A 57,671-nucleotide genomic window follows, 5' to 3' on the forward strand; every position below is an offset into this window, starting at 1 on the left:
GAATCCGAATCTGGTTTCCGTCACTGTCATAATCATAGGAAATTCCTTCTCCGCTTTCCATATCTTCTGCATAAGAATTCGGATGGATCTTCTTTAAGACATTGCCTTCTCCGTCCAGTATCTGCCTCTCGTGACTGCCATCCGGCCACACCGTATCAATCCGGCGGTCAAGGAAATCGTATTGATAAGTATATTCGCCCTTTTGCTGTTTCCACGCTTTTGGCGGATACATAGCCAGAAGTCTTCCCATACCATCATATAAGTAACGGGATTCGTTTCCTTCTCCATCCCGCACCATGGTTCTGTAATTTCTGGCATTATACCCATACTCCTGACGGCCGCATACATCCTCCTCTGCCATCAGCCGCCCCATGGCATCGTATTCAAAATGGACTTCCTCTCCGTCCGGATAAATAATTACTGACGGTTTCCCCTCGTACTCATTATACTGATATTTGGTTGTCTTTTTCAAGGAATCTGTTTCTTCCAAAAGCCTTCCTTTTCTGTCATAAAGATAGGAAGTAGTGGACCATTCATCTGCAGAAGAAACTTTTTCCTTTGCTTTCATCAGGTTATGATTATGATCATATTCATAAGCATACTTCCGTCCTGCATTGTCTTTCTTTTCTGCTAAATCCCCGGCTTCATTATATTGATAGACCGTGGTCAGCCAGCCTTTCTTCTTCTCCTCTGTGATACGTCCCATACAGTCATAGGACCAGTCTGTTTCCTGTCCAAGACGATCCTTGTACCAGATGCGGTACCCCTCCTCACTGTAATGAAAGGCTTCAGAAGTGCCGTCTTCATAAAGAACCGAAAGAATCTGCATTTCCTTCCCATACTCGTAAGTAACGTTTTTATTTCCCACACTGCTAAACACATGGACTTTCCGTTCCTCGTCCACGTATTCCGCTTGATAAATATCTCCGTTTGCAAGAGTCTGATGCACCATTCTTCCCTTTGCATCGTACCGGTTTTCCAGGTATGCCACGTTTGCCTGATCTACCGCTTTCGTCAGATACCCATTTTCATCATACTCATAATGAGTAATTCCCTGATCCATATGTACCACATCGGTCAGAAGACCGTTTTCATAGCGGTACTGCATGGTTCTTCCCATAGAGTCGGACAGCTGAATGAGCCGCCCATCCTTCATGGTTACGTGGATCTTATAACCGAGAGCAGTGGTTATTTCTTCCAAAAATTCTCCGTGATAGGAAAATGTCATGGCCTGGCCGTTTCTGTCCGTAATGGATGTAAGAAGACCATTTGAGCTGTAACGGTAGACCCGATGCTCCTTTTTGTCACGTATGATCCATTCTTCATGATCCTTGAAAAGCTCAAACCAGCTGCATCCATAGGTTACATTGACTGCCTTTTCACCGTCCCACTCGAAAATCAAATGATAACCGCAATCCAGAACTGCATGGCGTTTGTTTTTATCCTGATAAAGCCTTCCCTCATAAGAAAAGCTCCAGCCTGCTCCCAGTATGCCCTCCTGCGTAACCGTGGAATTGTATTTCCGCTCCAATCGTATGGACTCCCGGATATCAGGAAGAATAAAATCCGAGGCAGTGATTAAAAATGCACCGGAAGCTGCATCGACCGGCTCTCCAAAAAGCTGTCCAAGACCGCTTGATATAAAGTTTTCCTTCAGAGAGCGGGCCACATCTACTTCTCTTCCCGGCAAGGCGGCATCGGTTGCCACGTCTACAACCGTTCCGTACAAAGTTTGCACTCCGGCGCCTACAATCTTTTTTGCACCGCAGGATTTGAACAAGCTCTGGGCTTTTCCCATTAAGATATTACCGGTTCCCCCCTTAAACAAACCGAGGGCACCGTTGAATGCCATGTTTTTTATATCCACTCTGCCAGTGACCTGATATTCATTAATTGCACCAAAAATAGCAGAGCCTCCCACTTGGCTTACTAAATTGGCAACCTGGGATTTGGGACACATGAATTTGCTTAATTTGCCTATTTGGGCTGCTTTTGTAAGTGCCTTTCCGCTGACTACATCAAAAACCACATCGGTTATGGCTGATGCCATATTATAAGCGTCTTCATTTCCGCCAAATACAGTATCCCTCAGGAAATTGGCTGGCCTTGAAGCATCCAGGTTATTGACCTTACTGTGCCCATCCAACCCTTCTGCTATGTCAGCAACCGCAAACGTCGCTTTCACTCCTGCCGCAACCAGTAAAGGAGCCGCTGCTCCGCCAGTACACACCGTTAAGGCCGTAAGCCCCACCACCGTGGCAACACTTAAAACACCGCTTATGAATTTGCTTTTGCTGTTCTGCTTTGTTTCAATCAGGGAATCTCTAAGCGCATTGTTTTGTGCCTCCCGGTTCTCTGCATCATTTTTTGTCAGCTCCGCCTCCATGTCACCGGCAGAAGGGACTGCTTCCGGATGAGAATCCGCTTTGTGTGTCACAAGAGCGGATTTCACATCGGTCTTTTCCTCCATGGTAACAATGTCATCACCGCCGTCTCCTACCTGAAGAGTCACCTTGTTTTCTCCCGAAATCATTAAGTTGCGCACCGGGGTTTCTCCTCCGGCCATCAGCCCCTTCTGGGTCTTTATATTGATGTTTTTTCCGGTGAGAGACATAAAGCCTGCTTTATTAAGACTCAGCAAGATAGAACCGCTGGAATCAGGCGCATAGCTTAATGAGTCCTTTGTCATATCCATGGCGCTGCCGCTGGGGTCAGAGAAATTTTTATTATCCGGGTTTTTACCTCCCCCGCCGCCGCTTCCTTCTCCGCTCCCTATAGCATGGACAGCAACCGCGCTCTGTTCGTCATGCTCCGGAAAATAAATATGTACCTGGCTGCCCACTTCCGGCATACAGTAAAAACTGCTGCTTTCAATGGCATATGTAAAGTACTTCATCTTCGCAGACGGTTCGAAAGCCGGATCAATGTCAAAATGGACCCGGATCCGGTTTCCGCTCCGCTCTTTTACCGTGGCAGGAATGCTCATACCATAGATTCTTGGATTCTTTTCCTTTTCTCTACGGATTCCTTCCCGCCTGGCAAGAGTATAGCGGTAAACCAGCTCTCCCTTTAATGTGTTAAACTCCATCCCGATCACGATGGCAGGAATTTTGTTAAACGATACGGTCTCTCCCATCTGTAAATATCGTCTCGTCCTGATACTCCACCTGGATGCTTCCTGGGAAAGAACCCCCTGAGGCTTTAGAACTCTTGCATAGTGAGTCATATCCTTCTGAAGAACATAATCCTCCCGATCAAGCTTTGTCCCATAATCCAAATCCGGGATACCAAAAAATACTTTTCCGCAGTTGTCTTTTGTATCCACCATCAAATAGGTTCCAAAATGGCTGGCAAGCCTGCGAAGAAAAACCCAGTCACTTTCCTCATACTGCAAAAGCATTTCAGGTATAACCCCGTCACAGCCTGCCTCAGACTTTATATCAAATCTCCCATAGTCAGAAAGGACCTTTCTCGCTACCTCCATGTAAGTCATGGCTCCGTTTAAGAAGCTTCTGCTTTTTTCCTTTCGTTCCCAGTCCTTTGTATAGGAATACGCCTCCACATACAAAAACGGAAGTCCCTGTTCCACTTTTGTATAAACGGTTTCAATTTTTCCTTGAAAAACCACCTGTCCCCCGGAGTATTCTGCTTCCCTTACGATCACGGGAAGAACGGAAGCCATATTTACAAACTCTTCTGCCATATCACCGTCTACCAACAGTTTCAAAGCAAGAAATCCATGACTGTTTAATTTTTGTTTGAGCTGAAAAGTTTCCACCTGAATGATACCTTCCAATGAAAGCTCTATTTCCAGTTCCTTATATGCCAATATCATATCTCATTCCCCCTTACTCATGAGGTAACCGTTCATATGTATCTAATTTTTAATGATCTTTTGTCTCAAGTTTTCTCTATTTTGCCGTTATAATATTTTTTCTGGCATTACATGAATCACCTGATAATTCTGGGAAAAACACAACGTATTACATTTACATCATTTTATTCAGGAATCAATACACAACGCATTAAACCAACATTATTTCCGATATCTTTTTCTGTAAACGTAACGGTAGGAAGTCCTTCAAATTGTTTGTAATTAATTTCACCTTTTGAATCCGTAATTTTAAGATATCTAATTTTGCTTTCCTGATATGAATCCAATTGCATTTCTGACCAGCCAAACTGATTTGCCTGAGTTTTATTTCCAGCAATAAGCCCACACCAATTATAATAACCGGGATAATAGCTCTCATTTCCGTGGTAACCTTTATACGTCAAGTCAGATAAATTGTTATAGACCTCATTTTTAATTCTATAAGTTCCATCAGCCAAATCTTTGCCAACTTTATACATTCCCTCCGCAAATACAGTTTCCCCATATGCTGCTTCTGGATTTTGATACTTTATAGGACGAACAGTTGGTTTTTGACCCATTGGAATTAATATGCAATTTTGCAAATTTACAGCCAATTCATCTTCAATATCTGCATATCCAAATCGGCTAATTAAGGCTAACGTTTTATCCTTTTGGTCTGTTACCAAAGCTGTTCCAACCGATATTTCCATTGAAAGAACAAAATATTCACCCTTTGGTATTTCTTTTCCAACTATATACGAACCTTCATAATAAATCTTATTCCCCTTCATTTTCGGATAATTTTGTATAGGAACGGGTGCTATTTCTGTTTTTCTATTAATATTAACTATATCTCCGTCTTCTAAATAAAAAAATGACATAGGTTTCGTCCAATACGTTTGTATCTTGCGTTCACCTTTTACATTTTCTTTATATATATCAACGCTTACATTTAGAGAAACGTCCTCTTTATTTCTGAATACATAAAGTCCCTGGTTAATATTTTTTCCTACTATATATTCTCCTTCCCTGGTCCATTGGTCATTTTCAATCCACTGACTGCTCCACCTATCAACATCATGAATTCTCATCCCCTTTTGTTTTTCGTTCTCCATATAATACTTCCAGTAACCTTCTACTTGCTCTTCCAATTCTCGAACATCAAAACTGCCATAAGTATCATATCCATCTCCCTTTTCTTCTGAATGAGAAAAACGCTCCTCAGGCGAAATATTTGCGGCACAACCAGATAAAAAAGGTATGGTAAGTGAAAATATTAAAACATACACAATATGATTTACTTTTTTTGCACGATGAGCATAAGCTCTTCCCTGTATCATTTCCGCAAATTTCTCCTATAACATCGTTGACATCAATTAATTGATACTCTCTTTGAATTCAGAACTCTTACTTCGATTCAGATATTCATTATTAACCATTTCTTTCATCTGCTCTGCTTTCATATAAAATTCCTGCAATTTTTCTTTTGATACAATTTTTTTCACATCCAGATCTGCCTGCAAATAATCTCCCCAATCAGGTTTGATTTCATAAAAATCCGGAAGATAATAACAAACAGTTGTGCCGAATCCCCCATCATAACTCGTTGATACTTGTGCGGTATTTTCAATCCTATCTATATCGTAAATTTCCACATTCACCAAATATTCATTTGAGTAATACTTCCATTTTATTTGGGTGCTGATTCTTATCAAATCCGTTCCGTATACAGCCTCAATACCGGAATCAAATTTAAGTTTTAAATAATCTTTTCCATCATCGGTTACTATTTGGGCTGTTGTATGATTATCTTTAAAATAATCTGTATAATAATCAAGATTTTTTAAAACATCTTCTACCCAGGTATTTTGATGCACAGAATCTGTTCTGATAAAAGAATTGTATTTAATTAGTATCAATGTCATCATAAGAAACATTGCCAGAAAAACGAAACAGAAAATAATCGTTCTATTTTTCTTCATTTTTCCACTTCATAATATATAATCTTTGATTTTTTCTCTCATTGATAAAATTTCTTCGATTGTATCAGAATCCGAGTAGTGTCCTCCTCTAACAATTACATCAAACTTTCCTTTTTTGAAATTTAACTCCCTGCCTCCGGCTGCCCTGACTCAGTGATCTCAATCACCCCGCCATACATGCAGTACAGTTTGGCTCCTCCCATCAAAGGACGTTCTTCCTCCGTGTTCACCCCATCTTTTCCATGATCCCATTCCTGAGCAATGATATGGGGGGTACAAACGCCGACTACCTGAGGGGTTTCACTGTCCGCAGGCTCCTCTTTCTTCTTTTTCTTTTTTCCGCCGGAAAACAAGTTCATGACCTTGTCTGTAAATGTATCCGGACATGCTTCCTCCACTTCTTTCTGCACTTTTTCTGCTTCTTCTTTGGTACTGGGGTTTTCCATGCTATAGCAGCCCCCAAAGCAAATAACGTTATAGTCTCCTTTGCAGTCTTTAATGGTCATCTGAGCCTGATTCCGTAAAAAAATTCCATGGGATTCATGAAGTACCACCTTACTGGCCCTCATTCCTTTGGAACAGGTTGTACATGCTCCGTGTACCACATAGGTATCCGTCAATTCTGCCATGCTCCCACCTCCACTTCTTTAAATACAATTCCCATCACATTTCTGCGCAAAAGACTTTCTACTGCTTCCAGACTGATAAGGGGATTGAGAAAACGTTTATCATTTAATAAAAACACTTTATGTTCTCCAATCTTTTTCGGGTCAAGAACAAGCTTCTTTACGCTTCCATTGGAGTAAAATTCAGTTTCAGTTGAAAATACGTTGAGCCGTTCCAAAAGTAGATGGTGATAAACACGGATGGTCTCACGTTCCTTATCTGCGATTGTAACGGTTTTAAACACCATGTCATCTTCATAGAGATCAAGGACCTTTTTTACCTTGTCCGAGACTAAATAAACCGGACTCTGAATGAAATCAGGAGCCGCCTCTCCACTGTCTTTTGTCAGATACATCATGCTTGATGCTTCCAGATCCGGTGCATCTTCCTTATAGAAAATATGTCTCGGTCCGCAGATATCAAAATCCCGGAAGCGGATTATATCCGGTAAGGTTTTATCTTGTTCCATTGTAAAAAATCTCATCCATTTGCCCTCCTGTCGATCAGTATGGTCTGAAGCTGCTCCGGCTCCATGTGAAGGAAAGGGATATCCTTTTCTAAAAAGATTGAGTTTGTTAAGTCGGCTCCGGTAAAATCATTATCTTCCCATTTGCAATTTACAAAATCTGCCTGTCTAATCACTGCATTGCGGAAACTGCAGCCTTTGATGGTACAATCTTTAAACCGGGAGCCGGAAAGATTGGAATCGTCAAAGGATATTTGCGTTAATATACAATTTTCAAACTCATTGAACAAAAGGTATTTTCCTCTTCCATCCGATTCCTTAACGTCCATGAAATACCAGTACTTGGAAATAAGAGCATCCTCCTGTTCCTTGGAAAGACGCAGTGCCCTCTCCCAGTCTTTCTGGTACTTTTTTTCTCTGTCCACAAAGGCGATCAGTTCACTGGCATCCCGGTATTCTCCCCAGTAAATCCCCCAGGTGTCAAGCTTTGGTATCTCTGCAAAATCCTTATTTTCTTCAATATCCCGGAATAAAAAGCGAAGTTCTCCTGCCAGTATGTGGTTCCATTCCATGGCGTTATTCTGTAATATTTCAGAGATATCATACCGATTGATCTTCCCCATATATTTACCGGCGTCAAGGGTAAGCTTTTTCTTTACTTCCTCCAGTGTGGAAAAAAGAAAATCCAGAGAAAATGTGGTCTCTGCCGGTTCCGAATCCATATACCATCTGGCATCAAATGCCTGGAGAAAAAAGCGGTATTCCCCGCCAAGCATATCCACTCGCAGAAGGGAAAAATAGAAAAACATGATTTTCTCTTTTTCTAACCGCTGCACTTCCTCTTTTAGATTCTTAAAAGCCTCCCGGATTTCACCGGAAAGTTCCTCTGCCTGCTGCTGCAGACCATTGTAAAATTGAAGTTTTTTTTCTTCCAGATATTCCATCTCTTCCTCATGAAATTTCCGGAGTGCTTCCTTTCTTGTCATAAACTCCTCCTAATTCACCTTTACTTCGGTTCCCTGGATATACAGCTTTCCGTCCGCCGGCATCTTGATTGCCCCTCCCTTTACACAGGTCAAAACAGTGGATTCGAGAGCTTCAAAAGATACATCCTCTTCGGCAGAGATATCTATGCTATTTTCCGCTTCGATTTGTATGGTTCCCTTGGCACTTAACGTTACATCCCCTCCGTTTCCGATCTTGACACTGGCTGCGCCTCCGCTGGCAGAAAGATAGATTCCATCGGCAGCAAGCTTCATCTCCTGACCGTGTGGATTGCTTAAATATTTGGTAGAAGGACTTCCCATGCGATCCGGTACTCCCCCGCTCTTCCCGTCATAGGAGCTTACCGCACTGACCGCAATTACATCTTTAGTGTGTTTGGACGGAAAGTAAATCCGTACATTATCCTGTTTTTCCGGCATATAGTACCAGCCGCTGCCATCTGGTGATGCAGATAAGGTGGAAAATGGAAACCAGTACACATCGGTTGCTCCTCCTTTATCAATATCCAGATGAATCTTTATTTTGGTGCCCGATATATCCAAAACCTTTCCTCCCAGAGCCACACCGATCAAATGCATGGGATACCTGGGTCTTGAAAGAATCCCTTCCTTCTTCTGCAGTTCCATGCGGCAGTGGAGCAGCCCCCGTTCCAGTTCATAGGTAAGACGGCGGATCACAAAAGTTTTCCCCTCGGTCTGTACCTGCTCAAAAATTTCAGGAACATGACTGGTCTCCCCTTGAAGAACAAGAAAATCGTTATCACTGACAGAAGTTCCTTCCATCACCCAATAGCTGTATTCTCCCATTTCCTTGCGGTAACCGGTTTTTTCAAACTTCCAATTTCCCCATGAAATATCCGGTACTCCGCCATATAAACAAATGGAATCTGCGTTTGGACGACAGACTAAAACGGCGTTAAGTATGGACAGCATCCGTTTTAGAAACTGCCAGTCTGTCTCCTGATACTGAACAGCAATTTCCCCTAAGGGCTTATCCGGAATCGAAAGCTTTATCTCGCTGCCCGGATAATCTGCTAAAATCAACTGAAATAACTGGCTGTAAGACATGGAGGTGTCCTGAAAGGACCGGGACTTTTTTTTCTGATCCATAAGAATGCTCCGGCTTTTAGCCTCTGCCTGAATTGTTACGGTCCCTCCCTCTCCGGCTACAAGAACCTTGGTCAATATACCCGAAAATATCGGTTTCCCCCCGTCTACATAAACTGCTATGGAATCATTTTCGGAAAACCCAAACAAGGCTTCTTCGCCATCCTCCGATGTTAGAAAGCCATTTAGTCTTAAACTCCCATGCTCCCCAGGCGTGCAGTCCAGGGTGAGTTCGTTTAATTGTTCAACGGGAATTCCTTTTATCACGATCTGTTCTGCTGCATATGCCATATAACCGCCTCCTAATTTTCGTGAATTTCATCTCCGTGAAAGTTTACCGTTCCTTTTTTTATTTCAATATCTGCCCCCGACTGGCAGGCCACTTTTACACAGGTCTGAGACTTAATCGTTAAATCCTTCTTTGCTGCTATATTTAAATTTTCCGCCGCCAAAACCTTGATATCCTTTATGGCATTTAAAATCACTTCCCCGTTTTTCTTTAACAAAATACTTCCCTGACTATCTCCTGCAGCGATCAAAACTCCGTCCGCTGTCATCTGGACCTGATTCCCCTGGGCAGTCTGGATATTCCGTGTGTTTGGATTGCCCATGGAATCTGAAGGATTTCCTTCTTCTGGTTTATGGCCTTTGACATTGGTCACCACATAGGCTTCCTTTTCGTCAGCCACAGGGAAGTAAACCCGGATGCTTTCTCCATTTTCCGGCATGCAATACCACCCGCTGCCATCGGAAGAAGCTGCCACTGTGGAAAATGGAAACCAGTATTTTTCACCGGTTCCAGCCTCAATATCCATATTTACCTGTACCTGATTTCTCTGGACGGCTGCTATGGTTCCGTCAATAGAAACTCCCGTGATCTTTTCGTTGTAATAAGGCAATATTTTCAGTCCATCTCTCTGTCTTAACCGGTACCGGTTTTTTAAAAGTCCATCTTCCAGCATCCGTATGGCGGATTCAACAAACCATGGACTGCCTTTATAGGTGATCTGGCTACCGATGGATACAATGTCATAGGATACAACCTCATAAACGGCATTCTGGGCACGGGTAAGCTCCTGACAGCCATTTTCCTTCATGGCTTCAAGAGAAATAAAATCCTGAGACAAGGTAAATGGAAGGTCATCCCAGTTTTGTTCCTCCGGCTTTGGAGAAAGCCCGGCCTCAAAACGAATGTTGGGAAATGCCGGGTCCGGATATAAGCTTTCCTTATATTTGGATAAAAAACGTTTTAAAAATTCCCAGTCTGTTTCTTCATACTGGACCACCAGCTGGCCGATGGGAGTGTCCGGAATATGGACCATGTGGTCAGACCCCGGATAGCTTTCCATCACCTGGCTGATTAATTTATGTACTCCCATCTCGGGGTTTTGAAAAATCCGTTTTTTTCTCTCCACATCCATCTGACGGGTTCCATCCCAGGCTTCGATGCATACGACATACTCATCTCCATCCCGGTCCATGGAAATATTGTGGAGAACCCCATAGAACAGCACGTGCTCCTTTTCCTTTTGCCGGTACACCAGGGAAATGGTATTTTGGATCTGATGAAAATCATTTTCATCCATTTCGCTGTCAAGAACTGCTTCCACGAAAAGAAATGCATGCTCTCCCGGCTTTTCCGTAATTTTGATTCTACGAAAATAAGCGATTCCCATAGCCCCTAAATAGAGGTCTTTGTAGGTAACCGCTCCATTGTCATTCTCCTTGTTCTTCCCTGCTTTGATTTCCAAAAAGACCGCCCCCTTCTCCTTGTGCAAACCACTGATCCATTGCCACTATCATTGCTTCCAAAATAATCCCGTATGTATCCTTATCCTCTTTGAGACAATTATAATTTCCGGTAAGTGACTGTTCTTTTCCCTTTCTGCGAAATACGATATTATAAAGCCACCCTTTTCCAGTAGGTACATCAAAACAGATATATTCTAAGTAATCCAACTGTTTTTTTTCTCCCACTTTTGCATGAAGACCGTTTGATGCCATTCCGTTCACCAGCTGATTGCTCCACTGGTCAAAGGTTACAGGCTTGATTTTTGCTTTGGGCCAGGAAAGGATCTGACTGACCTCTTTGCTGTGATTGATATAAATTACGCCTTCTTTGTCCTCTTTGAACGCCTGATGAAAATTTTTAAATAGGATCATGGGAACTTTCTGGTAAGAATAGACATGGGTCTCAAACTCCAGATGTTCCCCCTCATAAAGTCTCATTTCCCCTGCACAGATCCCTTCCAGAGCCTCCTGCAAGGTCAGTTTTTTGACAGGAGCTGTTGCTTCTTTTTCTTTCTCTTTCTCTTTTTTTCTCCGTTCCCGTTCCATTTGCGCAATCTTTTCATCCAGATACATGGTAATCCTCCTTCTTATAAAAGCATCATGCCTCGTTTTCCCTGACTGCCCTGCCCTCGCTTGGTCTCTCCGCTTTTTTGGGTTCTCAAAACCTCTAAAAGGCCCCGGTAGATGGCGGCATTTCCTTTTTCTCCGTATTCCTCCCCCAGTCTGCAGGATAGATATTCCCGAATGAGTTCTGCGGTAACGTGTCCATCATTTCCAAGAGCTGCTGTAGAAAAGCTGATATCATACGGGTCCGAAGACCGGCTTTTCAACATTTCTTTGGAAAACTGCCTGATAATGCATGGGTTTAACGTGCTCTCTCCGACGGCTGCATAGGGCTGATGGATGAGATTGACGGTATCAAATTCCGTGGAGTAATCCTGTAGGTTTTCATGGCTTTCTCTTAATCTTGCTCCCTCCTGAAGGCGGAATCTGCAAAGTTCCATTTCACAGGCAGGGTCCGGCTTTTTATCTTCCAGAAAGATTCTGGTGTTACCTGTAATCTTCCCGGCCTCCCTTACTTCAGCCAGAAACTGCACCTTTAGATAGCGGATCTTATCCTCGGCCCTGCATTCCATTACAAAGGGCTTGTCCATAAAATAAAGATTCTTCTTCCAGATGACCATGCCCGAAGAAATAGTCAGCCTTCCATCATCCCAGGTAATCTCACAGCCCTTCACCACCCCGTCTCCATAATCCTGAAACCACAGTTCCAGGAAATTTTTGGGATAGTCCCTCAGCTTATCGAGCATCTCCACTCTCAACAAACGCTTCTTTTCAAATTGGGGATAATCGTATTGAAACATATTCTCTCCTTCCATCAGCATAAGATTATTTCATCCATGGACATGGTTTCTTCAATACCCATAATTCCAAAATGATACTCATAATATATTTCCACATGGTAAGGCAGCTCCACAAACATCTTGATCAGAAAATTCATTTTATCCACCAGGCTCTTGTCCTTTTTCCGTCCGATATAGACCAGGATTTCGTAGGAGTTCTGACAGCTATGATATACAATGTTATTGGGAATCAAAGCCTCCATCATGTCCTTAAACATATCCAGAGAACTTCCTGTTTCATATTGCTTTAACAAACCGCTTAAAATAAATTCCCTTTCATCCCGGTCAAATAAGGCCACAGCCTCTTTGGCATCCGCTCCAAAGGCATAATCCATTAGATCCTGATACAGAAGTTTTTTATGATATTCCTCTCTTGACATTCCGGAAAGGGCATCATTTTGAGCCAGCATATGGAAAATCAGATGAAAAAGATTTTCCCTGAGCTTTGGGAATTCCTTTAAATCCGGCCGGAAAAAGTCTTTAAAGATATTGTAAAAACGGTAATATGGATTTATTTCAACCACAGCCTCTTCTTCCATAATTTCCTGGTTTAAACATGGGGCGGACAGTTCCATGTAAGCGCTGAATTCACGAGGCATCTGATATCGGATGCTGTTTTCCGGCATTCCCTGTTTTCTCACCTGCAGCATGACTTCCCATAAATAATTCATACCAGCTTCCCTCCGCACTCATATTCCGGATATAATTCCTGTACTTCAGAAGTTACAAAGCTTGCCAAATCCCTTAAAAGCCACCGGTCCTTCCCCTTTGGTTTAAAATAGATCAAAAGCCGCTTTTTCCCTTTCCGGTCCCGGATTTCATCTTCCATGAAAAAGTTCATGGGGTAGGTCTCCAGTAATTCCTGGCTTTCTTCTTCCAAAACGCAGTCCTGATACTCTATATAATTTTCCAGTCCAAATCCCCGGATAAACCGCTCCAGTTCCCCTTTTGTTTTCACCATCTGTCCGGTTTTTCCCTGAAAGCGTTCTGCAAATCCGTCTTTTCTCAAATTCTCCATAACCGGATAGGTGTACCGGTCGATCTTATGGTCTGAACCGCTTCGGATCATGTAAACATCCCATTTTTTTGCATTGGCTATCTTGCCGGTCACCAAAAGCTTTTCACCGCTTTGACGCACGCTTCGGATACCTGCCTTCTCTTCCACCAAATAGGCATGTCCGGTTCCGTAATCCCTTATGGAAATCACATGTTCATAGTTTTCATGGTCACTGCAGGCCACCGGAAATCCTACGCTTTCCAGCTTTAGGTGCCAGACGTTCCATATGGGGATCAGATCATAGTGGATAAACTGATTGTACTCGCCAAAATCTCCTCCAAAATTTGTTACCGCTTCCTTATCCTCTGCTTCTTCCGGTAAACTGGTGATACAGATATCCACCATTTTAAATAAATAAGGAGCATTAATGGTCTTCCAGGGAATTCCGTTTTTCATAAAAAGGTGGTAAAGGTGCTCCATTTGTTCCAGGTAACGTTTGCTTGGTTCCAAACGGATCTCAACGGAATATTCTTTTCCGGCCTTTATAATTCCGGTAAAGCCCTCCTGGTTTTTCAAGATTTCTCTCACTTCCAGGGCATCGCACTGAAGAAAAACAGTTGCCACACGGAACTTGCCTTCTTCCTTTAGCTTTCTGCGTACATCGGAAACCTCATAGACCGGACTTTCCATATCTTCCTCGCACATGGGAGACATGAGGTGATGGGACTTATCCATATAGGACCGTTCCACTAATCCTGTACGGATGAGGTACCGGTTGATGTCATATACCAGATCATTCATGACCCGTTCCTCTAACATCTGGTACATTTTGACGTTAGTTTCATATAACTCCAGAAATACCCCCTCCATCAGATTTTTAAATACGATCCGCTCCTCCAAATCGCTGATGGACTGGATCTCTTCCCGGATCATTGCTTTCATCTCTTCGATCTGATCCATATTTCTTACTTCCTCCCATCAAAAAAGTTCTCTTCCCAGGTATCATCCTCGAAATCAAAAAATGTCTCATTCCCCTTATAAAGCACCTCGTTTTCCCGAAGGATTGGAAGCACGAGAAAGCCCCAGCGTTTTCTGGATACCCAGACAAAAAATTTCATTTCTCCTTCTAAAATCGTATCCGTTTCCTCCTGAATCACGCTTCCTGCATAATCCCGGTCGATTTCTTCCTGGGTGGTTCGGGTAAAGGATTCCGTATCGTATTCAAAGTAATAGGTTTTCAGCCGTTTTCCTTTTTCGTCGCTCAAATAAAGATCCAGCTGTTTTCCCACCATGAACCGGGAAATACAGCCGATATGGTCTTCCTCATCCAAACTTCGGATCAGGACCTTTTCCTGGTTTTCATGGGTATAAGCCATGATCTCATAGGGAAGGGTCCGTACCTGGTAATCCTGATTCACCTTCATGTAGCCGCGCTTACAGTTCATAAAGTACGCCAGCGCCCCTTCCAGGCAGCACATTTTAAGCTCCGCTTCATCGGCTTCCCGTTTTGCGCTCTGAATCAGCTTACCTGGAACGTATTGCTTTAAGGCTTCCGTAAACAGACCGGATTTGCAGGACTGGCCGGTCAGCTTAAGCATTTCATATTCCTGAAGCTCCCCCTGTTCAAATTTCTGGTCTAAAAAACGCTCCATCACATGGTAAATATCCGGTCTTAAAGCAGACTCGATTTCATTTAAATAAAATGGAAACCGGATCTCCTGTTGGATGTGGGTCAGACCGTCTTTGCAGCGTACCGAAAGCTTCCATTTATCCAAAAACATTTCATCCGGCTTTCCATCCTTTTCCGTATTGATGAAAAGTTCATACTGGTATCTTGTTTGGAAAAAGGATTTTTTCACTTTTTCTGCAAGCTGAAACAGATAATAATAATTATTTTTTACCTTAAAATACTGATCCCTGCTTCGTTCCTCATACTCCCTAAAACGGGTGGGAAGAAAATTTTCTGCTTTGCGGTACTGTTCAGAAAGACAATCCGCGGTATCTCTTTCTGACAGTTCTATAACATCCTCTTTCTCCAGATAGCCAAGTGCTTTGGCAATCTTGACTTTCAGCATCTGCAGAATGCGGAAGGTCAAGTTATTGCCTCCGAAATTCGTATCACCGTTTTCGTACCGGGTCTCCAAATCAATGGTGTAGGATACTCTGCTGTTATCAATAAGAAACCGTCCCGATGTAAGGTCCGTGGTGCCACCGCCGCAGTCGATGATCAGAGCCTGATACCATCGCCCTTTTTCATACAGATTCTGCCGGATCATCCCGTAAATGCTGTTGAAAAGCACTGCCATTCCCTCATCAAGCTCACAGCTTACGTTATATTCGGGAAGAAGACTTTTAAACAGCTCTTGAAATTTCTCTTTCTGACGGATGGGTGCCAAAAACTGAATGTTTTTAAACTGACATTTAAACTGCTGTTTTGCAAGTTCTATTAAGTACTCCAAAAATCCCCGCAGCATATCCCGCCTGGAAATCTGATACTTAAACCCACTCTTTAAAATGACTCCTTCCAACCGGTCCGGATCACTGATCCACCTCTTAATATCAAAAAACACGGGAACATCCTCGTCCTGATAGTTCTGTTCTTCCAGTGCCAGTGCTTCATATCCAAATAAAAATCCGTGCCTGCCCTCGCCTCTTTCCTCCACGCCGATCACACTGGGAATGATTGGCCCGTTTCCCGCTCTGGCAATTTTAGTGGTTCCGTCGGAAAGGCAGATGCCCATGGTGGTATTGGAGCTTCCAAAGTCAATGACTAATGGAAGATCTGTTTCTGTCACCTGTCGGACTTCAATATTTAAAAGGGGAATGCGGAGGGCTTCCATGTGACCCGGAATATTTTTTGCATTTCCATAATAGCAGTCATATAAAAACTCCGAATCCCGTTCATTTGGAAAATAAAGAATGGAATACTGGTGCTTTAAAAGAGGTTTTACAGGCATACCTGGTCCCTGGAATAAATTCCATGTATTTTGTATTTCTTTTATATAAAAGCAGGTATAGATCTGAAAATTCTCATCAATGAGAAGAAGATTCCCCTCATATAGAGCAATCTTTGATTCCACCTGATACTGATCCAGCTCATTGAGCCCGGTTCCCTCATAAAGGACAATGGTGCCGGGAAAGATCACATCCTGGCCGGAGCTGATGTCTATCTCATTCCGGTCAAAATATTCCTGAAGACGCTCTATCCCACCTTCGCTGGCCTCAGCAATATGCCGATAATCCTTCTGCCCCCGAAACCGCATGATCAGACGTGTAAGACCCTCCCGGTCCATGGTATTCCCTGAGGGTATTACCAGCTTTTCTTTCCGGCATATTTCCCGAAGCTGAAATGTCGTCATTTTTTCCAGTTTGCTCCTTTTATAGGTGCCCTTTTCCGGCTCTGTTTTTCCCGGGTGTAAGGTATAGGTATATCGGCTCATGTGCATTCCTCACTTTGCTATTTATCGGACTTTTTCCTGCTCATTCCAGGGCCATCTTCCCCAGTATTTTCTGACTCGGCAGTCTCCTTCTTCGCTTCCTTGATTGCGGTTTTTGCCGCTTTGATCTTTCCATTGATTCCATCTGCCAGCTCTGTCATTTCCAGACGGACATAAATGGCCTGGGCTGTCTGGTAATAGGTAACCGCACTTTCGTATTTTCCTTCTGCCAAAAGCTCGTTGGCCTTATTTTCCAGCTCAATGGCATTTTTCTGATCGTTTAATTTCTGTTTATTTTCCAGCTCCAGCTGTTCTTCTTCCTCTTTTTTGGCTTTCTCTTCCTCTGCCTGTTGGGATTCCTCTTCTACTTGTTTTGCTGCCTCGGATTCTTGTTTTGCTGCCGCAGCGGCCGCGGCTGTTTTCTGGTCATCCTTTTCCATCTTTTCTTCCAGCGCTGCCTGCTTTTTCAAGGCTTCGTCCTTTCCTTCGGAAAAATAAAGAGCAGCCGCTTTATCTCTGGCCTTACGGTAGGAATCTATGGCCCCTCTTAAATCTCCATACTCTTCCTTTTTCTGGCCAATTTCCATCAAGTCAAACACATCAATATAATCCAGGGTCTGTTTCAGCTGTGCATCTATGTACTTTTTCCCAACATTTCCGGCCTCTTTTGATAAGTCTCTGGCTTTTAGGTAAAGGCTCTGGGCTTTTTTATAATCACCGGCTGTCATAGCCTCATCGGAAAGAAGGATCTGTTCCGCCAGCTTTTTATATTGATCCGCCTCTTTGGATATTTTTTTCTTTTTTAAACTGTCTGCAAGTTTCTTTGCTTCTCCGTAATCCTCCGACGCTTTTAAATAATTGTCATACTTTAGGTATTCTTCCCCGCTGGCCAAATGCCGTTCCAGACTGTCTTCTTTGTTCTTTACGCTTTTGTGCTTTAAATACAGTCCAAGGCTGATGCCGCCCGCCAAAAGAAGAATGGGGAGAGCAATGAGCAGAACCTTTTTTAATGTAATTTTCTTTTTGGGAGACTGGTAAACCTTATCCACAAAGGTGACTGCAAGGCTATAATTATCTACCTCCTCCGTCTCCTGTTTCCCAAGAATAATATCTTCCGCTTTTTCCAGAATCTCCTGGGGTTCTTTGGCATCTTTGGAAATCTCCAAAAATTCTTCTTCGCTTAAATTTTCCCAGGCGCCTCTGGTAAATAGTGCAAAGCTGTCTCCGTTTTCTAACGGAACCTTTTTTGACACAAGTATTTCCGGCTGCCCCCGGTCTCCAAGAAAAGAATAAAGATTGTTGCGTTCTTCGTGGGCCGCTGCCTGATCCAAAGTAATTTTTTCTTCCTGAAGCAGATTCTGGGTCAGGGACTGGTCCTTTGTTTTAATCAGAACCCTTGCATTTCTGATCAAATAAAACCGGCTGTTTCCAACGTAGCAGTAACAAAGCTTTTTATAATCTGTGACCACCATGGTGACGGAAGCCTTCAAATGCATTCCGCCCCGCTGTTTTAACAGCTCCTTATGGGCCTGATTCATAAAATGCTTCAGTTTTTTTGCGTTCATGGTGGGTCCTTCCACAAAACTGCGGATCAGGCTTTCCACCACAAATCTGGCACTGTTCGTCTCCAGTTCCCCGTCAAGACTGTCTGCCAATATATAACAGGCATAATCATCCATTTCCACAAAGCCGAAATAATCCCGGTTGGTCAGTTTCTGCCCTTCTTCGGAAATATATTGTGTCCGAAACTCAGAATTAATTCTTCTCATTAAGTACCTCCGCCCTCAGAAGCAGAACGCTCCCATTTTCTTTCTCCAGGCCTTTTTTTCTTTCCGCCTCCATCACAATGGTGTCAGCTTTTTCCTTTAACGTAAAATCCTTTAGAAGAATGTCCTCAATGTCCGCCCAGGATAGAACCTCATAAATTCCCTTTGTAAGAAGCAGGATCAAATCCCCTGGCTTTAAGACAATGGGCTGTTTGGCTATTTCGATCTCATGAAAGCCATCTAATCCCAGATAGTTCCATACCCGTTTTTCTTCCATCGTCCAAACAGCTTCCGATCTGGTAAGAATTCCTTCATGAAACGCATTTTGTGCAAGTACATCAAGAGTCTGGCCTTTGCTTATGGGAATCAGTTCCTGGTTTCTCACCAGGGCCACCCTAATATCTCCCGCCAGACCATAATGGAAGGTTCGGCCGTTTAAAAAGACAGCAGCCAGGCAGGCACCGCCTTTTCTTTCCCCTATGGTCTTTTGGATTCTGGAATTTGCCTCATAAAAAGAGGTTTTAAAAAAATACTCCGGATTATGAAGCACCTGGTATGGAAGATAGGCGTCAAGAAGAGTATCCACCGCAATCTGTGCACAGATTTTACCGGTATTTGCCTTTCCAATCCCATCTGATAATACGGCCAGTGTACCGGCAGAACTTTTCATGGTTCCGGCAACATCTGCCTGTATTTCCTGATCTCCGGTCGTCTGGCAGATGGCTTCTCCTCCGGCGGATTGTCTCATCATTTTTTCTTTTGCTTTTTTATCACCTGCAAAAAGCAGAATTCTTCCCAGGACGGAAACGGATAAAATCACGCCCAGACCACTCATTATCGTCATTGTCATTTCTGATCATTCCATTCAAAATTTTCTCCGCACAAGGGCACAAATAAAAATCGGCTTTTCCCCAGTTCAATCACATCATAGGGCTTTAATTCCGTTGGCACGTATACAGCTTCTTCGTTCAAATAAGCAAGACCAGCCGCATCTCCCGGTAAGATAACGGTATTGCGCTTTTTCTGATCATAGACAATGATGGTGTGGTTTTTCCGGTTGATCTCATTGTCTCCTAATATCTGTATATCCATATCGTCTCCCCTGCCCACAAAGTTCTTACCGCTGTGGATTTTATAGTCCATCCCCACTCTTGCACCGGATATGCATACCAGCCAGCCGCAGACCGGAAGAACCTCTTCCTGTAAAAGTTCCATGGCAGGCTCAAATCCTGCAGGCTTTTTATCCTCTGTTTCTTCTTTCAGCTTCATCTGGCAGTAAGGACAGGTATTCCCGTAACGCCTTGCGTTAAAAACATGTCCATTGGGGCATCTCACTAAGCTCATGTTTCAATCTCCAATCTTTGTTCTTATGTAAGTAAGAGGCGGGTGCTTGCAAGGTATATCACATCTCCCGCCGAAACTCTGCATGGCCGGTTGGTCACCTGATAACAGCCGCCATCCTCCACCTTTTTGACCTTTACACCATTTTGGGAGCCTAAATCCTCCAGATACCAGGAATCCAGGCAGAAGTTAAGAACCGCATGCTGGTCATTGATAAATGTACTGTATTCACATTCCGTCAAATCCACATCAACCTCTTCCTCATCATTCTTTTTTCCAAGAATCAGTGCTGTTTTTCCGGCCAGATCCCAGGACTTTAATGGTTTATCATGTTCATCTAACAGCACCAGCTGACCGGCTTTTGCCTCACCATAGTTTTCGGAAGTTTGATATTTTTTGTGATCCTTTTTTCTCAGCTGGATCAGTAAGTCCAACGCAGAAAAAAAGACGAATAAATAAGCAAGAACCCGTATCCATATATGGGTGTCCAGAAAAAGAAGGATAAAACTGATACCCACCGCACTGATTAAAATTGCACTGTCAAAACCTATTTTTAATTTTCTATTGCGTTCCATAACCAATTCAGCTCCTTCCTTATTTTTTCGTTCCGAAAAAAGCGGCAAACAGATCCTCCGGGTTTACAGGACCAGACTGCTTTTTATCTCCGTTTCCTGATCCCCGGTAGGTCTCCATTCCTTTTCCCGGCTGAAACCCAAAAAAGTGTTCAAACTGGCTCATATCAGGAGCAGGCTTTGACGGTTCTCTTCCATAAGATGCAGGATCACCTTTTTTCCCCGCCTCTCTGCTTCTCTCCCGATCCCCGGTACGGGCAGCATCATATTGTTTTCTCTTTTCTTCATCCCCAAGAACCCCATAGGCTTCCTGGATCTCATACATCTTCTTATTTCCTTTTGAATCATCCTTTATCACGTCAGGGTGATACTGTTTGGCCAGCCTGCGATAGGCTGCCTTAATATCCTTTTCCGTTGCATCGGAAGACACTTGAAGAATCTGGTAATAATCGAGCATTTTTCATTTCCTTTACAGAAAAGGGCTGCCATTTTGGCAGCCCCTGCATGTTTACACGCTGTATCCGCCTTCCACAGCGATCTGCGCCATCTTGTCTTTCTTCTGCTTGATGATCAGCCGGAATGTTCCAACTCCTTCTGTATCACCATAATTTTCTTTATAATCCACAACGAATGCATTGGGATATGTATATTTACGTACCACCTGAGAAGCTGCAATGACTTCGATGGTCACTTTCCGGTAGCAATCGGATTTCTCAGCAGGAACCAGAGACCAGAGGCCCAGCTGTCTGGTGGAGTCAAAAGGATCTCCATCCACTGCGGTTAAAATCTTTCCTGTGATTTCCACTGTGCTTCCTAAATCAGTGGAACGAGCGTTGGAATCGTGAGGAATATCAGTTTGAAACTTAACTCCTATAATGCTGATGGTTCCCAGGTCGATGGTAGACGGCCCTTCTACTTTTAATGTGAATCCCATAATTTATCCCTTCCTTTCTCTATATGTTTTCGATTATTCGCCGCTGAATCCGCCTTCAAATTTTAAGGTACTCATCTTGTCTTTCTTCTGCTTGATGAGAAGCTTAAATACGCCTGTTCCTGTTTCATCTGTAAAATCTTCGGTGTAGTCAACCACAAAAGCATTTGGTATTGTAATTTGTCTTACCACCTGTGAAGCGTTTACAACATCAATCTGGACATTGCGGTAGCAGTCAGAATTTTCAGCAGGAACCAAAGACCATCTGGCCAGCTTGCTTGTGTCATCTGCGGCTTCCCCGCCTACCGATGCCAGTATTTTTCCTTCAACCAGAACGGTTGAACCAAGATCGGTTGATCTGGCGTTGGAATCATGAGGAATATCTGCCCCAAATACCACTTTGATGATGCTTGTCTCACGCAAATCAACGGATTCGCTACCTGTGATTTTCATTCTAAGTCCCATATTTCATCCTCCATTCTTAATATATGTTTTCTTGTAATCTATAAGCTGACAGTGCAGCTCGCAGATACCCTAATCATAAAATCCCTTCCTCATCCGGTTAATTCCAGCATGTGGATTGATAAAGAAGAAACGGGAAAAGCAGATATGTCTTCGTTTATCTGCTTTTCATTTATCGAATAAAATCTCAAAACTCATTCTTACCAGGAGCAAACGCTCCACCACCCTGATGCACATTATATCCTGGGGGCATCACCCATTTTATGCTGTCTGTCCTTTTCTGGTCAGCTCAACTTTTAAGTTTCTTGTTGTATTGCTAAAGGTCAGAAGAACATTGCAGATCCCGTTCTTCTCATCAATGTTAAAGTCTAATTCATCGCCGTCCTGCAACAGGGAATTGACGTACTGGCGGTTTGCATCCCATTTGCTCTTCTGGCTGTTGGGGTTGTTGCTGAAGAATTTAAGGATCTTGTCCTGTTTGAAATCTCCGCTGTAAAAACGCAGCATACGCTCGATATAAGTTACCACAAGGGTCTTATAAATCGGCTCAAACTCGGTCCCGTTGCTCAGTAAGTTTCTGGCCTTGTAAACCATGATGTTCTTGATCTCACGTCCTTTATACTGTGCATTATCAGAGGTGAAAACAAAACCAAAGCCAGTGTTGTTAATGGAATTTTTAATGGCATTGGTAAACCCGGAAATTTCCTTTGTCATGCTGGTCGTCACCAAAAGCGCATTATCATCTGCTTCTATGTCATAGCGCACACCTGGATATTCCATGGTGGTATTGCTAAATCTCTGTTTTAAATATTCCGGACACTGCCATGCAGCCGCAATTCCTGCGGCACCGTAAGAAGCACCAACATAAACGCCTTCGATCCACATCTTCATCACGTCTTCTTTTTCCTCAGACAGCGCTACGTTTCCATCATCATCAATGACCATGCGCTTATCCAGAATCAATCCCGATTTATCTTTTGGAATGATGGTCACATTAGGAATGCATGGAACTACAAACTCACTGTATTCCTTTTTCATCAGAGGTGCACATTTATCCTTGAAAACACCGATTCCTTCTGTCGCCACATAGCTGAAGGTACTTTCTTCACCGGTGGAAAAACTGAAGAAGGTGGTGATCTTGTAAGGATAGATGGCATTCATTAACGTTGCCAGGCTTTCCATGGTATTGGTTCCCGGTTTCTTCTCTTTCTGATTTCCTGCAAAACGCATTCTCTGAAGCTTCCCACCTCCGGACTGATTGAATTCCACATCCGGCACAATGCCAAACCACAGGGTATTTTCAAACTCATTTTTATCGTTGGTTGTATTTAAGTAGGTAAGAAGTCTGGGCAGATTGCTTGATTTTACCATCATCTCTAACGGAGTATTGGTAATAAGAAGCTTTGGCTGCATCCCTTTTTCTTTTACCTGATACTGGTCAAAGAATGATTTTACACCCAGGATTTTTTCAATCAGAGGCTTAACCGCTTTTACAAAATCATCCTTGCTTTTCTTATAAAACTCCAGATATGTATTGTAATTATTCACTTCCACTTCCCGGTCCACACTGCTTTCTACCGTGGAGGTAAGGGGACAGAACGTTCTTACTACCAACTCCCTCACATAATCAGAAGTATTTTCGTTGAGCGCATCATAGTCATCCCGGAATGTCTGGACCAGACTGGTGTTGATATGGTCATCCACAACTGCAAGCTGAGTTCCTTCTTCCTGCTTCATCTCCAGGATCTTTAATTCTCCGTCATCCCCCATGCTTAAAAGGCCCGCTTTGAATTCCTGACCCCCTTGTGCGGATTCTCCGCTTCCTAACAGCAGACGGGTCTTAATATCTTCAATGGCAAGGGGAAGCATTGCCAATACATTGTTGTAATTATGGCTGGCCTGTTCAAACTGATAGTTCAGCTTATCCCCGAAATCAAGACGCTTTGGGTCCTCTTCATCAAGTTCCATATATTTTCCATAGGTATACTGGATTTCCCGGCGCACCTGACGGATATCTTCCATGATTTTTTTTGGTGAAATCATGTCCAGAACATTGCTGAATTTAAAGTCCACATTAGCGACTCCAAGGGAACCCTTCGCCCCCTGTAAGGTGATCAGCATGTTTAATAAATCATTCATTTCATTGAGAGGTATTTCCGTAATGCAGTTATCCGGTATATTCTCCGGTTTTATAAGGCTGTACTGAATACTTCCAGTTTTCGCATCACACCAGGAATATACGACCGGTGCAAATTTCTCTAAAAATTCTTCAAAGCTTTCCACCAGAAGTACTTCATTAATCTCCTTGATTTTGTCGTCATCCAGGCTGGTTTTTCCTCTCACATCCCCGATCAGCGTTAAAAGATTCAGCTTTTCAGGATTAATTTCGGAAAACAGAATTGTCCGGTTTGTTTGTGTAATCGTTTCCATCGGCGCTCTCCCTCTTTCTTACTTCTTACTTTTTATTTATTCACCCTTATCACCTTAAATGGATAAGATGTGTAAACAACAACATGCTTGAAACAGCTATCATATCCTACAAAAGCATGGAGATATAGTGGATCTCCAGCTCATAAATGCCATCTGGTGAGGTAATGGAGATGATATCTCCAAAGCTGACGCTGTACTGGATCTTTTTGCATACTATAGAACTTCCCAGCATGATGGAAGCATCGGAAGAATGGTACAATATCATTCGCCTGTCTTCATCTGCAATGAGGAAAATCTGGTCAAGTCCCAAAGCCTTGGAGGCTTCCGGATAATCTTTCATTAAATCGCCAAAACTGACCCGGTTATCCTTGATTTTATACATAGGAAACGTAAGCGGCGGAATCTCTTCTTCGTCTTCCGGCTGATCAATAAAGTAAGCATCCATCTTTCCCTGAAAACGGTTTTGTGCTTTTTTTTCTGTTATGACCTCAAGCTCAGGTTTTGGTTTGTGGAAGATCCGCCAGATAACGGCTCCTGCAGCAAGAGCTGCCAGAGCGAAAGCCCACCAATATGCTTTCCATAAAGGAATGATAGAAATATTATAGCTGTAGGATATGGCTGATTCCCCATCAGAAACTTTGATAACCAGGGGCTGTCTGCCTGCTTTCAACGCTTTGACCGAAAGCACACCGTTGTCCAGACTGACTTTTGCTGCTTCTGTTTCATTCTTTTCTAAGGAGTAGGTGAGCCCATCCCCATCGGTGTCTTTAAAGAATTCATTAAGCGTAAGCTTCTTTTCCTTGCTCAATGGATTCAATCCTAACTGCTCCGGCAGTTCTCCTGCAGGAGGTGTATTTACTACCTGCAGCCGCACGGTATGAAATACACAGGATTCCATTACATCATCCAGACGGCTGTCGATGTAGTATGTACCTGACTGAGTCAAATTCACTTTTCCGGTTATCACACCGCCTTCAATAGCTGTATCCAAAACGGTACGTCCATTGGCAGACTGTCCGTCCGCATAAAGTTCTACTTTAGGAGTGAAATTCTTATAAAATGCTTCATCGGTTATGACCGTACCATTCTTATCCTTAAAGTAGATCCGGTAAGGCAGGGGTTTATTCCTTCCTGTTGCCGTCTCTATCTCAAGAACCGGGGTTAAATCCCGATAGCTGATCAAATAAATCTTTAAGCCCTGGTCCTTTACGGTATTGGTCTGTATCGTCAATTCCCCGATGTCTTCCTTGACATCAGATAACTTTGCTACCGAATAATGGACCAGATTCACCGGCTTTATCTGCTGATCTCCATAGACAACGGTGGTATCTCCGATCTGCTGGGGAGAAATCATTAATACGTCCATCTCATCCAGATAAGCATCATCCAGTTTCACCCGAATGCTCTGGCTTCCTGCCCCGTAAATGCCATTGGTGATTTCCTGAATCCGGTAAGCCATGTTGGAATTAAAGATTCCATAAAGGACTTCAATCAACGTTTCCGGCTTCTCAACCGTATAGCTTTCCGCATTGGTCTGTTTTGCAATCTCTTTTAAAATTTCTTTGTTTCCATCGTATTTTCCAAAGGCAACCGTATAAATGGGAATCCCCTGGGACTGACAGGCAGCCACAGTGTTCTTTAAATCGGAATTGGAATTATCCTTGGTTCTTCCGGTTGTAGAGCCGTTTAAATCCGTCTCTCCGTCGGAGATCAGGACAATCATGCGTTTTCGTCCGCTGTCCTGCCCGGACAATCCATAAGCATAGCTCAATCCCAGCCCTATGTCCGTATTACCGGAATAACCGGCAGAATCAATCTGTCCTTTTAAGGAATCCCGTTCCTCCTGGGTTTTCACAGAAACCGGTGCGGCGGATGATACGATGCGGTCGTTGTATGCGACAAATCCGATTTTGATATCCGCACTGTGGACCGTGTCCACAAATGCCTTTACCATCCCGGTAGCCGTATGGTCTCTGTCATTGGCGGTCATGGAACCGCTGTAATCCATGACAAACGTCACATCAAGACCGTTCTGCTCACTGGCTATTTCCTCTGCCAGCGCACGGTGGGAGGAAATAAAAACAAAACAAAATAGTACAAATACAATCCTTTTTAATCTCTTCATAGATCTTACTCACCTTTGTTTCTGTTTTTTACTTACTCCAATATACACCAAAAAATGACAAAAAAACCATTCATGTAAGAAATAACGGGTTAGATGTATGTTTTGGTAATTTTATGTTGTTTTTAAACGTTTTACCCATAAATTTAAAACCGTTTTGTTGAATTAAGACAAAAATTAAGATGCATGATGATTATCATCACACATCTCAATTAAATTTATATCCCCTCAGCTTCATATAAAATCGCCTTCAAGGTGAACACTCCATCTTTTCCTTCCGTGGCAAGAACCCCGTTATATTTGTCTGTTATTTTCCTCATAGAACCGATTCCAAGTCCATGGACCCCTTCTTTTTTTCTGGTGATTAATTTGCCATCCTTTGCTGTTTTTATATCTCCCGCATACCGGTTTTGGATACAGAAAATCAGACAGCCCCTCTCGTACTTGATCTCGACCCACATGGCCCGTTTTTCCTCTTCCACATATTCCAGGGCTTCCACCGCATTGTCAAAGGCATTTCCCATAAGAATGCATAAATCCGTATCCTTGATCCCCAATTCTTTAGGAATACTGATCCTGGTATCCAGACGGATGTTCTTTTTATGGGCTTCCCGGTACAGGTGGTTGACCAAAGAATCCACCACCAGATTCCCGGTCCATTCCTCCAGGTACTCTTTTTTCACCGTCTCTCCGATCATCTGATCCAATACCTCCATCAGTTTATCTTTTTCCTTCTGCTTTGCGAGTTCCTGGATATAGATCAGCTTTTGTTTTAAATCGTGACGCTTTGTATGAAGCTCCATGGTTTCCTTGTCTTCCAGTTGCTTTTGTTGTTGAAACAATTCCAATTGTTTCACATACATGCTCTCATTCCGCTTGATTCTGGCTTCCTCGACCCGCATCAGATAGGCAGGATAAACCAGCAAGTGAAGAACAATCATTCCTGCTGTTCCCAGTAAAAGCCAGCGTAAATTATCTACGTTTTGGGAAGCAGACTGTTCGGCTGCCATATAAAAGGCAAAATATACCGTCATGGCTGCTACAAACGGCATGATAAAAAAGACCCCCTGCACAGAAGCCTCATCCCCTGCTCCTTTCCGCTTCATATAGCTCCGAATTCCAAAAATCAGAACAAGCAGGGCAAACTTTGACAGCCACAAAGAAACCATCACCCAGTTTTGTCCTTCTCCTGCCCACAGCTTTGTTCCAATCGAAAAAAACATATCAAGAAGCAGCCAGAGAGCGGCTAAAAGGCCAGGAAAGGTCCACCGCTTCCACAGCGGAGAAGCATATCCTGTCATTCCGGTAAATCCTATGGTTACCAGCGTTCCAAACATAAAAAATGCAGGATTATACTTTATATCACTCATCGTGCCGTACAACTGCCATAAAAAGAAAAGCAGCCATTTTGCTGCCTTCCCTTTACCGCTTTTTGCGGTTAAAAATATATCCAGATATACCTTGGCAACCAGTACCCCAAAAAGGGAAAAACAGACGTTACCCGCAATCCATAATCCTTCCTTCATATGTGACACCACTCCATTGCCTCATATAAATTGACTTCCACTTCCTTTTTGCGGCTTCGGCTGACCGGCAGACAAACTCCATCCATTAATTCCACAATTTCCGCAGAAAACCTGGAAATCCGCAAGTAACTGACCAGATAAGACTTATGTATCCGCACAAACCGCAGCTTTTGTCCCCTTAATTCCTCTTCAATGGCTTCCAGATTCTTATAAAGTCTGTAACGTCCGCTGTCGCAGATGATCTCTGTCATCCGTCCCTTGCTTTCAAAATAAATTACTTCTTTCAGCTGCACCTTATAATCCGACCGGTCATAACGAAACCGGTAATACTGGTCTTGCGTTCCGATCATTTTTAATATGTGATTGAATGTATCGGTAAATTCATTCTTCCTGATGGGTTTTACAAGAAACCCAATGGGCGCAGCTAAAAACGCTTCCTTCATATAACTTTCATAAGATGTTACAAAAACCATCTGTACGGTACGATCCATTTCACGAATCTTCTTTGCTGCTGCTATACCGCTTAAATTGGGCATCTCAATATCCATGTAAATGATATCAAAACGCTTTCCTTTCATTACTGCTTTAACGATCTCATCCCCATCTGCATAGGCCTCAACCTCTAAATTCAATCCGGTTTCATCTCCCAATTCCTGCAGATATTTTTTCATTTCCAACAGCAGCAGACGGTCATCATCGCACACACCAATTTCCAACATGGCCTCACCCCCTACTATATGGATAATAGCATAAATTTTGTTACAATTTCCAATATTTTTAACTTTTTCAGCATATAATGAAATTCGACATATTTCAACCCAAGTGCTAAAATTATACACTTTGAGTGCCAAAATTTGCACACTTGCATACCGAATCACCGTTTTATCTTCGACATCAGAATGGGCGGTTGAAAAATCCCCTTAGATTCCGGCATATACACGCTTTATTTCTATGATATAATGGAAGCAATTCATGAAATGAAGCGCTGAACGTATGAAGGTGGTGGAATTTGACGGAGACTGGCAGATTGGAGAAATAGTTAGAAGTAATCGGAAACAGGACATGCTGTTGTCTTGTTTTCTGTGACAGGATTTTTATAAAAGGAGGACACATCAATGATACAGAAACAAATAAAAAGTTATGATGATTTTGTAGAAACCCTGTTGGAGACCGGCTTTTCTATGGGAGGAGGAAACAGCGAAGGAATTTATTCGGTCATCCCCTGGAACTGGAACCAGGAACCTCCTTATGATACACCGGTCCGCTGGCATACCGGGGACCCGGATACCGACCCGTGGGAATGGCGGATCAGGGTTTTGGAGGAGCGTAAGGACATTGCTTATGCCAAACTGTTCTTTAAAAAGAGCGGTTATATGACCAAAGACTGGATTCCATATTTTATGGCTGTCCGAAGAGGAAACCGGACGCTGGAAGAGGAATACGCAAACGGGGCCATCAGCCATCAGGCAAAACGGATTTACAAAACCGTTTTAGAACACGGAACGCTGCCTTTGCATTCCATTAAGGAACTTGCTGGTTTCAGCAAAGAAGACAAGTCTCAATTTGAACGGGGATTGGTGGAATTGCAGACAAAAATGTTTTTGACCATGTGCGGCAGGCAGCAGAAAATAAACCAAAAGGGGGAAGAATACGGCTGGTCATCCACCGTTTTTTGTACCATCGAAAGTTTTTGGGGGGAGGATGTGTTAGAAAAAGCTGACATGGTAGAAACAAAGGAGGCCATTGAAAAAATATCAGAGCGTATCCTTTTCTTAAACCCCCACGCAGAACCAAAGAAGATATTAAAATTTATCAAAGGTTAAAATTTTCAATTCGACGTTCGTTGACTGGGCAGAGAAATTATAGAATTTTGCATTTTGGCTCTCATTGACAGGATCTGTAGTATTCCGTTGCGGAGCATCATTTAAACGTTTCTGATGCTCCGGAATACTGTGTCCTGCGTTTTCACTAAGAACCGTAGATCTTTGGATCAATTAGAAGGAAATCCAGGGGGGCCTAGAACGGTTCGATCCGTATGACCCCTCCGCATAAACAGGATAAGACACTGTTACTATAAAGCACCGGTTCCCCATTGATTTTATGATCCATATCTTTGATCAGCCATGGAATCAAAACCACAGGAACACATGGCTGAGGGGGAGTCATCCGACTGCATGTACCAAAACAGGTGAAATTGATTCCAGGCTTGTAATCCATGACGGAAGCCTGATTTTTGTCCCCAATAACCGCACCATGACTGACCGGAACCTTTAAGCAGCACCCGCAGCTTCCCATGGAGCATTTTAATGTAACCCCTTCAACCACCTCAAACTTATCACTCATATGTAATACCTCTCTCAAAATAAATTATATCATTGAATAATCCCTTAAAATTGTGCAGGCTCCTTAGAAGCCTGCTTCTTTTATTGGAAAAAGCAGGCATTCCAGGAGCATCTGTTATCCAGAAGAAGTCCGCACCGGATTTTAATTTCAATATATACGATATTTTGAGAAAAAGGAGCATTATGTAAAAAATAACCGTTTGTAAGTAAAAACAGGCATGTTTTTTATCCCGTACAGCCCTTAATCAGCTTTTAATACTTTTACGATTTCCCCTACAAAGCACTGATGATAGTCTTTTTCCGGATAAAGTTTAAAATCCAGGGATTTATCTATAAACCCGGCAGGATCAACGCTCTGCTTATAAAGCTTTTTGCATATGAGCACAAGCTTTGCCTCTGAAAAATAGGGAGCATCTCCATCAAAGAACGGAGTAAGCCCGGATTCTTTCGCCTTATCCACTTCCCGGCCGGAATTGGCACCGCAGTAGGAAAGGGCCGAACGGTACTTCTCATCAAAAAAATTGAGTGCATAATAATCTTCCCGGTCCACAAATTCCAGGGTATACCTTTGAGGGCGAAGTACAATGGTGGATACATTTTTGCCCCACATCACTCCGATTCCTCCCCAGCTGGCGGTCATCATATTAAAACTGTTTTCATTTCCGGCAGAAATAAGCATCCAGTCCTTTCCTATTTGTGTAACAGGATTTACCGGCACATCTAAAAGATTTACTTCTCTTAACATTTCATTACCTCCATATCATGAAAATTCAATCCGTCTCTATCCTATTATAAGATGGGGACTGAAACAAAATTCCTCACTTCAAGATCAAATATTATTTATGGCAAGCTTACCGGATTCCCTTATCAAAGGGATATTTTTTTATTTGCCGAATATATAGTATTAATTACTGATACAGGAGACCGCCTATGTCTGCAAACAGAAAAAAGCTATTGGCCTATATCCTATTTCCTTTGATTGTCGGCGCGATTTCAGGGTTTCTTTCCAGAAACGGCATGAATATGTACAGCTCCTTAAACCGGCCGCCCTTATCCCCTCCTGGCTGGGTATTTCCATTGGTGTGGACTATTTTATACATACTTATGGGCATAAGTTCCTATCTGATCGCCTCCTCTCCTTCTCCCAAAAAGCGGGAAGCCCTGTTGCTGTACGCAGTTCAGCTGTTTCTTAATTTTATATGGAGTCCCATATTCTTTGGACTGAAGAATTATTTACTGGCATTTATCGTTCTTTTGCTTTTGTGGTATGCGATCTTTAAAATGATCCGTTCTTTTTTTCAGGTCGATTCCACAGCCGCACTGCTCCAAATTCCCTATCTCCTATGGGTCGCCTTTGCCGGATACTTAAACCTGGCAATCGTCTTTATAAATTAATGGGAAACAAAAGGGACCGGCGGAGACAACACTTTGAAAGAATAACGCCCTTTAAAGTGATGTCACCGCCGGTCCTTTTTATCATGCGGACTGGTTGTCCATAGCATCAGTCACCCGGCTGACCGGATGAAATCGGTTAAATTAGTATATATTTCAGTACGAATAAAATTGCCAGGATGTACATGAGAATACTGATTTTTTTCTCTTTGCTCTTTCCTGTTACCACATTGATGAACACATAGGAAATCACTCCCATGGAAATTCCTTCGGAAATGCTGTACATAAACGGCATGGCGATGATGGTGATGTAAGCCGGAATCGCCTCCGTAAAATCATTGAAATTGATCTTTACAATGGAGGTCAGCATGAGGAAACCTACCACTACTAAGGCCGGTGCCGTCGCAAAGGACGGAATCGCCAAAAAGATTGGAGATAAAAACAGGGACAGACCAAATAAAATAGCAGCAACGACTGCCGTAAGGCCGGTTCTTCCGCCCTCCGCTACACCTGCCGCACTTTCCACGAAAGCAACAATTGTGGAAGTTCCAAATACGGCACCTGCAGTTGTTGCAATGGCATCTGAAAGCAGGGAACCTTTGACGTTGGGAAGTTTTCCGTCTTTATCAAGCATGTCCGCTTTTGATGCAACTCCAATGAGGGTCCCCAGGGTATCAAATAAATCAACGAATAAGAATGCAAACATGACCACCAGAAAGTCCAGGGAAAACACTCTGGAGAAATCCATCTTCATAAAAGTAGGCGCCATGCTTTTAATTCCAAATCCAGAGCTTAAATCTGGAAATACGCTGTACATGCCAAGCGCCGGATTGGGCTGATACAGACCAGTCGCCTCACAGATCATTCCAAGAATCCAGGTGATTAATATCCCCCATAGCATATTGCCCTTTACATTCTTAACTACAAGTACGGCTGTAACAAGAATCCCAATAATTGACAGCAAAACCGTAATGCCCACCGTATGGAAAGTACCATCTGTCAAAGAACCTTTAAATGAATAAAAGGAAACAAGAGTGGAGCTGTCCACAACAATTTTTGCATTCTGCATACCGATAAAGGCAATAAACAAACCAATTCCAACAGAAACAGCATGTTTTAAGGTAATGGGAATGGCATTAAAAATCCCCTCCCGGATACTGGTAAGGGAAAGAACGATAAAGATGATACCTTCTAAAAATACAGCGGCCAAAGCCATCTGCCAGGTATAACCCATGTTCAATACTACCGTGTATGCAAAAAACGCATTCAGCCCCATGCCCGGAGCCAGTACAAACGGGTAATTTGCAAGACATGCAATCAGCAGAGTCCCGAATAAAGAAGCCAGTGCTGTGGCTGTAAATACAGCTCCGGCATCCATGCCTGTTGCACCTAAAACGCTGGGGTTTACCGCCAGAATATAAGCGGTTGTCATAAACGTTGTGATACCGGCTATAACCTCAGTCTTTACGGTTGTGCGGTTCTGTGATAAGTGGAATGTTTTGTCCAGAAAACTTCCCCTTTCTTTTGTTGCCATACTTCGTACCTCCTGACAGCCGGAACCTAATTCTAAAAGATCCGGCTTCCTTCTGTAAATTTTCCTATGATATGTCTGTCATCGGACAGATAAATAAAACGCTCCAGCCTTTCTTTTAAGGAAAGGGGCTGGGGATGAGGCAGACTGCTGTCATCCAGAATCAGAGCATCAAACTCATAGCCCTTTAAAAAGCTTCCAACCTTTCCAAAGAAAGCTCCCCCGCCTAAGGTTCCCATATAAAATGCTTCTTCCAAAGTCACCGGCTTCAAGCTTTCATCCAAAAGGCGCCACCTTAATTTTGATACAGAAATAGCATCCACCATGGCCCGGAAAATGGATTCCCCGCTGCCGCCTGCCACATCGGTTCCAAGTCCCAGATTCATCTTCTGATCGAGATACGTCCTAACCGGAGCAACTCCGGAAGATAGATTTGTATTGGACTGGGGACAATGGGCAATAAAAACTCCACGTTTCTTCATCAAAGCAATCTCCTCCTCCGATGAATAAACGCAGTGAGCCATTACCGTTTTCACCTTTCCGCCAAACAATCCGAACTGATCGTATGCATCTGCGTAAAACCGGGACGCCGGACATAATTCTTTGACCCACCCAATCTCACTCTGGTTCTCTGATAAGTGGGACTGGACAGGAAGCTGGTATTTTTTCTGCAGCCTGGAAAGCCGGTCCATCAGTTCATCCGTACAGGAGGGAATAAATCTGGGAGTCAGGATGGGACTGACATTTGCATATCCCTTCGTCACATGTTCCAACCATTCCTCCGTGTCCCGTACTGACTCTTCCGCACTGTTTTCACAGTAATAATCGGGAGAATTGCGGTCCATGTTCACCTTTCCCACCATGGTCTTTAACCCGGTTTCCTCCATCAGATCCATCAAAAGCTCTGTAGCCGGACGGTGTATGGTGGCAAAGATGCAGGCTCTTGTAGTCCCGCTCTTCTTCATCGTATCAGCAAAAATCTGATAGGCTTTTTTTGCGTAATCCAGCTCCTTATACTTGGCTTCCTCCGGAAATGTATTGGTGTTCAGCCAGTCCAAAAGCTCCAGATTCATGTTAAGCCCCCGGAACGCAAACTGGGGTGCATGGATATGAAGGTCGGTAAGACCTGGAATGATCATTTTATCTCCCCAGTCTGTCAGCGGAAGATTAAAAAACTGCTCCGGCAGTTCTTTCCATACCCCTTCCGACTTTCCTTCCAGACAAACCAGATATCCCTGTTCCACGGTCCGTAACAGATTCCTATCCTCACTGTAGCAGATGTTCCCTTTTAAGACAAAATTTTTATTACCAGTCATAGTACCTCCTGTCCAACATACCGTAAAATAAAACACGGCAGTTCAGATTGCAAACCACCGTTCTCTCTATCTCCTTTTATGCACGCACTACAAAACACAGCCCATAGGGCTGCGTCATAATCCATGCAAAAACTTATAGACAACTATTCCGGTAGCTGGTAGAAACACTCAACCAATTATGAGCTTATATAAGTTCCTTTATTCCTGATACTATATAAATTTTGTGACCTCTGACAGGTCGACTATACCATATTGTATAACTTTTTGTCAATGCTGCTCTCACAGAATATAAACCTTTTGTTTTCTGGTTGATTTTTTACCCCCTGATCCGCACTTCCTTTTGGAGAGCCAGGGAATAAATGACCGCCTCTTTTACCTTTTTCCCGGTCATCTGCTCCAGGGCGCGGGTATAGTACTCCATCTGTACCCGGTAACGGTCGATCAACACCTGTTCTTCTCCCTTTTTGATGTGGTCGGTCTTATAATCCACCAGAACAAGCCCATCCTCTTCTTCCATATAAGCATCAATGATACCCTGAATCAATATCAGTTCATCGGAATCTCCAATATCCATCTCTCGTGCCGGTATTCCAATGACAAACTGCTGTTCCTTTTTCAACCGTCCCTCCCGCTGGGCCTCAGAAAGACGCTTTCCAAGTGGGGATTTTAAGAAATTAAGCAGCAGCTTTTTAGAGATTAATGAAATGCTCTCTTCATCCATACGTTTTTCTTTCCGGAAACGTTCTACCGCCTCTTGAAGCTCTTCTTCCGTTTGGACAGAGCCAAAGTCCAAAAGCTCCAGAATACGGTGATAAGCGGTTCCACGGAAAGCCCCTCGGCCTTTTTCATCTGTTCCCTCTTCTTTTAAGAATATAGGAATGGTAGGAAGGAACTCACTTTCCTCCTCATCCAGAAACTGTCCCTGTTTTTTTAATTCCGATACGGAGAGCTTGGTATGAAGTCCAATGTCGGCCTGATAAGGATACCGGTATTCAAAAGCTGCCTTCAGCTCCCGTTCAAATGCTTCATCATAAACCTGTTTTGTATCCAGAGATAACAGACGTTCCTTGGTAAGCTTTTTCCCGGCCTGGCGCTCCACCTCCCTTCCCACAAGCTCCGTAACGGAAAGCTGGCGGACCACCATACTTCCTGTATCCTGCCCCCCCTCGGACTGGATCTTAATTTGTGAGAATTTCCCCGAAAGGCTCATGATCATCCAGTCCAGATATGAATCCGCCGTCGAGAGAATGGTAAATGGAATCTCTCCATTTGCCCGAAACACCTCTGCATACCGGTCCATTTTCTTTTCCAGATACCGGTCCAGTCCTGTCATTACCAGCTTTTCCTTGGCTCTGGTCATTGCCACATAAAGCACACGCAGTTCTTCGCCCATGGCGCCCAGCTCCATTTTCCGTTTTAAGACATGTTTCTTTAACGTGGGTGCCTTTAAGCGCCGTTCCAGATCCAGATGATCGGTCCCGATTCCCAGATCCGGGTCGATTAAAATCTTTCCGTAGGCATCCTGCTTGTTGAACTTCTTTCCCATTCCTGCAAGGAATACCACAGGAAACTCCAGTCCCTTGCTCTTATGAATACTCATAACCCGAACCGTATTCTCTTCTCCGGCCAGAGATGCCTCTCCAAAATCCATATCATACTTTTTCAGGTTCTCAATGTATCGGATAAAGTGGAACAGCCCGGTATAGCTGGTCTTTTCATAAGCGGAGGCTTTTTCCACCAGCATAGCTAGATTGGCCCTGCGGACCTCTCCCGCTGGCATGGCGGAGACATAATCATAATACCCGGTGTCTTCATATAGATCATAAAGCAGTTCGTGTATGGAAAGATAGGCGGCTTTGGCCCTGTAAGAATCAATCCTATCTGCAAAACGTACCAGTTTTTCATAAAGTCCCGGATAATCCGGGTCCTGTGTGCCCTCATAATCCTTTAAATACTGCTGCCATGCTCCATAAATCCCCCGGTCCTGGCCTTTTTTTGATGTCTTTTTAAACCGTGCCGTCATATGGGCCATCTCCTCATCCGTTACCTGGCCGATGGGAGATTTAAGCACTGCTGCCAGAGGGATGTCCTGCATGGGATTGTCGATGATATTTAAAAGGGAAAGAATGATTTCCACCTCAACGGCAGTAAAGTATCCGGTTTTTCTCTCCGCATAGGCAGGAATCCCTTCATTCATCAGCACATTTACAAAATCCTCTGCCCAGCCGCTTAGGCTTCGTAAAAGAATCACCATATCCCCGTAACCGGCAATTCGGTAGCCGCCTTTGCCGTTTAAGTTTTTGTCCCACACATAAAGACCTGTTTCCGGATGGACAAACTCCCGGATTCTGGCCGCAATGGCCTTTGCCTCCAGTTCCCTGCTGGTAAAATCCCCTCCATCGTCATCTAACTGCTTTAACAGATTTCCCTCCGCATGAATCATAAGAAGCTCCGGCTTTTCTCCTGCACGGCCTTCAAAAGGAGCAAAAACGGCGCCGGGGTGAAGCGCTGCCTCCTTTGTATACCGGATATTTCCAAGGTTCTTTGTCATGATCTGATAAAATACCTCATTGATGCTTTTTAAAACCTCTTCTCTGCTCCTAAAATTCTGATGAAGCTCAATCTTCTGATACTTTCCTTCTTCTTTCTGATAAGACTCATATTTATCCAAAAACAGCTGGGGCCTTGCCAGACGGAACTGGTAGATACTCTGCTTCACATCTCCTACCATGAAGACGTTGGGAGTGCCGAACCGCTCTCTGGAAATGCTGTTGATCAGGGCCTCCTGCACATCATTGCTGTCCTGGTATTCATCCACAAGAATTTCTATAAACTGTGCACTCAGTTCATCGGCTGCATCTGACGGAATCCTCTTATCCCCTTCCTTTTTCAGAAGGATCTCCAGGGCATAGTGCTCTAAATCATTAAAATCCACCAGATTTCTTTCCTTTTTTTTCTCCTGATATCTCCTTGCATATTCTCCGGCCAGATCAAGGAGCATGGTAACTGCTTCTTTAGTGCCCAAAATATCAGAAAACACCTCGTCAGGGGATTCAAAGCAATAAAGCTCCGACAGCTTTCCCACCGCTTTTTTTACCCGGTCTCTGACTCCCGTGACGTATGCCTTTTTCTCCGGATCAATATCCTTGCTTCTTATGGAAGCAAGGCGGTCAAAGGATACTGATTTTAGCTGCTCATTAAGAGCTTCATAATTTTCAGCAGAAAGAATCCGGTTTAAAAGGTTCAAGTCGCTTGTCAGCATGGGGAGATAGGCCAGAGGGCCGTTTTCCTCTTCACAGACCTCTGCCGCCGCCTGAATCTGGCTGATAAATTCTGAAACCTGAAGGGCTACATCGCGCATGAGGAATTTCATCCATTCCATCTCCATCATCTGCCCCATATCACCGGCAGAAAGCTCGTCTCTGCACCGGGCCAGCCATTCCTCCGGCCATGGATTGCTTTGGGAAAAGGTGTATACCTGCATGATGTAATCTTCGATTCCATGATCCGTCTTCCCGCTTGCATAGGTTTCCACGAACTGTTCAAAAAGAGGGTCTCCCGATTCATAGAACTCCTCTAGCATCTCCTTCATCACATCCGCCCTTAAAAGAATAAGCTCCCCTTCATCTCCCACCCGGAAAGCCGGGTCAATGTCCAGCTTGTTGTAATGTTCTCTGATCAGGCCCAGGCAAAAGCTGTCAATGGTAGTGATCTGGGCATAGGGGATCATTGCCGCCTGCATCTGTAAATGAGAATTCTCCGGATGTTCAAGCAGTTTTTCATCCACCGCTTTTAAGATACGTTCCCGCATCTCATCAGCCGCAGCTTTTGTAAAAGTCATAACAAGGAGCTGGTCGATCCTTACAGGCTCTTCGCCCTCGGTGATCATGCGGATAATCCGCTCCACCAGCACTGCCGTTTTTCCGCTTCCTGCTGCCGCTGAAACCAGCAGGTTCCGGTTCCTGCTTTCAATGACTGCCTTTTGTTCATCCGTCCAGCTAATTGCCATCGTCTTTTGCCTCCTCTTCTCCTTCGATCACCGGCCAGATTTCCTCAGATTTTAACGCCTTGAATCTGCGGTAGCCATACCCTTCCGTCTTTAGGTCAAAGCCGCAGACCGCATGGTAGGGACAATAATCACAGGCGCTCCGGCTGCCCTGTTTATAGGGGCTTACATCAATTACTCCGTCTAAAATCTCCCTACCCTCTTTCTTTAATTTTTGCTGGACAAACTCCCGCAGGGCAGCAAACCGCTTCCCGCCGGCCACAGAGGATCTGGCCTCCTGAATGATTCCGTTTTTCATGGCCACCGGAATCACATCTGACTCCGTCACGATCTCACGGTCCAGATGGGTTATGGCATTTAGATCCGTATTGACCAATCCGTTCATGCGAAGCTGCTTTAACATCCTCCGGTTAATTTCCTCCTCTGTCATCTCCCCTTCTTTGTCCACAAGGGGATCACCGATATTATAATAGAAGATCCCTGCCGGTACCACCGGCTTTTCCGGCGACCGCCGCTCTTCCATCTCAAGGGCCGCATCCATGTAAACCACCAGCTGGAGCTGAAGTCCGTAGTACAAAGCCGTCAGGTCAAAGGCCGTTTTCCCCGATTTATAATCAATGATCTTTACATAAACCGCTTCCTCATCCTCGCATAAATCCATGCGGTCGATCCTTCCTCTTAAATGAATGGCCTCGTCCCCGGAAAGAGGAATCCGCATGGCCCTTAAATGGTCGGAGGCGGAAAAGGAGACTTCAAATCCTACCGGAGTAAAATCTCCCTTTTTCAGCTGCTCGGTCAGCGCCCACATGGTCCGGTCCGTGATCCGTTCCACCTTACCGGCCAGATAAGCATTTCTGGCCGAGCTTTTTAAGATGGTATTGCCATAATCCTCGGTCACATGGATCACACAGTCATGAACCAGAGCCTTCCGTTCTTCTTCTGTCAGAGACTTAAAGTCCTTCCCTTCCTCTTTTATCCGCTGGAAACACAAATCAATGGAGTCATGGAACAAGTTACCAATATCCATGGCTGCAAGCTCATATTCCTGCCGTTCCATCAGCTCCAGCCCATAATTTAAGAAATGGGCGTAGGCACAGGACGCGTATTGCTCCATCCGGGTCACACTGCCGCTTATGACAGAGCCATACAAAGCCCTTGCCGCAATTTTACCGATTCCCTTCTGCTCATAGGTATAAAAGGCCGCTTCCAACAGCCTCCTCCCCTCCTCGCTGTGACGCTCCGACAGAAGAAAGGCTTTAAAAAGCTCGAAAAACCTTCCGTCTCCCCCCGTCTGCTTATATTCCCGCAGCCCGTCAGACAGAAGCTCTCTGGCTTCCCTCATGGAAAGGGGAACCCGTTCCTTTGAAGGTATGGTCTCGGAGAGACCTGGAAACAGCTTTTTTAATTCTCCAATCAGCGTGGAGGGACGCATGCTTTTCCCGGAACCATCCATGGCAGAATAGGAAAGGATCAGCTCCTGTTCCGGTTTTGTCAGGGCAAGATATAAATAAAACCTCTGCCGGAACCCTTCTTCTCTTGCCGTGGGGGCCAGTTCAATGGCCTGACTCCCTAAAAACTCCCGCTCCCTGTCCGTAAATAAGCTGCTTTTCTCCTTCTTTACAGGCACGATCCCGTCATTGACACCCACAAAAAACAATAATTTTACATGGTCAAGTCTGGTTCTTGTAATATCTCCCACCACTACACGGTCCACAGAAGCAGGGATAAGTCCCACCTTTATTTCAGAAAAACCGGCATCCAGTATCTCCGCATACTCTTTCCCGCTCACATGCTCTTCCCCTAAAAGTCCGGCAAGGCGGTCAAACAAATCCATAACAAGCCCATACACCTGACTGTATTCCTTTGCCAGAATCAGCTCTCCCCTATCCTGAAACTCTGCTTCAAAGGCAAGCAGCTTTTCTTCAATCCCAGTCTCCATAAGCAGAGCCGTCACCGCCGCTGTCATGGATTTTACCGTGGAGGCTTCCTCCCTAAACGCTTCCCGAAGGCGCCTTAAAGGGGCTAGGATCTGCTCTCTGAATTCATTGAGTTCTTCCAGATTCAGTTCCCTGGCTCCCCGGTACCAGCCCTCCCATGCACAATCCCATCGCTTAAATCCCCGGATGCCCATGGCAATGACATAATTCTCCAGACGGTCCGTCTTTTCTTTGTCCTCTTTCTTTGTGACAAGGGCTGTTCTCAAGTACCGGAATACGGATTCATAGGAAAAATCCTTCTGTACGATCTCAATGGCCGCCCGGATCAGCTCCACCATGGGATTTTTTAAAATGCTTTTCTTATCATCCAAAAAATACGGAATGCCGTTTAGCTGGAACTGATGGATGATTTCATTGGCATAGCTGCCAAGATCTCCCGTAACCACCGCCATATCCTTGTACCGAAGCCCCTGTTTCCGTATGGCTTCCTCCATTGAATGGACCAGACAGGTAATCTCCTCCGTCGGGTTTAAGGCCTTCACCAGGCGGATGGAGCCGGTCTCTTTGCAGGTTTTCCCTTTATAGCGGTATAAATTCTGTTCCAGGAAATCCAGCGCATTTCCCGTCTTTGCCCCCGTCTTTTTAAACCGGACCGCGGGATGCGTTAGAAGAAGAATGTCCTCTTCCCTGGAGGTACGGGCCTTCTCCGCCAGATCCTTTAACTTCCATATCATTTGCCGGCTCATATAAAACAGTTCCTGAACACCCATATTACGGCTCATGTTCTCCGACGGATCAATGGTGACCGTTACAATCACCCGTTTGCAGAAACGGAGAAACAGGCTTAAGATCCGGTACTGGACAGGGGTAAATCCGGTATAGCCATCCAAAGTGATGACGCTGTTTTTGATCAGCTCCGACTGGGGCAGGACCCGGCAGAACACGTCAAGAATCTCCTCCGTGGTGATGTACTTGTCCTTAATATAATCCTTAAAGCCCTGATACATGACCGAGATATCCAAAAGCTTCTGCTTCAGCATCGGACTCATGGTGTCCGGCAGAGCTTCCGTGAGCATGTCCGGAGTCACCCCGTACTGGTAAAGCTCCGACAGCATGGACTTTAACTGGGAAATAAAACCGGTTTTACTTAAATGATCTTTATAAAGCACCAGCTCTTTTTTCTTCCCGGAGGCCACCTTGCGAAGCACCATGGATTTTCCCATGTCATCAAGAACCTGGGGATTTTCTATGGCAAGCTCCTCAAAAATCCGGTAGGCCAGACGGTTGAAGCTGACAATATCAATATTCATGACCCCATGATTGGGATGAAGGGAAACGATCTCTTTCTGGGTCTGCATGGTAAACTGTTCGGGTACAACAGCAATATATCTGGTATCCGGCTCCTCCATGGACATCCGGATAAGTTCTGTATAAAGGCGGTAGGTCTTTCCGGACCCGGAACCGCCTAAAATAAACTGAAGGGACATGGTCTCTTTGTCTCCTTTTTGTGATCATTTTTATGTAAAATAAAACACCTATTTTCTTAACATCTTAACATAGAATTCCCCTGGCAACAATGAAATCTTAGGCATGAAACCCAAATCCCAATAATACACTATAACAAAACTGTACGGAGGGCTTTTTATATGAGCTCAAAAACAAAAATCGTCGTATTACGAATGAAAGAAATCATCTACACTGCAATCTTCGTTGGCCTTGGAATTCTTCTTATCACTTTGTTTTTAGTCATGTTCCGCCCGAAAAAGGATTCGGTTCCTACATCTGGTGACGCCGTGCACTATGTTCCGGGGGTCTATACCTCCGCCATAACGCTGAATAACCAGGACATCAATGTTACAGTCACCGTAGATTCCGGTAAAATCACTTCCGTGAGCCTGGTTCCTTTAAGCGAAGCCGTCGCCACCATGTATCCGCTCATGCAACCTGCCATGGATCACTTATCCGAGCAGATCGTGAAAAACCAGTCCACCAAAAACATTTCCTATTCGTCGGATTCCCGCTATACCTCTGGCGTCCTTTTAAAGGCAGTGGATCAGGCACTGTCAAAAGCCCAGAAATCCGATTAGCAGGCATTGTGTTTTTTCCTTTATGATTGTATAATGAGGAAACGTGATACATACTTACATAAATGAGGAAAACGACCATGAATCAAACTACAAAAGCACAGGATGCAGCGGGGCATAACGGGATTACAGAGGGAGTGATTTGGAAACAGCTTCTTCTGTTTTTCTTTCCCATTTTATTCGGCACCTTTTTTCAACAGCTCTACAATACCATAGACGCCGTCATTGTCGGAAGATTTGTGGGCAAAGAAGCACTTGCAGCAGTAGGAGGCCCTACCGGAACCCTGATCAATTTGCTGATCGGTTTCTTCATAGGGCTTTCTTCCGGTGCAACAGTCATCATCTCACAATTTTACGGTGCAAAAAAAGAGGAGGAGGTAAGTAAGGCTGTCCATACGGCCATCGCCTTCTCCATTACTACCGGAATAATCTTTACCATCACCGGCATCCTGGGAGCACCATTTGCCTTGAAAGCCATGGGAACGCCTGACGAGATCCTCCACCATGCGGTGGCCTTTATGCGGGTCTATTTTATCGGGATTACCGCCAACCTGGTCTACAACATGGGAGCCGGAATCCTGCGGGCCATCGGGGACTCCAAACGGCCTCTTTACTTTCTTATCACAAGCTGTTTTACCAATATCGTTCTGGACATCCTGTTTGTGGTATATTTGCCCCTGGGGGTTCGGGGAGCGGCTCTTGCCACCATCCTCTCCCAGCTTCTCAGCGCCGTGCTGGTAGTCCGTCTGCTGATCCGTACCAGGAAATCCTACCGTCTTGTTCCAAAAGCCTTAAAAATTGACCCGGACATGCTTAGAAGAATCATCCGCATCGGTTTTCCTGCCGGACTCCAGTCCGTCATGTACTCCTTGTCAAATATCATCATCCAGTCAAGCATCAACACACTTGGTACCGATACCATTGCAGCCTGGACCGCCTACGGAAAAATAGACAGCATATTTTTCACCATCATCAGCGCATTCGGTATTGCCATCACTACCTTTGTGGGGCAAAACTACGGAGCGAACAAAAGGGACCGGGTCTACAAAGGAATCCGGGTCTGTATGGCCATGTGCTTTGCTTCCTCTATTGCTTTGAGCTTTTTACTCTATACCTTTGGAAACCATATTTTTCTGCTCTTTACCACGGACCCATCGGTCATTGCCATCGGAACGGAAATTCTCCGCTTTCTGGCGCCGGTCTATGTTACCTATATCTGCATCGAGATCTGTTCCGGTTCCCTCAGAGGAACAGGGGACTGCTGGATTCCCATGCTGCTCACCTGCTTAGGTGTATGCGTACTCAGGGTCGTATGGGTCTGGGTGGCTGTTCCTCTGCATCCCACCATTAAAATGGTGGTCTTCAGCTATCCAATGACCTGGACAACCACCTCCGTTTTATTTCTGGTTTATTTCAGCTTTTATAGCCGGCTGAAATGGCGCAGATTCCCCTTACGTCTGAAGAAACACTGATTTTTACGAAGCCTTTACTCCATCGGTGCCCGGTAAAAGGCTCCGTAAAACTGCTCCGTCCGAAACATATTTACGATCACGTGTCCATCCACTTCGTGAAACAGAGATATAATGTCGGCCACCTCATAGGAAGATACCACCGTATGAAGCAGATACATTTTTTTCTTGCTGTAACCGCCTACGGCATCCACACAGGAGATGCCGTGTTGAAAGGCTTTCACATATGCCTGAGTAAGCTCCGGCCCTTTGGTGGTAGTGACCTGAAGAGTCACCCGCTCATACCTGTGATGGAAGGTGGAAATGATCTTTGTCCCCACAAACTGGAATAAAATAGAATATCCCGCATATTTCCATCCAAAGATCGCACCAAAGGTACACAGCAGGATTACGTTCCCTATAAACACATAGGTCCAGATAGAATTTCCCGTCTTATTGGAAACATAAAGAGCAATAAAGTCCGTTCCTCCGGTGGACGCATTTCCTCGAAGGGCGATCACTATGGCAAACCCGTAAAGCACCCCTCCATATATTACATTCAATACCTCATCATCAAAAAGAGGAGTAAATTGAAAAATCCTTAAAAAAACACTGGATAACAAAACCTGGAGCAGCGAAAATAGAGTAAACCGTTTACTGATGCTTTTGCTGCATGCCCAGGCCACAGGAAGATTCAGTATGATCATGCCGAGGGAAGTGGATATATTCATCCCAAAAAGGGATGTCACCCGGTCAATCAAAATGGCAATTCCTGTAAACCCTCCTGATAAAAGCCCGGCCGGCTGAATGAATGCCTGTATTACATAAGTCTGCAAAAGCGCTGATAGGACAACTGCCAACGTTGTCATTACATTTCTCACACGCTTATCTCTCCTCAGTTTTTTCAACATAATATTTCTCCTCCTATCATTAAAGGATATTATATGTAAGTTCTTCCTCTATATCAATCTTTTTCATAAAAAAAGAGGATCGCCCTTCCCCCACAGAAGGCAATCCTCCGTCACGGTCCAAACCGTCACATTATATTGTTTTTGCTACTGGCATCCCCATGCCGATATCAAGCACATAAGACACCTCTATGTGCTTTTCACATAGACAATCGTACCATAGAATCCCAAAAAAGTCAATATTTTTAGTCTATTTTACCAAAAAATTGCCTTTAATTCAAAAAACATTGCCACATTTTTTCTTACAAGTTCCTTTCCTGGGTTTCTGTTTTGCACACAAATGCAAAAAACATATTTTTCTGAAAATTGCATATACTTTCCTTATTGCCAAAATGCTGCTAATTTATTTACAAGGAGAAAACTGTTATGGATTTTTCAAGTAGCCTCACTGATAATATGAATTATTTAAACAACAAACTGGATGTAGACCAAAACTTTGATCTGGTTTACCGCACATTTTATATCGGAGAACGGGAAGCAGCCTTATATTGCATCGACGGGTTTACAAAAGGGGATGTGTGGCAGAAGATCATGGAGGACTTTTCTTCCATAAAAAAGGAAGACATGCCCCTTGATGTCCTTGAGTTTTCCAAAAAATTCTTTCCTTACTCGCAGGTAAGTCTGGTCAAAGATGATGACAAAATGATAAAATCTTTGCTTACAGGCCTTGCCTGCCTCTTGATTGATGGTTACGACAAATGTCTCGTGGTGGACAGCCGTGGCTATCCCTCAAGAGGCGTGTCTGAACCGGAAAAAGATAAGGTGCTTCGTGGCTCCAAAGACGGCTTTGTGGAAACACTGACCTCGAATACCGCTTTGATCCGACGAAGAATCCGTGATCCCAGGCTGACGATGGAGATCATGCATTCCGGAGAAAGCTCTTATACTGACATTGCCATCTGCTATTTTAAGGGACGTGTGGATGAAAAGCTTCTTGCCACCATCAAGGAACGGATCAAAAAGCTGAAGGTAGACGCCCTGACCATGAACCAGGAAAGTCTGGCGGAATGCATCTATCCCCATAAATGGTTCAATCCATTTCCCAAATTCAAATATTCGGAACGGCCGGACACCGCTTCTGCCTCTTTGCTGGAAGGCAACATCATTATCCTGGTAGACAACTCTCCTTCTGCCATGATCCTGCCCTCCTCGATTTTTGACATCATTGAAGAAGCCGATGATTATTACTTCCCCCCGGTGACGGGAACCTATTTAAGGCTCTCCCGGTTTATCATTTCTATATTAACGCTGTATTTGACCCCTACCTGGCTGTTTTTTATGCAGAATCCAGAACTGATTCCCTCCTGGCTCCAATTTATACAGTTATCAGAACCCCCTCAGGTTCCTCTTCTGTTCCAGCTTCTGATTCTGGAATTCGCCATTGACGGACTAAGGCTTGCAGCGGTCAATACTCCCAGTATGCTGACCACGCCTCTCAGTGTGATCGCCGGTATTGTACTGGGAGAATATTCCGTAAAATCCGGCTGGTTCAACAGTGAGACCATGCTTTATATGTCATTTGTCACCATCGCAAACTATTCCCAGTCAAGCTTTGAGCTGGGTTATGCCTTCAAATTCATACGAATGATCATACTCGTAACTACGGCTCTCTTTAACTTCTGGGGCTTTGTGGGCGGTATCCTGCTCTCCATTTGCGCCCTTGTATTTAATAAGACCATAGCTGGAAAGAGCTACATTTATCCCCTCATCCCGTTCCGCTTTTCAGAGCTCAAAAAACGGTTTTTCCGGGGACGTCTGCCTCACAGGGAAAAATAAGAAACAGGCGGAGATCGTTCAATCTCCGCCTGTTTCTTATTTATTCGTCAATGCTGTAATTCGGTGCTTCTTTTGTAATATGGATATCATGAGGATGGCTTTCCTTTAAGGAAGCTGCGGTAATCTTTACGAATCTTCCGTTGTCCTGTAACGCCTTGATATTCTGTGCTCCGCAATATCCCATACCGGAACGCAAACCGCCCAGGATCTGGAATACGGTATCTTCTACCATTCCCTTATATGCCACACGGCCTTCCACGCCTTCCGGTACCAGCTTCTTGGCATCCGACTGGAAGTAGCGGTCCTTGCTTCCATTCTCCATGGCTGCAATGGAACCCATTCCGCGGTAAACTTTGTACTTTCTTCCCTGATATAGTTCAAAGGTTCCGGGGCTTTCATCACATCCGGCAAACATGCTTCCCATCATACATACGCTTCCGCCTGCTGCGATGGCTTTTGTCAAGTCTCCGGAATACTTGATTCCGCCGTCTGCGATGACAGGAACGCCGTATTCCTTGGCAACGGCATAGCAATCCATAACGGCTGTGATCTGTGGAACACCGATCCCTGCCACCACACGGGTGGTACAGATGGAACCAGGACCGATACCAACCTTGACCGCATCAGCACCTGCTTCGATTAACGCCTTGGTGGCTTCTCCGGTTGCAACGTTGCCTGCGATGACCTGAAGTTCCGGATAAGCCTCCTTGATCATTCTTACGCAGCGCAGAACGTTCTCAGAATGTCCGTGAGCGGAATCAAGAACCACAACATCCACCTTCGCATTCACAAGGGCTGCTACACGGTCCAGTACGTTGGCAGTAATACCAACTCCGGCTCCGCATAAAAGTCTGCCCTGACTGTCTTTTGCAGACAAAGGATACTTGATCTGTTTTTCGATATCTTTAATGGTAATAAGTCCTTTTAAATTGAAATCATCATCAACGATTGGAAGCTTTTCCACTCTTGCCTTTGCAAGAATCTGCTTTGCTTCCATGAGAGTGATTCCCTCTTTCGCCGTCACCAGATTCTTAGAGGTCATGCATTCTTTGATCTTTCTGCTGAAATCCTCTTCAAACTTCAAGTCACGGTTTGTAATAATACCCACCAGTTTTTTTCCTTCTGTGATCGGTACGCCTGAGATGCGGAACTTTGCCATAAGCTCGTCTGCATCCTTTAATGTATGTTCCGGGGAAAGGAAGAATGGGTCCGTTATGACGCCGTTTTCTGACCTCTTAACCTTATCAACCTCATCCGCCTGCTGTTCTATGGTCATGTTCTTATGGATGATGCCGATTCCCCCCTGTCTTGCCATGGCAATTGCCATGCGGTGCTCGGTAACGGTATCCATACCTGCACTCATAAGCGGAATATTCAGCTTGATGGTTTTTGTAAGGTTGGTCGTTAAATCAACCTGATTGGGAATTACTTGTGAATATGCAGGAACTAATAGCACATCATCAAAAGTAATGCCTTCGCCAATAATTGTACCCATTGATATTTCCTCTCCTTCTTTCGATTTTTATTAACATCGCTAATCTGAATTTTGCTTGTTAGTTACCTAGTTTAACAAATTTTACATAGCTTGTCAACGGACATTTTGTAGTATTTTTCCGTCATACATGGACAGTAAAGAATGCTTTTTTTATACAAAAAAAGGGCGGGAACAGTCATTCACCATTCCTACCCTCTTTCCTGTTATATCTGTGAAATCACCTTACGGGGTGCTGTCATCTTCATACAGTGCAGCAGCTTATCATTGGGTTCAAAAATAACTTTCACCCGTTCCGAACCAGACTGACTGATGAGCGTATAAGTCTTTGCCCCCGGCAACTGTGAAGAAAAATCAAGTACCTTCATATCTTTTGTTTCATGATCACGGGCTTCTGTGGAACCTGTGGGAGCCACGATCTGTATCTCCTCCATGGAGGCCTCCCAGGCTTTTTTCCTCTTGCTTTTGCCGTATATCCGGTCAATGGACAACGAATTGGTCACATACAAATATTCGTATTCCACTTCACTGTTCCTGAATACCAGATATGCGGCTCCTCCGACAGCAAAAAGTATGATTACTCCGAAAATCCCAAAAACCGGAGAGATGGAAAGGAAAAATGCGATGACACACAAAATTCCCATCACGATCTTTAGCACCAAGGTATAGGCCGGTGCTTTTCGCTTCACAAGCCATTCTGCATACATTTCATTCATAATGATACTGGATTCCTTTCTTCCCTGCGTCTTACCGGGGTATAAAGGTATTCCTTTCAGGCGCTGCTTTCTCTTCCCGTATGATTCAGGGTATAAAAGGATACCTCATAGGTGATTCTTTCGTACAGATATGTCTTACATCATATCCATTCCGCCTGGAGCCGGCATTGCAGGTGTCTTTTCTTTAATATTAGCAACAACAGACTCTGTTGTCAATAAGGTGGACGCCACGCTGGTAGCATTCTGAAGAGCGCTTCTGGTAACCTTTGTCGGGTCTAAGATGCCTGCTTCCACCATATCTACATATTCTTCTTTATAAGCGTCAAAGCCAATTCCGACTTTGGATTCTTTTACTTTATTGATGATGACGCTTCCTTCCAGTCCTGCATTGGCTGCAATGTGGTATAACGGAGCTTCCAGAGCCTTTAAGATGATCATACCGCCGGTCTTCTCGTCGCCTTCCAGTTTCTTCACTACGTCTTCGATCTGAGTGATGGTATGAATATAAGCAGATCCGCCGCCTGCGATAATACCCTCTTCTACGGCTGCTCTCGCTGCAGATAAAGCATCTTCCATACGAAGTTTTGCTTCCTTCATCTCAGTCTCTGTTGCAGCACCTACACGGATCACTGCTACGCCGCCGGATAATTTAGCAAGTCTTTCCTGTAATTTTTCACGGTCAAAATCAGAAGTAGTCTCTTCGATCTGGCTCTTGATCTGTCCAATTCTTGCAGAAATGGAATCCTTATCGCCTAATCCGTCAACAATTACGGTGTTTTCCTTCTGTACCTTAACGGATTTTGCACGTCCTAATAAATCAAGAGTTGCGGTCTTGAGGTCATATCCTAATTCTTCGGAGATTACGGTTCCGCCTGTTAAAACAGCGATATCCTGTAACATCTCTTTTCTTCTGTCGCCGTAGCCTGGTGCCTTAACACCAACAACATTGAAGGTTCCTCTTAATTTATTAACGATCAGAGTTGTTAAAGCTTCTCCTTCGATATCCTCAGCAATAATCAAAAGTCTTGCACCGGACTGAACCACCTGCTCTAATAAAGGAAGGATCTCCTGAATGCTTGTGATCTTCTTATCGGTGATCAGGATATATGGATCGTCTAAATTCGCTTCCATCTTCTCCATATCTGTGCACATATAAGCAGAGATGTAACCTCTGTCAAACTGCATACCTTCCACCAGATCCAGTTCTGTCTTCATGGTCTTGGATTCTTCAATGGTAATAACGCCGTTGTTGGACACCTTTTCCATAGCGTCAGCTACCATCTCACCGACTTCATCATCTGCTGCGGAGATCGCTGCAACTCTTGCGATGGAGGCTTTGCCTTTGATCGGTGCGCTCATCTTGGCAATGGCTTCAACAGCAGCCTCTGTTGCCTTCTTCATACCCTTTCTAAGAACGATTGGGTTGGCACCGGCTGCTAAGTTCTTCATACCTTCATTGATCATGGCCTGTGCCAGAACGGTTGCGGTAGTCGTACCATCACCAGCCACATCGTTGGTCTTTGTTGCAACTTCTTTTACTAACTGTGCACCCATATTTTCAAAGGCATCTTCCAGCTCGATTTCTTTTGCAATGGTTACCCCATCGTTTGTGATCAAAGGTGCACCAAATGATTTATCAAGTACCACGTTTCTTCCTTTTGGTCCTAAGGTCACACGAACAGTATCTGCTAACTGATTGACACCTGACTCAAGTGCTTTTCTTGCATCTACGCCATATTTAATCTGTTTTGCCATAATTCATACCTCCAGTTTTCTTCTAAAATAATGGAAAGTCCTATGGGACCTTCAGTTCTTTGTGACAGCCTGCGGCCGCCTTATTTATTCGATCACTGCTAAAATATCATTCTGCTTTACAATAACGAATTTTTCATCGTCTTTTCCGGTCTCTACTTCTGTTCCTGAATATTTGGAGAAGATTACCTTATCGCCGATTTTAACCTGCATGGTAACTTCCTTGCCGTCTACCAAACCGCCAGGTCCTACTGCGATGACTTCCGCCTGCTGTGGCTTTTCTTTTGCCTGCCCCGGCAGAACAATACCGGACTTTGTTGTCTCCTCTGCAACCAATGGTTTTAACACAACTTTGTCAAATAATGGTACTAATTTCATTGCAATTCCTCCTCATAGCTTTCTGCTTATTTCTTTCTTCTGGCCTTCCGAAAGAAGTATTTTTTTATTCACATAATAAGTTATATCACTCATTATTAGCACTGTCAATAGTTGAGTGCTAACTTTATAATTTTTTTACAAATTTACCATATCTATACGTTTTTTACCTTATTTATTTAGTTTATAGAAATTTTCTTATTATATACCTTTCTTTTTTTCAACAGAAGTATTACAATAACAAAGAGAATGAAAGGAGTGTTTTTTTATGGCAAAAAAGGGTAATGGTTTTGGGAAATTTGTGGCACTTGCCACCATCGCCGGCGCTGTTGTTGCAGGCATCTCTTATTTTACGAAATACAGATCTTTCCACAAAGAACTGGAAGAAAATTTTCACGACTTTGAAGATGACGGCAATGACGATATTTCCAAGATTGACAGCACGATGAACCGCAACTATGTTTCCTTAAATGCCAATAAGGACGAGCTTAAGATTGCGGCTTCCGACATGGCCGATGCTGCCAAGGATGCAGCCGTTGCCGCTAAGAATCTGGTAAAGGATGCAGCCAATATCGTAGGCGATACAGCAAAGGAAGCGGCCAATGCCGTGGCATTTACTGCAAAAGATATGTTTGACTCCTCATTAGAAAAAGAAGACACGAAAGAAGAAACAGAGAATCTCACAGAATACGGTGGTCTTGATTATACCGCTTCCGAAGACGGCCAGCCGGCCGGGGACACATTGGAAGAACCGGAGGATGTGGAAGACTCTATGAAGGATTCATCGACCCATGATACCACTACCATCGTGGAAGATGATATTCCATAACGTTCCTGCAGCACGCAGGATTAAGGAGCTGTTTTTCCTGAATGGAACCAGGAAAAGCAGCTCCTTTTTGTAACATAACGGATCAGGGTTCTACGAAGTATTCAAAGCCGGCATCTGTGATCAGCTGAATGGTATCCTCAATTGCCTGTCCATCTGCAGTCAGATAGCCGGAGGCAAAAATAGAATCCACTGCATAGAACATCCATTTCTCTTTTCCTTTTAAATATACCTCTCTTCCGGCTGCACATCTTATATCGGAACTGGGATTCAACAAACGGGCAAGACATAATACTTTTAAACAATATTCCGCAGATAGATAAGAAGTATCCATTTTCTCTAAAGCGGTTCCTTCTATTGGAATAAAAAAATTAATCGGCACCGCCTGAGGATGGATTGCCTGGATGTCAAAAAGCATGTCAACAATATCCTGTTTTTCTTCCCCAAGGCCGGCAATGCCGCCGCAGCATATTTCAAATCCCATGCTTTGCAGCATTTTAATATTGGATATGCGCTCCTCATAGGTATGAGTGGTACAGATATTGGGATAAAACCTTCTGCTTGTATTTAAATTATGATTGATCCTCTCCACTCCTGCTTCTTTCAGGATTTTCGCCTGCTCTGGAGTCAAAAACCCGATGGAGCAGCATATGGGAGATTGGGTTTCCTTCTTAAGCTTTCTTATCTCATCTGCAAATTCATTTATTTCCGAATTTTGAAAACGGATTCCGCTTAAACCGATACAATGGCGTGCAAGATTCTTATCCGTTACCGTATAACCGTCTTTTAACAGCTTTTCATAAGCAACCAGCCTGTATTTATCAATATGGGCTTTGGATTCCTGGGACTGGGCACAATAGGCACAGTTTTGGGAACAGTTGCCGCTCCTAGCATTTGTGAGCAGCTGGATGGATACGGTGTTTCCTTTGTATTTTTTTCTGATGGAATAAACAGCTTCTAACAGCTCCGGCAATTCTTCATCCGGCAGGTTTAGGAGGGATAACGCGTCCTCTTTTGAAAGGTGCTGGAAATCATAGGTCATTTTCTAATTCTCCCTGTATTTTACGTTTGTTGGCGGCCGTCAGCGAACGCTCATTGACAGAACCGGATTCAGCTTTTTAATAAGATAAATGCTGAAACAAGTCTTGAAAAAATCCCCTGGCAGAAAAGGGATCACACAGACCATAAGGGCGGCGGCAAACCCTGTATGGGTGATATAACAATACCATAAGGTACCGAACAGATAGGTGACGATCCAGCCGGTATATATGGCTGCTGCCAGAACCGGCACAGTGCTTTTTCCTGACCGTTCGATGATAAGTCCGGCGAGAAAGGCTGATGCTATGTAAGCAATAATGTAACCTCCGGTCGGGCCTATGACACTGAAAAGTCCTCCGTTAAACCCGGAAAAGACCGGCAGCCCCACAGCCCCCATAAGAACGAAAACAAACTGGCTCAAAGCTCCATACCTGGCTCCTAATAATCCGGCGGCGGTAAATACAGATATATGCGCCAGATTAATGGGAACCGGGCCGATCGGAATGGCTATTTGCGATAGAATGGCACTCAATGCGGCAAAGGATGCACATAACGTAAGTTCTTTTGCTGTTATTTTCATATAAGATCCCCCTGTAATATATTTGATTCTACACGATTATACAAAGATAGAGATAGATTGTCAACCAGTTTTACAATATTGGTTTACAATTAAATCGAGACAAGTTTTTCCGGCAAACAAAAAAAGGAATTGCAGCCCAGCTTTACTGCCTGGCTGCAATTCCTTCTCATTTATTTTTCATAAAGAAATTCTTCCGGTAACGTCACGTTGAAATCATGTGCCAGATCGCGGAAATTTCCTGGTGTGATGGTCTGCAGCTTATCCGGTCTGATGGAAAGAACCTTTACAAGAATTTCAGCAGACTTTTCAATGGTATGTATCAGTCCGAAGGTCAAATCAAAGTCCTCCCCGGAGGCAAATAAACCGTGGTGCGCCCAGATTGCGGCATCGTATTTTTTCATAAGCTCACTGGTGGCAACGGCGATCTCACGTCCGCCGGGTACCATCCAGCCCACCACACCGATTCCGCTTGGGAATACGACCGGACACTCTGTGGCCATTTCCCATAATTCTCTGGTAAATACCTTATCCTCCAGAGGAAGAACAAAGGTAAGCGCAATGATATTTGCCGGATGGCCATGATAAATGACTCTGTATGCTCCGCCGGTAGCTTCCTTCTTGACCTCGTGGTTCATTAAATGGGAGGGAAGCTCGCTGGTGGGACGTCCTCCCTTGCAAAGACCCCATAGGATTCTATAATGTTCGCCGCTTTCATCCACTTCAATGATGCAGGTGTTGGCTTCCGGATCAAGGGGCACATTGCGGAAATACTTTCCGCTTCCTGTGACCATGAAAAACTCTCCGGAAAGACCCTTCACGGTCGTACCAATGGGCTGCCAGGAATTGTCAAACTTCAGCTCCTCTCTTACGGCTTCCACCTCTTCGGGTTTGATACGGTAGCTTAAATTGCCGCCGTTTCTTTCATGCCAGTTCTGTTTGAATCCATCATCACATAAGCGGATAAAGCCTTTTACAAATTCTGCATCTAAAATTTTCATGTCTATTTTCTCCTTATTTCCGGTTTAACAGTACTTCTTTTTCATAGCTGAGAATCTCTTTAAACCAGTCTTCTTTTGCAGGTACTCCATTCAGCTCACAGAAGTAATTCCATACATCGCCGATGGGGTAAAGTTTTAATTCTTCCTGGAGCATCATCTGCTCCGTAAACCTGCGGGAGGCCTGCAGCTGTGCCAGCGTTTCATTTGGAAGGAGGAGGGCATTCAAAAGTGCCTTCTGCATGTTGCGCATCCCTACCACCCATGCGCTCAAACGGTTGATGCTTGCATCAAAGAAGTCAAGGGCCAAAAGAACACGGTCCGCACCCCCGCGGATGATTTCTTTCGCGATCTCCTTTGTTTCATCATCAAATAATACCACATGGTCACTGTCCCAGCGGACCGGTCTTGTTACGTGAAGCGCTACTTGATCAAAGAATAAAAGCATGGAAGAGATCTTATCCGATACCACTTCCGTTGGATGGTAATGACCGCTGTCTAAAAGGCAGAGAATATCATTCTTGGACGCATAGTTCATATAGAACTCATGGGAACCAACGGTACAGCTTTCCACTCCGATACCAAATACTTTTGATTCTACCGCAACCAGTACTTTTGTTTTATCATAATCCATGGAAAGAATCTGATCAAGAGAATCTTTCAAACGTGCTCTTGGGGAAGTGCGGTCAGCCGGAATATCTTTAAAGCCATCCGGAATCCAGATATTCATGGTGCATGGTGTTCCCTGCTCCTTTGCAAAATATTCCGAAATACGGATGCATGCTTTTACATGGTCGATCCAGAAGCTGCGGATCTCCGGGATCTCACTTGATAGGGTGGCATTTTCTGCCTTTTCGTGAGAGAATAAGGTAGGGTTAAAATCAATGCCGATGCCTCTCTCTTTCGCAAATTCCACCCATTTTGCAAAATGCTTCGGTTCCAGTTTGTCTCTGTCCACCCACTCCCCTTCTTCAAAGACAGCATAGCTTGCATGAAGGTTGATCCGGTGTTTTCCAGGGATGAGACTTAATGCCTTATCAATATCCGCCATCAGCTCCTCCGGATTTCTTGCGCGGCCCGGATAATTGCCGGTAGCCTGGATTCCCCCGGATAAAGCACCTGCCCCGTCAAATCCGATGACATCGTCTCCCTGCCAGCAATGCATGGAAATGGGGATCTTTTTCAATGCTTCCAGTGCAGCATCAGTATCTACGCCAATGGCCTTATATACTTCCTTTGCGGATTCATATCTTTCTTTTACTGTCATGATTTTCTCTTCTCCTTTTTTTTGATTAATCTAAATGAAATACCGGTTTCAGTCCGTCAGAAACAGGGCTGTTATCCGGGTTGGTTCTCATAATATCCGCCATAAAATCCCACCATTTACGGTTGACCGGGGTGTCCGCTGACTCCGCCCACCGTTCTTCATCCTCAATCTCTATGTATCCGTAAAGCACATTGGTCTCTTCGTCTAAAAAAATGGAATAGTTATGACCGCCGTACTGATGGATCATCTCCTTCATCTCCGGCCAGAGCATGTTATGTCTCTTTTCATATTCTTCTGCCATTCCTTCGTTTAAGTACATTTTAAATGATTTTCTAATCACAGGATTCCCTCCGCTTCTTATAAGATTTCCTTCGGCTTATATTCTTTTACGGCAAAAGACCGGTAAACAGCTTCTCTTGCCTGTTTTAAACCGTCAAATTCATGGAACGCCAGCATCTGTGCCAGCAGATTTCCGATGGCAGTCGCCTCTCCCGGTCCTGCATATACGGTCCTGCCGGTACGGTCAGCAGTCAGCTGGTTTAAATATTCTGCATTGGAACCTCCGCCCACCACATGAATGGCTGGATAGGTCTTTCCGGTTATGGATTCCAGCTCCTTTATGGTATCGCCGTAGCAGGCAGCCAGACTGTTATAAATCACAGCAGCGATTTCTCCCGGTGTTTGGGGTACCTGCATCTGCCCGTTTTTGCAGAAGTCCTTTACGGCCCTAATCATGCTGTCCGGCGCTAAAAATACGCTGTCATTGCAATCCACAAGGGATTTGATATTTTCTTTGGAAGCCATTTGGCATAGCTCTGCAAAGGAATACTTCTCTCCTTTCTCAGCCAGTTCTTTTCTTACGGACTGGATCATCCACAGCCCCATAATGTTCTTTAAATAACGGTAACGGTGTTCGTATCCGCCTTCGTTTGTAAAATTCGCTTCCATACTCTTTAACGAACAGTCTGCCTTTAAAAGCTCTGTCCCCATTAAGGACCAGGTTCCTGAACTGATATATAAAATATCCTTCATGGAATCCGGATCACCGGGAACCACCGGAACTGCCATGACCGCGGAGCCGGTATCGTGGGTGGCGGGAAGAATCACCTGACAGGAAAAGCCTGTTTCTTCACGGATTTGTTCGGACAGCTCCCCCACCACAGTTCCTGGCATGGAAAGCGGGCCAAACAGCTTTTTAGGAAAGCCAAGTGATTCAATCAGCTCATAATCCCAGCTTCCCGTTTCAGGGTTTACCAGCTGAGTGGTGGTGGCATTGGTATACTCCTGTTTTTTCACTCCGGTCAGCAGAAAGTGGAAATAATCCGGAATCATCAAAAAGGATTCTGCGTGGATAAGATGGTCCGGATTCTTTTCTTTTACCGCCATAAGCTGGTAGATGGTGTTAAATATCTGCTTTTGAATCCCGGTTCTTTGATATAGATCCTTGAGTGAAATGGTATGATAGACAAGCTCATCCATTCCCTTTGTCCGGTCGTCCCGGTAGCCCGCCGCATTTCCTAACATCCGGTCTTCCCTGTCCAAAAGAACGTAATCCACGGCCCAGGTATCAATGCCCATACTGACTGGGATCTTTCCCATCTTTTTGCAAACCTTCATGCCTTCTTTGATTTCTCCAAATAAGGATTCCACATCCCAGCATAGCTGATTCCCGATCCGTTTCATCCCATTTTCAAAACGGTAAATCTCTTCTAAATGAATCTTTCCGTCCTTGACTGTACCAAGAATATGACGTCCGCTGGAAGCACCGATATCAACAGCAAGATAGTATTTCTCCATGCGTTCCCCTCCCATGTTTTTCTGATTCTATCATAATTCATTTTTATAAAAAAAATAAGGACGCTGTTTATTTAAAACAGCGTCCTTATTTGCACTTTCTTTATACTTTTGTCCTATTGTTCTAACTCCGGTTTTGAAGAAATCAGCAGTTCTTTTAAATCCATGATCGACATC

General features: G+C 44.1%; 48 protein-coding genes and 1 riboswitch (2 of these 49 cut by a window edge). Of the genes, 6 read left to right on the forward strand and 42 right to left on the reverse strand.

Annotated elements, in window-relative coordinates; translation table 11 throughout:
• From VIG27_RS12450 to VIG27_RS12565, 24 genes are all read right to left on the reverse strand, one after another.
• Window positions 1-3,835, reverse strand: the 5' portion of a protein-coding gene (locus VIG27_RS12450; RefSeq protein WP_394522837.1) for a polymorphic toxin type 47 domain-containing protein. It extends 3,359 nt beyond the left edge of the window; the window shows 3,835 of its 7,194 coding nt (coding positions 1-3,835); it begins with the start codon at window positions 3,833-3,835; its stop codon lies beyond the left edge, outside the window.
• Between the two features lie 164 nt (window positions 3,836-3,999).
• Window positions 4,000-5,196 (reverse strand): hypothetical protein, encoded by a 1,197-nt coding sequence (locus VIG27_RS12455; protein ID WP_394522838.1) that lies wholly within the window; start codon window positions 5,194-5,196, stop codon window positions 4,000-4,002.
• A 36-nt stretch (window positions 5,197-5,232) separates the two neighbouring features.
• Window positions 5,233-5,838: a hypothetical protein gene (locus VIG27_RS12460; RefSeq protein WP_394522839.1), complete on the reverse strand. Its 606-nt coding sequence runs from the start codon at window positions 5,836-5,838 to the stop codon at window positions 5,233-5,235.
• A 122-nt stretch (window positions 5,839-5,960) separates the two neighbouring features.
• A complete protein-coding gene (locus VIG27_RS12465) occupies window positions 5,961-6,467 on the reverse strand; it encodes a DUF4280 domain-containing protein (protein ID WP_394522840.1) in 507 nt (168 codons plus the stop codon).
• Window positions 6,455-6,988, reverse strand: a complete 534-nt coding sequence (locus VIG27_RS12470; protein WP_394522841.1) for a hypothetical protein — start codon at window positions 6,986-6,988, stop codon at window positions 6,455-6,457. Before VIG27_RS12470 ends, VIG27_RS12465 begins: the two co-directional genes overlap by 13 nt.
• Window positions 6,985-7,956: a pentapeptide repeat-containing protein gene (locus VIG27_RS12475; protein WP_394522842.1), complete on the reverse strand. Its 972-nt coding sequence runs from the start codon at window positions 7,954-7,956 to the stop codon at window positions 6,985-6,987. Before VIG27_RS12475 ends, VIG27_RS12470 begins: the two co-directional genes overlap by 4 nt.
• Before the next feature lie 9 nt (window positions 7,957-7,965).
• The gene (locus VIG27_RS12480) at window positions 7,966-9,372 is read right to left on the reverse strand and encodes a contractile injection system protein, VgrG/Pvc8 family (protein ID WP_394522843.1); all 1,407 of its coding nucleotides are present in this window, start codon (window positions 9,370-9,372) and stop codon (window positions 7,966-7,968) included.
• 11 nt (window positions 9,373-9,383) lie between these two features.
• Window positions 9,384-10,832 (reverse strand): contractile injection system protein, VgrG/Pvc8 family, encoded by a 1,449-nt coding sequence (locus tag VIG27_RS12485; RefSeq protein ID WP_394522844.1) that lies wholly within the window; start codon window positions 10,830-10,832, stop codon window positions 9,384-9,386.
• The gene (locus VIG27_RS12490; protein WP_394522845.1) at window positions 10,798-11,445 is read right to left on the reverse strand and encodes a hypothetical protein; all 648 of its coding nucleotides are present in this window, start codon (window positions 11,443-11,445) and stop codon (window positions 10,798-10,800) included. Before VIG27_RS12490 ends, VIG27_RS12485 begins: the two co-directional genes overlap by 35 nt.
• Before the next feature lie 14 nt (window positions 11,446-11,459).
• Window positions 11,460-12,236 carry a hypothetical protein gene (locus VIG27_RS12495; RefSeq protein ID WP_394522846.1) on the reverse strand — a complete coding sequence of 259 codons (777 nt, stop codon included), beginning with the start codon at window positions 12,234-12,236 and terminating at the stop codon, window positions 11,460-11,462.
• 14 nt (window positions 12,237-12,250) lie between these two features.
• The gene (locus VIG27_RS12500; RefSeq protein WP_394522847.1) at window positions 12,251-12,946 is read right to left on the reverse strand and encodes a hypothetical protein; all 696 of its coding nucleotides are present in this window, start codon (window positions 12,944-12,946) and stop codon (window positions 12,251-12,253) included.
• Window positions 12,943-14,232 (reverse strand): hypothetical protein, encoded by a 1,290-nt coding sequence (locus VIG27_RS12505; protein WP_394522848.1) that lies wholly within the window; start codon window positions 14,230-14,232, stop codon window positions 12,943-12,945. The genes VIG27_RS12500 and VIG27_RS12505 overlap by 4 nt, the downstream gene beginning before the upstream one ends.
• 5 nt (window positions 14,233-14,237) lie before the next feature.
• A complete protein-coding gene (locus VIG27_RS12510) occupies window positions 14,238-16,712 on the reverse strand; it encodes a hypothetical protein (protein ID WP_394522849.1) in 2,475 nt (824 codons plus the stop codon).
• Window positions 16,713-16,729: 17 nt separating this feature from the next.
• Window positions 16,730-18,478: a PP2C family protein-serine/threonine phosphatase gene (locus VIG27_RS12515; RefSeq protein WP_394522850.1), complete on the reverse strand. Its 1,749-nt coding sequence runs from the start codon at window positions 18,476-18,478 to the stop codon at window positions 16,730-16,732.
• Entirely contained in the window at window positions 18,465-19,325 is an 861-nt protein-coding gene (locus VIG27_RS12520; RefSeq protein ID WP_394522851.1) for a PP2C family protein-serine/threonine phosphatase, read from the reverse strand. The genes VIG27_RS12515 and VIG27_RS12520 overlap by 14 nt, the downstream gene beginning before the upstream one ends.
• Window positions 19,322-19,819, reverse strand: coding sequence for an FHA domain-containing protein (locus VIG27_RS12525; protein ID WP_394522852.1), 498 nt, complete (start codon window positions 19,817-19,819; stop codon window positions 19,322-19,324). Before VIG27_RS12525 ends, VIG27_RS12520 begins: the two co-directional genes overlap by 4 nt.
• Before the next feature lie 23 nt (window positions 19,820-19,842).
• Window positions 19,843-20,391, reverse strand: coding sequence for an FHA domain-containing protein (locus tag VIG27_RS12530; protein WP_394522853.1), 549 nt, complete (start codon window positions 20,389-20,391; stop codon window positions 19,843-19,845).
• 19 nt (window positions 20,392-20,410) lie between these two features.
• On the reverse strand, window positions 20,411-20,845 hold the full coding sequence (locus VIG27_RS12535) for a DnaJ domain-containing protein (protein ID WP_394522854.1): 435 nt from the start codon (window positions 20,843-20,845) through the stop codon (window positions 20,411-20,413).
• 51 nt (window positions 20,846-20,896) lie between these two features.
• On the reverse strand, window positions 20,897-21,322 hold the full coding sequence (locus VIG27_RS12540) for a membrane-associated protease 1 (RefSeq protein ID WP_394522855.1): 426 nt from the start codon (window positions 21,320-21,322) through the stop codon (window positions 20,897-20,899).
• A gap of 33 nt (window positions 21,323-21,355) precedes the next feature.
• Complete coding sequence (locus VIG27_RS12545; protein WP_394522856.1) at window positions 21,356-21,784, reverse strand: membrane-associated protease 1; 429 nt, start codon at window positions 21,782-21,784, stop codon at window positions 21,356-21,358.
• A gap of 258 nt (window positions 21,785-22,042) precedes the next feature.
• Window positions 22,043-24,211 (reverse strand): transcriptional regulator, encoded by a 2,169-nt coding sequence (locus VIG27_RS12550; protein ID WP_394522857.1) that lies wholly within the window; start codon window positions 24,209-24,211, stop codon window positions 22,043-22,045.
• Between the two features lie 106 nt (window positions 24,212-24,317).
• Window positions 24,318-26,336, reverse strand: coding sequence for a vWA domain-containing protein (locus VIG27_RS12555; RefSeq protein ID WP_394522858.1), 2,019 nt, complete (start codon window positions 26,334-26,336; stop codon window positions 24,318-24,320).
• A gap of 215 nt (window positions 26,337-26,551) precedes the next feature.
• On the reverse strand, window positions 26,552-27,859 hold the full coding sequence (locus VIG27_RS12560; RefSeq protein ID WP_394522859.1) for an ATP-binding protein: 1,308 nt from the start codon (window positions 27,857-27,859) through the stop codon (window positions 26,552-26,554).
• A complete protein-coding gene (locus VIG27_RS12565; protein WP_394522860.1) occupies window positions 27,856-28,578 on the reverse strand; it encodes a LytR/AlgR family response regulator transcription factor in 723 nt (240 codons plus the stop codon). Before VIG27_RS12565 ends, VIG27_RS12560 begins: the two co-directional genes overlap by 4 nt.
• 396 nt (window positions 28,579-28,974) lie before the next feature.
• Here VIG27_RS12565 and VIG27_RS12570 point away from each other — a divergent pair, with 396 nt between their 5' ends.
• A complete protein-coding gene (locus VIG27_RS12570; RefSeq protein ID WP_394522861.1) occupies window positions 28,975-29,682 on the forward strand; it encodes a hypothetical protein in 708 nt (235 codons plus the stop codon).
• 193 nt (window positions 29,683-29,875) lie between these two features.
• Here VIG27_RS12570 and VIG27_RS12575 read toward each other — a convergent pair whose 3' ends face one another.
• Complete coding sequence (locus VIG27_RS12575; protein ID WP_394522862.1) at window positions 29,876-30,202, reverse strand: DUF4280 domain-containing protein; 327 nt, start codon at window positions 30,200-30,202, stop codon at window positions 29,876-29,878.
• A 240-nt stretch (window positions 30,203-30,442) separates the two neighbouring features.
• Window positions 30,443-30,946 carry a flavin reductase family protein gene (locus tag VIG27_RS12580; RefSeq protein ID WP_394522863.1) on the reverse strand — a complete coding sequence of 168 codons (504 nt, stop codon included), beginning with the start codon at window positions 30,944-30,946 and terminating at the stop codon, window positions 30,443-30,445.
• 185 nt (window positions 30,947-31,131) lie between these two features.
• Here VIG27_RS12580 and VIG27_RS12585 point away from each other — a divergent pair, with 185 nt between their 5' ends.
• Window positions 31,132-31,596, forward strand: a complete 465-nt coding sequence (locus VIG27_RS12585; RefSeq protein ID WP_394522864.1) for a TspO/MBR family protein — start codon at window positions 31,132-31,134, stop codon at window positions 31,594-31,596.
• 136 nt (window positions 31,597-31,732) lie between these two features.
• Here VIG27_RS12585 and VIG27_RS12590 read toward each other — a convergent pair whose 3' ends face one another.
• The 4 genes from VIG27_RS12590 to addB all read right to left on the reverse strand — a co-directional run bounded on the left by VIG27_RS12590 (window position 31,733) and on the right by addB (window position 41,870).
• On the reverse strand, window positions 31,733-33,127 hold the full coding sequence (locus VIG27_RS12590) for an NCS2 family permease (protein WP_394522865.1): 1,395 nt from the start codon (window positions 33,125-33,127) through the stop codon (window positions 31,733-31,735).
• Window positions 33,128-33,159: 32 nt separating this feature from the next.
• Window positions 33,160-34,440 (reverse strand): amidohydrolase family protein, encoded by a 1,281-nt coding sequence (locus tag VIG27_RS12595; protein WP_394522866.1) that lies wholly within the window; start codon window positions 34,438-34,440, stop codon window positions 33,160-33,162.
• Window positions 34,441-34,556: 116 nt separating this feature from the next.
• A riboswitch (purine riboswitch) is annotated at window positions 34,557-34,652 on the reverse strand.
• Between the two features lie 104 nt (window positions 34,653-34,756).
• Window positions 34,757-38,449: a helicase-exonuclease AddAB subunit AddA gene (gene addA / locus VIG27_RS12600; RefSeq protein ID WP_394522867.1), complete on the reverse strand. Its 3,693-nt coding sequence runs from the start codon at window positions 38,447-38,449 to the stop codon at window positions 34,757-34,759.
• Window positions 38,439-41,870, reverse strand: a complete 3,432-nt coding sequence (addB, locus tag VIG27_RS12605) for a helicase-exonuclease AddAB subunit AddB (RefSeq protein ID WP_394522868.1) — start codon at window positions 41,868-41,870, stop codon at window positions 38,439-38,441. Before addB ends, addA begins: the two co-directional genes overlap by 11 nt.
• A gap of 159 nt (window positions 41,871-42,029) precedes the next feature.
• Between addB and VIG27_RS12610 the strand changes: the two genes are divergently transcribed.
• Both VIG27_RS12610 and VIG27_RS12615 read left to right on the forward strand, forming a co-directional pair.
• Window positions 42,030-42,470, forward strand: coding sequence for a hypothetical protein (locus tag VIG27_RS12610; protein ID WP_394522869.1), 441 nt, complete (start codon window positions 42,030-42,032; stop codon window positions 42,468-42,470).
• Window positions 42,471-42,547: 77 nt separating this feature from the next.
• A complete protein-coding gene (locus VIG27_RS12615) occupies window positions 42,548-43,939 on the forward strand; it encodes an MATE family efflux transporter (RefSeq protein WP_394522870.1) in 1,392 nt (463 codons plus the stop codon).
• 14 nt (window positions 43,940-43,953) lie between these two features.
• On the opposite strand, the gene VIG27_RS12620 is transcribed toward VIG27_RS12615, so the two are convergent.
• A complete protein-coding gene (locus VIG27_RS12620; protein WP_394522871.1) occupies window positions 43,954-44,826 on the reverse strand; it encodes a YitT family protein in 873 nt (290 codons plus the stop codon).
• 423 nt (window positions 44,827-45,249) lie between these two features.
• On the opposite strand from VIG27_RS12620, the gene VIG27_RS12625 reads away from it, so the two are divergent.
• On the forward strand, window positions 45,250-46,659 hold the full coding sequence (locus tag VIG27_RS12625; protein ID WP_394522872.1) for a spore germination protein: 1,410 nt from the start codon (window positions 45,250-45,252) through the stop codon (window positions 46,657-46,659).
• A 40-nt stretch (window positions 46,660-46,699) separates the two neighbouring features.
• Here the strand turns inward: VIG27_RS12625 and guaB are convergent, their stop codons facing one another.
• The 4 genes from guaB to VIG27_RS12645 form a co-directional block, all read right to left on the reverse strand.
• Window positions 46,700-48,154, reverse strand: coding sequence for an IMP dehydrogenase (guaB, locus tag VIG27_RS12630; protein ID WP_394522873.1), 1,455 nt, complete (start codon window positions 48,152-48,154; stop codon window positions 46,700-46,702).
• A gap of 203 nt (window positions 48,155-48,357) precedes the next feature.
• Window positions 48,358-48,867 (reverse strand): DUF6106 family protein, encoded by a 510-nt coding sequence (locus tag VIG27_RS12635; RefSeq protein ID WP_394522874.1) that lies wholly within the window; start codon window positions 48,865-48,867, stop codon window positions 48,358-48,360.
• A gap of 135 nt (window positions 48,868-49,002) precedes the next feature.
• Entirely contained in the window at window positions 49,003-50,622 is a 1,620-nt protein-coding gene (gene groL, locus VIG27_RS12640; RefSeq protein ID WP_394522875.1) for a chaperonin GroEL, read from the reverse strand.
• A gap of 84 nt (window positions 50,623-50,706) precedes the next feature.
• Window positions 50,707-50,997 (reverse strand): co-chaperone GroES, encoded by a 291-nt coding sequence (locus VIG27_RS12645; protein ID WP_394522876.1) that lies wholly within the window; start codon window positions 50,995-50,997, stop codon window positions 50,707-50,709.
• A gap of 265 nt (window positions 50,998-51,262) precedes the next feature.
• Here VIG27_RS12645 and VIG27_RS12650 point away from each other — a divergent pair, with 265 nt between their 5' ends.
• Window positions 51,263-51,823, forward strand: coding sequence for a hypothetical protein (locus VIG27_RS12650; RefSeq protein ID WP_394522877.1), 561 nt, complete (start codon window positions 51,263-51,265; stop codon window positions 51,821-51,823).
• Window positions 51,824-51,905: 82 nt separating this feature from the next.
• Here VIG27_RS12650 and bioB read toward each other — a convergent pair whose 3' ends face one another.
• The 7 genes from bioB to VIG27_RS12685 all read right to left on the reverse strand — a co-directional run.
• Window positions 51,906-52,862, reverse strand: a complete 957-nt coding sequence (gene bioB / locus VIG27_RS12655) for a biotin synthase BioB (RefSeq protein ID WP_394522878.1) — start codon at window positions 52,860-52,862, stop codon at window positions 51,906-51,908.
• A gap of 39 nt (window positions 52,863-52,901) precedes the next feature.
• On the reverse strand, window positions 52,902-53,438 hold the full coding sequence (locus tag VIG27_RS12660; protein ID WP_394522879.1) for a biotin transporter BioY: 537 nt from the start codon (window positions 53,436-53,438) through the stop codon (window positions 52,902-52,904).
• Window positions 53,439-53,608: 170 nt separating this feature from the next.
• Window positions 53,609-54,436 (reverse strand): rhamnulose-1-phosphate aldolase, encoded by an 828-nt coding sequence (gene rhaD, locus VIG27_RS12665; RefSeq protein WP_394522880.1) that lies wholly within the window; start codon window positions 54,434-54,436, stop codon window positions 53,609-53,611.
• 13 nt (window positions 54,437-54,449) lie between these two features.
• The gene (locus VIG27_RS12670) at window positions 54,450-55,700 is read right to left on the reverse strand and encodes an L-rhamnose isomerase (RefSeq protein WP_394522881.1); all 1,251 of its coding nucleotides are present in this window, start codon (window positions 55,698-55,700) and stop codon (window positions 54,450-54,452) included.
• A gap of 25 nt (window positions 55,701-55,725) precedes the next feature.
• Complete coding sequence (gene rhaM, locus VIG27_RS12675) at window positions 55,726-56,040, reverse strand: L-rhamnose mutarotase (protein ID WP_394522882.1); 315 nt, start codon at window positions 56,038-56,040, stop codon at window positions 55,726-55,728.
• 17 nt (window positions 56,041-56,057) lie between these two features.
• Window positions 56,058-57,497: a rhamnulokinase gene (gene rhaB / locus VIG27_RS12680; RefSeq protein ID WP_394522883.1), complete on the reverse strand. Its 1,440-nt coding sequence runs from the start codon at window positions 57,495-57,497 to the stop codon at window positions 56,058-56,060.
• 113 nt (window positions 57,498-57,610) lie between these two features.
• Window positions 57,611-57,671: the final stretch of a hypothetical protein gene (locus VIG27_RS12685; protein ID WP_394522884.1), read on the reverse strand. It continues 182 nt past the right edge of the window; 61 of the gene's 243 nt are visible here — the last part of the coding sequence; the start codon falls outside the window, past its right edge — the gene reads right to left on this strand; its stop codon occupies window positions 57,611-57,613.

It is taken from the genome of Lacrimispora sinapis (assembly GCF_043633585.1).
Taxonomy (GTDB): Bacteria; Bacillota; Clostridia; order Lachnospirales; family Lachnospiraceae; genus Lacrimispora; species Lacrimispora sinapis.

Excerpts from the sequence above, each read along its gene's own strand:
- VIG27_RS12455 (WP_394522838.1), bottom strand. The coding sequence starts at position 5,196 with ATGATACAGGGAAGAGCTTATGCTCATCGTGCAAAAAAAGTAAATCAT.
- VIG27_RS12460 (WP_394522839.1), bottom strand. The coding sequence starts at position 5,838 with ATGAAGAAAAATAGAACGATTATTTTCTGTTTCGTTTTTCTGGCAATG.
- VIG27_RS12465 (WP_394522840.1), bottom strand. The coding sequence starts at position 6,467 with ATGGCAGAATTGACGGATACCTATGTGGTACACGGAGCATGTACAACC.
- VIG27_RS12470 (WP_394522841.1), bottom strand. The coding sequence starts at position 6,988 with ATGAGATTTTTTACAATGGAACAAGATAAAACCTTACCGGATATAATC.
- VIG27_RS12475 (WP_394522842.1), bottom strand. The coding sequence starts at position 7,956 with ATGACAAGAAAGGAAGCACTCCGGAAATTTCATGAGGAAGAGATGGAA.
- VIG27_RS12480 (WP_394522843.1), bottom strand. The coding sequence starts at position 9,372 with ATGGCATATGCAGCAGAACAGATCGTGATAAAAGGAATTCCCGTTGAA.
- VIG27_RS12490 (WP_394522845.1), bottom strand. The coding sequence starts at position 11,445 with ATGTATCTGGATGAAAAGATTGCGCAAATGGAACGGGAACGGAGAAAA.
- VIG27_RS12495 (WP_394522846.1), bottom strand. The coding sequence starts at position 12,236 with ATGTTTCAATACGATTATCCCCAATTTGAAAAGAAGCGTTTGTTGAGA.
- VIG27_RS12500 (WP_394522847.1), bottom strand. The coding sequence starts at position 12,946 with ATGAATTATTTATGGGAAGTCATGCTGCAGGTGAGAAAACAGGGAATG.
- VIG27_RS12505 (WP_394522848.1), bottom strand. The coding sequence starts at position 14,232 with ATGGATCAGATCGAAGAGATGAAAGCAATGATCCGGGAAGAGATCCAG.
- VIG27_RS12510 (WP_394522849.1), bottom strand. The coding sequence starts at position 16,712 with ATGAGCCGATATACCTATACCTTACACCCGGGAAAAACAGAGCCGGAA.
- VIG27_RS12515 (WP_394522850.1), bottom strand. The coding sequence starts at position 18,478 with ATGAGAAGAATTAATTCTGAGTTTCGGACACAATATATTTCCGAAGAA.
- VIG27_RS12520 (WP_394522851.1), bottom strand. The coding sequence starts at position 19,325 with ATGACAATGACGATAATGAGTGGTCTGGGCGTGATTTTATCCGTTTCC.
- VIG27_RS12525 (WP_394522852.1), bottom strand. The coding sequence starts at position 19,819 with ATGAGCTTAGTGAGATGCCCCAATGGACATGTTTTTAACGCAAGGCGT.
- VIG27_RS12530 (WP_394522853.1), bottom strand. The coding sequence starts at position 20,391 with ATGGAACGCAATAGAAAATTAAAAATAGGTTTTGACAGTGCAATTTTA.
- VIG27_RS12535 (WP_394522854.1), bottom strand. The coding sequence starts at position 20,845 with ATGCTCGATTATTACCAGATTCTTCAAGTGTCTTCCGATGCAACGGAA.
- VIG27_RS12540 (WP_394522855.1), bottom strand. The coding sequence starts at position 21,322 with ATGGGATTCACATTAAAAGTAGAAGGGCCGTCTACCATCGACCTGGGA.
- VIG27_RS12545 (WP_394522856.1), bottom strand. The coding sequence starts at position 21,784 with ATGGGACTTAGAATGAAAATCACAGGTAGCGAATCCGTTGATTTGCGT.
- VIG27_RS12550 (WP_394522857.1), bottom strand. The coding sequence starts at position 24,211 with ATGGAAACGATTACACAAACAAACCGGACAATTCTGTTTTCCGAAATT.
- VIG27_RS12555 (WP_394522858.1), bottom strand. The coding sequence starts at position 26,336 with ATGAAGAGATTAAAAAGGATTGTATTTGTACTATTTTGTTTTGTTTTT.
- VIG27_RS12560 (WP_394522859.1), bottom strand. The coding sequence starts at position 27,859 with ATGAAGGAAGGATTATGGATTGCGGGTAACGTCTGTTTTTCCCTTTTT.
- VIG27_RS12565 (WP_394522860.1), bottom strand. The coding sequence starts at position 28,578 with ATGTTGGAAATTGGTGTGTGCGATGATGACCGTCTGCTGCTGTTGGAA.
- VIG27_RS12570 (WP_394522861.1), top strand. The coding sequence starts at position 28,975 with ATGATACAGAAACAAATAAAAAGTTATGATGATTTTGTAGAAACCCTG.
- VIG27_RS12575 (WP_394522862.1), bottom strand. The coding sequence starts at position 30,202 with ATGAGTGATAAGTTTGAGGTGGTTGAAGGGGTTACATTAAAATGCTCC.
- VIG27_RS12580 (WP_394522863.1), bottom strand. The coding sequence starts at position 30,946 with ATGTTAAGAGAAGTAAATCTTTTAGATGTGCCGGTAAATCCTGTTACA.
- VIG27_RS12585 (WP_394522864.1), top strand. The coding sequence starts at position 31,132 with ATGTCTGCAAACAGAAAAAAGCTATTGGCCTATATCCTATTTCCTTTG.
- VIG27_RS12590 (WP_394522865.1), bottom strand. The coding sequence starts at position 33,127 with ATGGCAACAAAAGAAAGGGGAAGTTTTCTGGACAAAACATTCCACTTA.
- VIG27_RS12595 (WP_394522866.1), bottom strand. The coding sequence starts at position 34,440 with ATGACTGGTAATAAAAATTTTGTCTTAAAAGGGAACATCTGCTACAGT.
- addA (WP_394522867.1), bottom strand. The coding sequence starts at position 38,449 with ATGGCAATTAGCTGGACGGATGAACAAAAGGCAGTCATTGAAAGCAGG.
- addB (WP_394522868.1), bottom strand. The coding sequence starts at position 41,870 with ATGTCCCTTCAGTTTATTTTAGGCGGTTCCGGGTCCGGAAAGACCTAC.
- VIG27_RS12610 (WP_394522869.1), top strand. The coding sequence starts at position 42,030 with ATGAGCTCAAAAACAAAAATCGTCGTATTACGAATGAAAGAAATCATC.
- VIG27_RS12615 (WP_394522870.1), top strand. The coding sequence starts at position 42,548 with ATGAATCAAACTACAAAAGCACAGGATGCAGCGGGGCATAACGGGATT.
- VIG27_RS12620 (WP_394522871.1), bottom strand. The coding sequence starts at position 44,826 with ATGTTGAAAAAACTGAGGAGAGATAAGCGTGTGAGAAATGTAATGACA.
- VIG27_RS12625 (WP_394522872.1), top strand. The coding sequence starts at position 45,250 with ATGGATTTTTCAAGTAGCCTCACTGATAATATGAATTATTTAAACAAC.
- guaB (WP_394522873.1), bottom strand. The coding sequence starts at position 48,154 with ATGGGTACAATTATTGGCGAAGGCATTACTTTTGATGATGTGCTATTA.
- VIG27_RS12635 (WP_394522874.1), bottom strand. The coding sequence starts at position 48,867 with ATGAATGAAATGTATGCAGAATGGCTTGTGAAGCGAAAAGCACCGGCC.
- groL (WP_394522875.1), bottom strand. The coding sequence starts at position 50,622 with ATGGCAAAACAGATTAAATATGGCGTAGATGCAAGAAAAGCACTTGAG.
- VIG27_RS12645 (WP_394522876.1), bottom strand. The coding sequence starts at position 50,997 with ATGAAATTAGTACCATTATTTGACAAAGTTGTGTTAAAACCATTGGTT.
- VIG27_RS12650 (WP_394522877.1), top strand. The coding sequence starts at position 51,263 with ATGGCAAAAAAGGGTAATGGTTTTGGGAAATTTGTGGCACTTGCCACC.
- bioB (WP_394522878.1), bottom strand. The coding sequence starts at position 52,862 with ATGACCTATGATTTCCAGCACCTTTCAAAAGAGGACGCGTTATCCCTC.
- VIG27_RS12660 (WP_394522879.1), bottom strand. The coding sequence starts at position 53,438 with ATGAAAATAACAGCAAAAGAACTTACGTTATGTGCATCCTTTGCCGCA.
- rhaD (WP_394522880.1), bottom strand. The coding sequence starts at position 54,436 with ATGAAAATTTTAGATGCAGAATTTGTAAAAGGCTTTATCCGCTTATGT.
- VIG27_RS12670 (WP_394522881.1), bottom strand. The coding sequence starts at position 55,700 with ATGACAGTAAAAGAAAGATATGAATCCGCAAAGGAAGTATATAAGGCC.
- rhaB (WP_394522883.1), bottom strand. The coding sequence starts at position 57,497 with ATGGAGAAATACTATCTTGCTGTTGATATCGGTGCTTCCAGCGGACGT.